Annotated in this window: 29 protein-coding genes, 3 pseudogenes and 1 CRISPR repeat array; of the genes and pseudogenes, 21 read left to right on the top strand and 11 right to left on the bottom strand. The window is 69.0% G+C overall.

The genetic code is table 11. The features are described 5' to 3' along the window. Window positions 1–179 precede the first annotated feature (179 nt). A complete protein-coding gene (locus AC069R_RS31910; RefSeq protein ID WP_478770203.1) occupies window positions 180–1955 on the bottom strand; it encodes a trypsin-like serine peptidase in 1776 nt (591 codons plus the stop codon). Window positions 1956–1959: 4 nt separating this feature from the next. Between AC069R_RS31910 and AC069R_RS31915 the strand changes: the two genes are divergently transcribed. The 4 genes and pseudogenes from AC069R_RS31915 to AC069R_RS31930 all read left to right on the top strand — a co-directional run bounded on the left by AC069R_RS31915 (window position 1960) and on the right by AC069R_RS31930 (window position 4615). After that, window positions 1960–2175, top strand: coding sequence for a hypothetical protein (locus AC069R_RS31915; RefSeq protein WP_478770204.1), 216 nt, complete (start codon window positions 1960–1962; stop codon window positions 2173–2175). A gap of 460 nt (window positions 2176–2635) precedes the next feature. Then, a complete protein-coding gene (locus AC069R_RS31920) occupies window positions 2636–3019 on the top strand; it encodes a hypothetical protein (protein WP_478770205.1) in 384 nt (127 codons plus the stop codon). Between the two features lie 96 nt (window positions 3020–3115). Continuing rightward, a pseudogene (locus tag AC069R_RS31925) lies at window positions 3116–3199 on the top strand (transposase); the annotation flags it as partial. Window positions 3200–3523: 324 nt separating this feature from the next. After that, window positions 3524–4615: an SLATT domain-containing protein gene (locus AC069R_RS31930; protein ID WP_478770206.1), complete on the top strand. Its 1092-nt coding sequence runs from the start codon at window positions 3524–3526 to the stop codon at window positions 4613–4615. Between the two features lie 55 nt (window positions 4616–4670). Here the strand turns inward: AC069R_RS31930 and AC069R_RS31935 are convergent. Then, window positions 4671–5141, bottom strand: a pseudogene (locus tag AC069R_RS31935) (IS5 family transposase); the annotation flags it as partial. Between the two features lie 115 nt (window positions 5142–5256). On the opposite strand from AC069R_RS31935, the gene AC069R_RS31940 reads away from it, so the two are divergent. After that, complete coding sequence (locus tag AC069R_RS31940) at window positions 5257–5586, top strand: HNH endonuclease family protein (protein ID WP_478770207.1); 330 nt, start codon at window positions 5257–5259, stop codon at window positions 5584–5586. A 155-nt stretch (window positions 5587–5741) separates the two neighbouring features. Continuing rightward, window positions 5742–6224, top strand: coding sequence for a hypothetical protein (locus AC069R_RS31945; protein ID WP_478770208.1), 483 nt, complete (start codon window positions 5742–5744; stop codon window positions 6222–6224). A 22-nt stretch (window positions 6225–6246) separates the two neighbouring features. Here the strand turns inward: AC069R_RS31945 and AC069R_RS31950 are convergent, their stop codons facing one another. From AC069R_RS31950 to AC069R_RS31970, 5 genes are all read right to left on the bottom strand, one after another. Then, on the bottom strand, window positions 6247–8094 hold the full coding sequence (locus AC069R_RS31950) for a hypothetical protein (RefSeq protein ID WP_478770209.1): 1848 nt from the start codon (window positions 8092–8094) through the stop codon (window positions 6247–6249). An 856-nt stretch (window positions 8095–8950) separates the two neighbouring features. Continuing rightward, the gene (locus AC069R_RS31955; RefSeq protein WP_478770210.1) at window positions 8951–9553 is read right to left on the bottom strand and encodes a hypothetical protein; all 603 of its coding nucleotides are present in this window, start codon (window positions 9551–9553) and stop codon (window positions 8951–8953) included. Between the two features lie 288 nt (window positions 9554–9841). Further along, complete coding sequence (locus tag AC069R_RS31960; RefSeq protein ID WP_478770211.1) at window positions 9842–11161, bottom strand: UDP-glucose dehydrogenase family protein; 1320 nt, start codon at window positions 11159–11161, stop codon at window positions 9842–9844. Window positions 11162–11231: 70 nt separating this feature from the next. Continuing rightward, the gene (locus AC069R_RS31965; RefSeq protein ID WP_478770212.1) at window positions 11232–11666 is read right to left on the bottom strand and encodes an NUDIX domain-containing protein; all 435 of its coding nucleotides are present in this window, start codon (window positions 11664–11666) and stop codon (window positions 11232–11234) included. 28 nt (window positions 11667–11694) lie between these two features. Beyond that, the gene (locus AC069R_RS31970) at window positions 11695–13398 is read right to left on the bottom strand and encodes an asparagine synthetase B family protein (RefSeq protein WP_478770213.1); all 1704 of its coding nucleotides are present in this window, start codon (window positions 13396–13398) and stop codon (window positions 11695–11697) included. Window positions 13399–13783: 385 nt separating this feature from the next. On the opposite strand from AC069R_RS31970, the gene AC069R_RS31975 reads away from it, so the two are divergent. Then, window positions 13784–15175, top strand: coding sequence for a sporulation protein (locus AC069R_RS31975; RefSeq protein WP_478770214.1), 1392 nt, complete (start codon window positions 13784–13786; stop codon window positions 15173–15175). Window positions 15176–15619: 444 nt separating this feature from the next. Here AC069R_RS31975 and AC069R_RS31980 read toward each other — a convergent pair whose 3' ends face one another. Beyond that, window positions 15620–16060, bottom strand: coding sequence for an SRPBCC family protein (locus AC069R_RS31980; protein ID WP_478770215.1), 441 nt, complete (start codon window positions 16058–16060; stop codon window positions 15620–15622). Between the two features lie 251 nt (window positions 16061–16311). Between AC069R_RS31980 and AC069R_RS31985 the strand changes: the two genes are divergently transcribed. The 3 genes and pseudogenes from AC069R_RS31985 to AC069R_RS31995 all read left to right on the top strand — a co-directional run bounded on the left by AC069R_RS31985 (window position 16312) and on the right by AC069R_RS31995 (window position 18963). Continuing rightward, window positions 16312–17178: a helix-turn-helix domain-containing protein gene (locus tag AC069R_RS31985; RefSeq protein WP_478770216.1), complete on the top strand. Its 867-nt coding sequence runs from the start codon at window positions 16312–16314 to the stop codon at window positions 17176–17178. Continuing rightward, window positions 17175–18075: pseudogene (locus tag AC069R_RS31990) on the top strand (aldo/keto reductase). The gene AC069R_RS31985 and the pseudogene AC069R_RS31990 overlap by 4 nt, the downstream one beginning before the upstream one ends. A 105-nt stretch (window positions 18076–18180) precedes the next feature. After that, window positions 18181–18963 (top strand): alpha/beta fold hydrolase, encoded by a 783-nt coding sequence (locus AC069R_RS31995; RefSeq protein ID WP_478770217.1) that lies wholly within the window; start codon window positions 18181–18183, stop codon window positions 18961–18963. 700 nt (window positions 18964–19663) lie between these two features. Here the strand turns inward: AC069R_RS31995 and AC069R_RS32000 are convergent. Beyond that, window positions 19664–19987 (bottom strand): hypothetical protein, encoded by a 324-nt coding sequence (locus AC069R_RS32000; protein WP_478770218.1) that lies wholly within the window; start codon window positions 19985–19987, stop codon window positions 19664–19666. A 276-nt stretch (window positions 19988–20263) separates the two neighbouring features. Between AC069R_RS32000 and mobF the strand changes: the two genes are divergently transcribed. After that, entirely contained in the window at window positions 20264–21613 is a 1350-nt protein-coding gene (mobF, locus tag AC069R_RS32005) for a MobF family relaxase (protein WP_478770219.1), read from the top strand. Between the two features lie 1265 nt (window positions 21614–22878). Beyond that, complete coding sequence (locus AC069R_RS32010) at window positions 22879–23280, top strand: hypothetical protein (RefSeq protein WP_478770220.1); 402 nt, start codon at window positions 22879–22881, stop codon at window positions 23278–23280. Window positions 23281–23459: 179 nt separating this feature from the next. Then, window positions 23460–23853: a CRISPR direct-repeat array (repeat unit 29 nt; unit sequence CTGCTCCCCGCGCCCGCGGGGATGGCCCC). Window positions 23854–23983: 130 nt separating this feature from the next. On the opposite strand, the gene AC069R_RS32015 is transcribed toward AC069R_RS32010, so the two are convergent. Continuing rightward, window positions 23984–27724, bottom strand: coding sequence for a hypothetical protein (locus tag AC069R_RS32015; RefSeq protein WP_478770221.1), 3741 nt, complete (start codon window positions 27722–27724; stop codon window positions 23984–23986). Window positions 27725–28076: 352 nt separating this feature from the next. Here AC069R_RS32015 and AC069R_RS32020 point away from each other — a divergent pair, with 352 nt between their 5' ends. The 9 genes from AC069R_RS32020 (at window position 28077) to AC069R_RS32060 (ending at window position 39489) form a co-directional block, all read left to right on the top strand. Beyond that, window positions 28077–28253 (top strand): hypothetical protein, encoded by a 177-nt coding sequence (locus AC069R_RS32020; RefSeq protein ID WP_478770222.1) that lies wholly within the window; start codon window positions 28077–28079, stop codon window positions 28251–28253. A gap of 533 nt (window positions 28254–28786) precedes the next feature. Continuing rightward, window positions 28787–30373, top strand: a complete 1587-nt coding sequence (locus AC069R_RS32025) for a type I-E CRISPR-associated protein Cse1/CasA (RefSeq protein WP_478770223.1) — start codon at window positions 28787–28789, stop codon at window positions 30371–30373. Further along, window positions 30366–30950, top strand: a complete 585-nt coding sequence (gene casB, locus AC069R_RS32030) for a type I-E CRISPR-associated protein Cse2/CasB (RefSeq protein WP_359508461.1) — start codon at window positions 30366–30368, stop codon at window positions 30948–30950. The genes AC069R_RS32025 and casB overlap by 8 nt, the downstream gene beginning before the upstream one ends. Next, window positions 30947–32308 carry a type I-E CRISPR-associated protein Cas7/Cse4/CasC gene (locus tag AC069R_RS32035; protein WP_478770224.1) on the top strand — a complete coding sequence of 454 codons (1362 nt, stop codon included), beginning with the start codon at window positions 30947–30949 and terminating at the stop codon, window positions 32306–32308. Before casB ends, AC069R_RS32035 begins: the two co-directional genes overlap by 4 nt. Further along, window positions 32305–33180, top strand: coding sequence for a type I-E CRISPR-associated protein Cas5/CasD (cas5e, locus tag AC069R_RS32040; protein WP_478770225.1), 876 nt, complete (start codon window positions 32305–32307; stop codon window positions 33178–33180). Before AC069R_RS32035 ends, cas5e begins: the two co-directional genes overlap by 4 nt. Continuing rightward, window positions 33177–33923 (top strand): type I-E CRISPR-associated protein Cas6/Cse3/CasE, encoded by a 747-nt coding sequence (gene cas6e / locus AC069R_RS32045; protein WP_478770226.1) that lies wholly within the window; start codon window positions 33177–33179, stop codon window positions 33921–33923. Before cas5e ends, cas6e begins: the two co-directional genes overlap by 4 nt. A gap of 1830 nt (window positions 33924–35753) precedes the next feature. Next, window positions 35754–37319, top strand: coding sequence for a transposase (locus tag AC069R_RS32050; protein ID WP_478770227.1), 1566 nt, complete (start codon window positions 35754–35756; stop codon window positions 37317–37319). Further along, a complete protein-coding gene (locus tag AC069R_RS32055; RefSeq protein ID WP_478770228.1) occupies window positions 37316–38128 on the top strand; it encodes an AAA family ATPase in 813 nt (270 codons plus the stop codon). Before AC069R_RS32050 ends, AC069R_RS32055 begins: the two co-directional genes overlap by 4 nt. 74 nt (window positions 38129–38202) lie before the next feature. Then, window positions 38203–39489, top strand: coding sequence for a hypothetical protein (locus AC069R_RS32060; protein WP_478770229.1), 1287 nt, complete (start codon window positions 38203–38205; stop codon window positions 39487–39489). Here AC069R_RS32060 and AC069R_RS32065 read toward each other — a convergent pair. Further along, complete coding sequence (locus AC069R_RS32065) at window positions 39461–41425, bottom strand: helicase associated domain-containing protein (protein WP_478770230.1); 1965 nt, start codon at window positions 41423–41425, stop codon at window positions 39461–39463. The two genes, AC069R_RS32060 and AC069R_RS32065, sit on opposite strands and share 29 nt — an antisense overlap. Between the last annotated feature and the right edge of the window lie 148 nt (window positions 41426–41573).

Raw genomic sequence — 41573 nt, forward strand, 5'->3', positions numbered from 1 at the left:
TTCCCAGGGCTTCGGCCGAGCCACCCCACACCCCCAGATCACCAGTCCCGCAGTGATCCAATCACCCCGAAGATCATTTCGTTAGGAGTTCTTAGAGAAGGGGACGGGGTTAGCGCGACAAGAGCGGATGACGTGCTCCGCGACCGGCGCGGTCGCGGAGCACGCCGTAAGGGACCGGTTCAGGGAGCGACGAGCTGGTGCTCGGCGCCGATGCCGGGCTTGTTTCCCTCGGTGTACAGGCTCAGTTCACCGTCCGACCATCGGACAAGTGTGTCGTCTGGCCATGGGTTGTCGCTGAAGTCACCGCCGGTGACGAGCATGGCGTGTTCCCAAAGGTCGTTGGGGGCCTTCCATTTGTGCTCACCCCAGGTGTCACCGGTGCCGGTGAAGTCGTCGTACAGGGTCAATTCGCCGTCAGACCAGCGGACGACCAGATCCCAGGTGTCGCCTTGTGTGTAGTCACCGGAGCCGATCTCGACGGCATGGGTCCACAGCTTGTTGGGATTGACGACCTTGATTTCCTTGCCGAGCTTGGTCCCCGTGTTCTGGTAGAGCGTCAGTTCGCCATCGGACCAGCGCACTACGAGGTCGTCCTGCCACTTGTTTCCACCGTACCGGCCGGCGGTCACCGTGGTGGCGTGCTTCCACGTCTCGTTGGGTGCGACGATCTGCTGCTCGCCGTGGAAGCCCTTCTCGTCCACCGACGGATACAGTGTGACTTCTCCGTCCGTCCACACCACGATGAGGTCGGAACCGTTGTCACCGGTGAAGTCTCCGGCTACGACTTGCTTGGCGTGGTCTGCCCACAGCTTGTTGGGCTTCTGGACCCTGATCTCCTTGTCGAAGTAGTTCAGGCCCTTGTCTGCTCCTCGGTAGATCGTCAGCTCGCCGTCCGACCACATGACGAACATGTCCATGCGGTCGTCGGACACCGGGCCGTCCAAGGCGAAGTAGCCGGAGGCGATGTCCGTGGCGTGCTTCCATGTCGAGGCGGCGGGCAGGACGACGGGCGCCGGCTTCCTCCCGGCCACCGCGGCGTCGTAGATGCGCTTGAGGTCGCTGTCGAAGTACGAGGAGTAGGACGTGTCGTCGCTGTGGCCGCCGGTCTGCCACCCACCGGTCACACCGATGACCTTGGGGTCGTCGCCACCGATGATGAACGGGCCGCCCGAAGTGCCACGTACGTAGCCCTTGCAGTCGATCTGGGAGAAGCTCCCACCCTTCCAGCTGCCGGACGTCTCGGTGGTGAACTTCTTCATCGGTGAGGTGCAGTCCAGCGGATCCTGGTGGGGCTTGTACTGGCCGTCGTCGTCCGGGAGCCAGGGGTAACCGATGACGCGGGTCTTGGGGTGGTCGTACCCCGTTCCGTAGCCGATCGGTATCGCTCCCACCACGTCCTGGACCTGCTTGCCATCCGAACGGGGGTCGGTCTTCAGAAGGGCGAAGTCGAGGTCCGTGTAGTCGTGGTCGCCCCCCTTGCGCAGGTAACGGGGATCGGCGTAGATCTGCCCGACACGGATGGGGAAGAGCCCGTACGGCTTGGGGTCGGCCTGATGGTGCTGGGGAACGAACACGAGCTTCTTCTGCTGGTCGGTGCTGTCAAAGCAGTGCGCCGCCGTCAGCACCAAGTCCTTGCCCGGAGACGGAACGACGGTACCGGCGCAGAAGCGGTACTTCAGGTCGCTGTCCTGCCAGAAGAATGTGCCCACTTCCTTGATGCCCTCGAACGTGTGCGAGGGGGACGTACGGGTGACGGCCTTGCTGCGGATGGATGGGGTCACCTGCCCCGGCTGTGGCTGGTCTTCCTCCACCGGGACAGCCTTCGCCATGCGCTGCGGGGTCCAGAACGCGTCCAGTTCCGCTGCCAGTGTGCCGTCGTCGGCGGTACCGCTCTCGCTCGGCGATGCGTTGGGCGTGTCCGGGGCGCTCGGCGGCGTGTGGGGCGTGGAGGGCACCCCGGTGTCTGTCGAGGGCGCCCCGGTTGTGCTGCCCGAAACCGTCGGCGAGATGTCCGTCGAAGAGGAGGCGGACGGCGACGGGCTGGTAGTCGAGGTGCTCGGTGACGCTGCTGGAGTGGGCGTGGAGTCTGCCCACGCGGCGGTCGATATGAAGGTCGCCGCTATCGCGGCCGTTGCGGCCAGGCTGCGTCTCAACCTCATGCTTCCCCCATGCTGATACAGGTGCAGATGACACAAGGGCGGTGGTCAGTTCGGCCCTATGTGTGATGATCTCGGACCCTACCGACAACCCGTCTCGAACGTAAAGTAGATCCCAGAAGGGAACCAAGGAAACGCAATGCAGCTCTAACTGCGCGGATCACTGGAGACGTTGGGAGAGGAAACGGGGCATGCACGCACCCTCACGGGCACGGTCGGTCAGACTCATCGCTGCGGCAACCTTCCTATGCCTAGCCACCGTTGCCTGCGGCAGCGGCAGCGGCAGCGGCAGCGGCAGCGCGAAGCCGGAGCCCTCCGCGTCGCACACCACTGCCGAGCACGCGTACACGGCGGCGTACGCAGCAGGCTGGCGTGAGGGAAAACGGATCTTCGAAGACGGTGGCAAGGGGGCCGCGGTCCGCGAGGTGGTATGGGGAGGCTGCGTACGCCGATCTCTGACGGCCCAGCCGCACGATGTCGTGGAGAAGGACCGTGGAGCTTGGGTACTGGGCTGCCAGCAGGGGGTGGGCGCCGGACCGGACCGCCACCCGCCTGCCGGGCCGGTGACCCACCGCGAAGCCGACCCGGACCTGTCGAGCCGCTTCCGCTCCTGGGCCTCTGCGCACGGAGAAGACCAGCCGGCCCGGCACGCCGGCCAAGTGGTCCTCGTCCACCTCGGCAAACGGGACTACGACGTCGAACTCGCCAGCACCTACACCGCCGAGACAGTGAAGGCACAGGTCCGGACGCTGGCCGACGCGTTCGCGACCTGGTGGGACGGCGACGACGGCGACGGGACTGCCTGGAACCTCATCGTCACTGATCCCGCCGGACAGCGCCTGGCTACCCGCAATCTGCGCTGACCGGTTCAATGGTGACGCGCGGTCAGTCCCAACTGAGCCGCGTGAGTCGGCTCTGACCTCTATGCGGCGGTTGATCGCTCCGCTGCAGCGCAAGACCGCTGGACCCACCGCCGCGACCGCCTGCCCGACACCTACCGCGCCATCGCCATCCTCGTCTCCGACCGCACCGTCACCGCCTGAAAGCAGCCCACGACCAGGCCAAACACGCCTCACCCGCTATCACGCACCAGCTCGTTAGGAGCGGTTGTGGTCAACTCCACTGCCCAGCAGGCGGGTTACCCCCTGTTGGAAGGCGGGGCGGCGGTAGCGTGCCGTCGACCACACACCGCCGTCCTCGACCGGGAGCCACTCCGCGATGTCCGGCCTTACCGACGTGCCGCGCGAACCCGAGCCCAAGACCGCCGACAGTTACGAACCGTGGGTGGGTGCTGTCCTGCATCACCTCGCATACGAAGATCAGCGGCTGTCCGAGGCCGACATGCTCACCCCCCAGAGGAATTCGCGTTGAGCTGGGAGGGCGTAGCCGCGATTCTCTCTGCCGCCTGGAAGACCGACAGGAAAGAACTCAAATGGGCCCTATTTGTTGAAATTGCCCGACAGATCAGATACGGTGACGGCGCATACATCTTCCACCGGGAGTTTGAGGCACCTGACCGATGCAAACGGTACGTGCGACTTGAGAATATATTTTTCGCAGAATCGGATTCCACCTGGGGCGACCTCGTTGAAGAGGTAATTGAAACCCTCAAAGACCCAAAACGAGAGTACGGATGGAGCCTAGAGCCCGCTCAACAGCACGAGTACGCGAACAGTGTTATCGCCTACCGGCGGGACGTGGCGACGACGGAGCGCCGTATCCGCAGGGCTCTTCTGCCGCGGTGGCTTCGGCTGGTGCCGCTTGTGGTGATGCCGCTGGTTCTAGCAGTGCTCGGGTGGGGAAACCTGTGGCCCGAAGACGTGCCGGACGTGCGCACGTTCAACATCGTGACCATGGCGGTGGTGCTGGTCCTGGTGGTGGTGTTCCTGGTCGGGTTCTTCCTGCGGGTGAAGGACAAGGAACACGGTGTCAGGTCCGTTTTTCTGCTCCGCAGAGATCTGGAGATCATCCATGACCAGTGGATCCTGAACGCCTCAAAGACGCGCCCGACGACGGAGCGGCGTGACGGCTACCGGGAGCACCTACCGCGGGTGATAGATCGTTTGCGGCGGGATACACGGTTCTACCGGAGTATTCACAACTGGTTCCAGTGGGGGGTTTTCTTCGCGTCGGTGGGGACCACAGCGACTACGGCTTTCTGGGAGACCCCGCAGCCGGGTGGGACGATCCTGATCGTGTTGGGGTCTTTCCTGGCATTCGCCACCGCGGTGACGGGCTATTTCAAATTCCGTGAGCGGGCATACAACCTTCAGCAGACCGCCGACCAGGTAGAGCAGCACGCCACGGCCTTCGATTTGGGGATTGCGCCGTACGCGGATGCGGACGCGGCGGTGAACCTGGAGCGGTTCGCGGAGAACGTGGAGACGCTCCGGATGGAGCAGCGCAAGCGGGAACAACAGTTGGAACAGCCGCATCAGGGGCAGGCCGACGTCATCTGACCGGCAGCAGGACGGCCAACCCGAACGACACGGCGCCTCGCGCGCGGCGGACCCTGTCGTACAGGTTGGCGCCGGAGATGCCCAGCGACAGCGGCACGCCGTTTCGGTCGGTGGTGAGGTGGATTTTCGGCCCCGGCTTGCCGCGGTCGGTCGGATTCGGTCCCGTCAGTGGCCCCCTTTTGCCGCCCGGACGCTGAGGAGTCGATCGCGCACCGCGACCAGTCCAGCTCACCCCGAGCGCCGAGTTCGTCGAGGATGATGCGGTGCAGTCGGGCCCACACGCGATCCGGCTCCACTGGGCGAACCGTCGGTAGACCGTGGGCCAGGCCGGCCCGAACACCGGCGGCAACTGCCGCCAAGTACAGCCCGAAGTGGCCACGAAGATGGTCGCCGCCAGGCATTCGCGGTTCCCGGCCCGGCGGCGGCCGCCACCCTGTGGGCGAGTGACCTCCGTCGGCGGGACCACCCGCCGAAACAGCGTCCACAACTCGTCCGGCACCAACCGCTCACCAGATCCGTCATGCACGGCTCAACGAGCGATCACACCATCAGAAACGCCGTCTTAGAGGTCGTTTTTCTCTTGAGTGTGGGGATCTGTGTTGTTTTCTTCCGCCTGTCGATGTGCTGCTGGTGAGGCTGTGGTGGCGGTCCGGCATGGTGGTGCTGGCGGTGTCACGGCCAACTCGGGCGCCTACGACTGGACCGTGGCCGTGCGGGAGGCCTACGCCAACGACCTCGGAGACCCGCGGGCGTTGATCGCGGTGTCGGCTGCGTCGAATCGGTCGAAGGCGGACCAGGACCCCACCACGTGGCTGCCGCAGGCTGCCGGTTACCGGTGCACGTACGTATCGGACTGGGTGGCGGACAAGGCCCGTTGGGGCCTGACCGTCGACGAGGGCGAGCGCGAGGCCTTGGCCGACCAGCTCGACCAGTGCCCCAACGCTCCGATCACCGTGACGCTGGCCCGGTAGCGGACCTGTCGACCGGCCGCCGTCAAGCGTGGGGTGGAGTGCACGCTCCACCGTTGTGCGGGCGCGCACGGGGCCCGCGCGAACGCCGCGCGGAAACCCCGACACCAGACGGACCCGTACGCGGCGTCGACGGTGGAACCCGGCGCGTCGACCTGATGCTCTCTGCAGAAAGCCATGAACACGACCGCGTACGGCACCTTGTGATCGAGCTCAAAGCTCCTTCCGTAGACGCCGACCGTGACCAGGCCAACCAGGTCGACGACTACATGCAGGCTGTCCTGAAGGAGCCGCGCTTCGCCAACGTCGAAACCACCTGGGACTTCTACCTGGTCGTCCGCTCGATCTCGGACAGGCTCAAGCCCGCCGTCCGCCAGGCCAACAAGCCCGAAGGCCTCTACAGCGAACCAACCCAGTACGACCACGCCAGCGTTCGCGTGTGGGTGCGCACCTGGTCCGAAATCCTGCACGAAGCCAAGCAACGGCTGGAGTTCGTCAAAAACGGCATCGACCACAATCCTTCCCTAGAACAGGCTCTCGCCTACCTTCGGCACCGCCACGGCGACCTCATCCCCGACCAGCTGCGTCAGCCGACTGCCGTTCCCTCACCGCGGGGGACAGCGCACCATCCAGCCGTCTGAGGCAGCACGCGGGCGAATACACCTAGACCGCGCTGGTCTCGCGCGGGGGCAGGCCAGGGATCACGCCATCGGTCAGATTGGTGCGGATCTCCCGGACAGCCGGCCCCGGTGTGCCGCGGAGTTCGTTGCAGGCGATGATGACCTGTCCTCCAGCTCCCGAGGGATCTTCGAAGGTGGCGAGGTCGGTGAGGCCATCGAGGAGCGCGTTGGCGCTGCGCTGGTCTTCCGGGCCGTCGCCCAGGCCGGTGAATGGGCCGTCCACGATCAGGAACTGGGGGACTGGCATGGCCGGCACCTCCCGGGCGGTATCGCGCAGTGCCAGCAGGACGCTGACGTTCGCGCGGGTCATTGCGTGCCCGGCAACGACCCGGGAGTCGAACGACTTTCCGTTGATGGTGACGGAGAAGTCCTCCGCGCTGATGGAGACCGTGTTGACCTCGGGGTCACACGCCCGCAGTCGGCGCAGCGCATGACGCGACCACCGGTCGGTCGCCTGCTTGACCATCAGATCGGTGTCCTGGCGGGCGGTGGTGTAAGCGGCTTTCGCGATCTCCGCAGTCTTCTTCAGCTCAGGCAGCCGCTCGCGTAGTTCCGTCAGCTCCGCGACCTCACGCAAGTGTTCCGCGTTCTGCTCCAGCCGCGCGGCCAGCTCCCGTGCCGCTGCTTCGGCCTCGACCACGACCTGCTGCTGCGGCGCGATCACATCCTGCGTGAACGCACGCACCGCGGCCGCCGCCTCCACGACAACCCGGTCGGCGTCAGTGACCCGTCCGCGGGCCTCCTCCGCCGCCTGCGCCGCACGCCGGGCCGCTTCACGCGCCTGCTCAGCGGCCTGCTGCGCCTGGGACATCCGCCGCGTGAACTCCTCGGCACGCTGACGGCGCTCAGGGTCGAAACGCCGGCACACGGGACAGTCGTCCTCCGACAGCCCCGTCAGATCCAAGGGCCGTACGCACCTGGGACACAGGCTCGGATCGGAGGCTGCCTCCCGCAACCCGGCCAGACGTCCCCTTGCCTCGGCCGCGGCCGCTTCCAGAACCCGCGCCGTACGCTGACGGTCATCGGCCGCCGCGCCTGCGGCCCGCCAAGCCTCCTGCGCCGCGGCCACCTTCTGCTCCAGGGCGCTGAGCTGGCTTTGCAGCCGGCTCAGCTCCGCCGCGGCCTTCTGCGCCTTCAACGCCTCCTGCTGGTGCTGCGCGGCCCACTGCTCACCGCGGCGCTGCAGGTCCTCGACGGACGGCAGGTCACGCTCCTGCCGCTCACGAAGAATCCGTTTGATCCGGTTCTTCGCCGACCGCCACTCCTTCGTCCTGGCCTCGTCCTCTTGGCGCAGCGCGTCGACCTTCTCGTCGTCGGCCCCCAGCAGCACACGTCCCACCGCCGTGCGCTCCTCCTTGCTCTGCCCGCCGAGGTAGACGTTCGGGAGGTCGCGCTGGCGCGCGTAGAACCATGACACGAGCTTGTCCAAGGTCACGCGCGTACGTCCCGCGCCCAACCGGGGGATCTCAAGCAGATCCTGGAACACATCGGCCGCCGACCGCTGTGAATCACTGCGCTTGACCGGATGACGCTCCGAAATACCCAACGTGCCACGTGCGAAGACCACGTCCTCTTGCCGGCCCTCCGTACTGCGGACGACCTCCCACAGCTCCCCACCGATCCGGGCGACGAACCCGACACGGCTACACATCGACACGGCATCCATTACCTTGGCATGCTCAACCCCCAGCACCCACCACACCGATTCCAGCACCGTGCTCTTGCCCGACGAGGTCACTCCCGTCAGCGCGGGCAGAGGGGCATCAAGCCTCACCTCGTGCTTCACCCCGTCGACCTCGAACAAAAAGCACTCGATGCTGAGTGTGACCACCCGATACCTCCCGCGACTCGGCAGCGCTTCAGCGCTCGTAGTGGGTAACGACACACGGCCGCCCGGGTGACGTGTCGCCGCACACCTGCCAACAGACCGACGTCGGTGTTGCGTCAGCTGTCCGAGATGCGAGACCCGTCTAGGTCGACTTGCGGCGCCCCTCAGCCTCACGCGTGATCTTGTTGACAAGATCCCAGAACGGACCTGCCGGGCCCGCACCAGCAGCGAACCCAGGCCGGGGCGCGGCACCGACACCAAAGATCTGACCGATGCGGGCCTCCCAGCACCTCCGGCACTGGCAGTCCCCTGCTGCATGAGTCGGACAGACTCGGTCAGCCGTCTCACAGACCAGCGCGGCCAATTCCTCCGCCCGTCCCTTCCACTGTGCCTCGCCCGAACGAGCAGCCGACGCCTCTTGCTCCGCCCGCCGCCGCGCGCCGATCAGCGCCCAGTCAGGGCCACCTCCGCCGTAGTAACTCACCGCTCACTCCCGCTCGTCCCGACGCCATGTCCCCTCACGAGACAACGCCCCCACCAGCAGCAAGACACGCAACGGTGAGCAGACGCTGACTGCCGCGCTCGACTTCCCTGTCAAGTCCAGCGTGTTGAAATCTTGGGGCGTCCTCGGATCTGGTCGGGCGCGCGAGGGCTTCTAGCTGACGACGTCGAGCACACGTCCTCGGATCTTGCGCTGCTCGACGTGGAGGTGGGACAGCCGGAGTTCTCCGATGGCGGTGGTTCTGGCGAGTTTGCGGGTTTGCCAGAACAGTCTCACCCACTCCGGGTGGGTGATTTCCCAGAGATAGGTGGCGAGGTTTTCGCGTAGGAGTTTAGTGAGCTTCTTGCGGGCGGCTGACTACCGGGTCATGTAGTCACTCGTGTCGTAGGCGTCCAGCGCGGCCCAGGCCGTCTTGGCTCGGCTTTCGAGCAGCAGTGCCGTGTCCTCCACTGAGCGCCCGGTGACCTCGGCCGTGCGGCGGATGATGGCTCCTGCGTAGTAGGCGAGGGCGACGATGAAGTCCATGGAAGTGGCGAAGCCGTACTTGCCGTCGATCTCGAACAGAACCTCGTCCATGCCGGGCTTCGTGCCGGGCTCGAAGATGGGCCGCAGCATGGCGGGGATGTATCCCCAGACCACGTCCCCGCTCGGCAGAGACTTGTTGAGAGCGGTGTCGGTGGCGTGATTGGCGGAGAACTGCTCCAAAAGCTCCAGCTCGTTGAGCGGGCTCAGCTCGGCGAACATGGTGGTCGCCTCGGCGGCCGTGGAGGCGAGGTCCATGACGAGCCGCTGAAGTCCCTCATGGGCGAACTGCTTGTGGCAGTCGGAAAGGACCGCGATCTCCGGGGCTTCCCTGCGCGGCCGCCCCTCGCGCTCGACCTCGATCATCCCGGCTCGGATCATCGGCATGACATAACCGGTGGGCCTGTCGAACGTCAGTCCTGCGGTGGGGGTGGCCATGAACCCCTGCGGTGGGGGTGGCCATGAACCGCTCCTGTCTCGGCAGCCTTGGCCGTCGCGGCTTGTTGGTTTTCTGCCGACCCATCGGCATCTCCCTCGCTCGGGCCGTCCTTGACCGGGCCAACGAACAACATCCTGGTGCGTCGTTCCCCCGATCGGATGCCATTCGCGAGGCCAGTCCGCTCCTGCCGTGTCCCTTTCTGTCCCTTCCTGGTGTTGCGGGGAAGGGGCTCACGGGCCCGTGACCGGGGACATTGCCTGGGTGGGCCCGTGAGGACGACCAGGGACTCAGACCTGTCCCAGGGCCCGGGCGATCCAGCCTGCCTCGCGCCACTGGGTGGTGTTGAGGGTGCCGCGGGCGTCGATGACCTTGGGGCTGTTGGTGCGGGCGGCGAGTCGCCTGGGGTCGATGTGGGAAAACTGCGGCCACTCGGTCAGGTGCAGGAGGAGGTCGGCGTCCTGGACGGCGGCGATGGGGTCCTCGACGTAGTCGAGCTCGGGGTGGAGCTTGCGGGCGTTGTCGAGAGCCTTGGGGTCGGTGACGGTGACGGTGGCGCCGAGGTCGTGGAGGGCCTGGGCGACGGCGAGGGCGGGCGAGTCGCGGATGTCGTCGGTCTCGGGCTTGAAGGAGGCGCCCCAGACGGTGATCCGCTTGCCGCGCAGGTCGGTGCCGAGTTCTTCGCGGGCGAGGTCGATGACGCGCTGGCGGCGGCGGGCGTTGACGGCGGCAGCTTCGCGGAGGAGGCCGGCGGCTTCGCCGGCGTCGAGTTCATCGGCGCGGGTGATGAAGCCTGCGAGGTCCTTGGGCAGGCAGCCGCCGCCGAAGCCGAGGCCGGGCCGCATTCCGCGGCGGCCGATGCGGATGTCGTGGCCGAGGATGTCGGCGAGCTCGGCGACGTTGGCGCCGGACTTCTCGCAGACTTCGGCCATCGCGTTGATGAAGGAGATCTTGGTGGCGAGGAAGGAGTTCGCGGCGCCCTTGGCGAGTTCGGCGGTGGCCCAGTCGGTGACGATCGTCGGCGTCCCCGCTTCGATGAGCTTCTCGAAGCACTGCCGCAGCACGGCCTCGGCCCAGGAGTGCTCGGACTCGAAGCCGAGGACGAGCCGGTCGGGGCGGAGGGTGTCCTCGATGGCGAACGACTCGCGGAGGAACTCCGGGTTCCAGGCGACCTCAACCCGGTCGCCGGCAGGCGCGAACTCGTGGAGGAGATCGTGGACGCGGGGTGCGGTGCCGACCGGGACGGTCGACTTCACCGCGACGACGGCCGGGGTCTTCAGGCGGGGCGCGAGCTGTCGGACTGCGGAGAAGAGGTGGTCGAGGTCGTAGGCGTGCTCGCCGGGCTTCTGCGGGGTGCCGACGCCGATGAAGTGCAGGTCGCCGAAGGCGGCGGCCTGCGCGTAGGAGGCGGTGAACTTCAGGCGGCCCGAGGCGGTGTGGCGGGCCAGCATCCCATCGAGATCACGCTCGTGGAACGGGGCCTTGCCGGAGTTCAGGATCGCGACCTTGTCCATGTCGCAGTCCATGCCGAGGACCTCGTGGCCGAGTTCGGCCATGCAGGCCGCGTGTGTGGCGCCGAGGTAGCCGCAGCCGATCACCGTGAGCTTCATGAACGGGGGTTCCTTCCGAGGTGGGCCGCCCTGGCGGCCCACCTGGGCCCCGTCCGTGAGGGCGGGGTGCTCAGGTCGGCCGGGCGGCCAGATAGCGGTCGATGCCGTAGCGGATGAACGGCGGGATCGTGAGGATGTCGAGGTGTTCGGGGGCGAAGAACTGGAGCTTGACGCCCTCCGCGAGGGGCAGCGTGGTCTCGTCGCCGTCCCAGGAAGCGGTGAAGAACGTGATCACCTGGCCGGAGCCGTAGCGGTCGCGGATCTCGAACAGCTCGGTGAGGTCGTCGACGGCCAGGCCGGCTTCCTCGTCGAGTTCGCGGACGATCGCGGCGGCCGGGTCCTCGCCCAGATCGCAGCCGCCGCCCAGGACGCTCCAGTGGTCCGGCCAGACGATGCCGGGAAGGTCGTCACGCAGGTGGAGGAGGAGTTCGCCGCGGCGGTTGGCGATGATCGCGACCGCTCCGCGGGCGGTGGCCGGGCTGTCGGCAGTGGTGTCCTGGTGCATCCGGACACCGTAGTGAGGCGGGGGATCGTCATGCGGCAGCCCTCACTGCCTGGTCGCAAAACCAGGCCGCTGCCATGAGGGCCTGCATCCGAGTGCGGTCGAACCGCCCGCCAGGCTTCAAGCCGCCCTCCAGCAACGGCCGCATCGCGGCTGGGGCCTCCGCCAGGGCGGTGTGGATCTGGGCGTCCGCCCAGGCCGCCAGCGGCCCGTTCAACCAGGCGGGGACCGGGGAGGCGAAGCCGAGCTTGTCCCGGCTGCCCCAGACCTCCCGCGGCAGGCCCAGGGCCTTCGCGGCGTCCCGCAGGATCCGCTTGCCCTCGGCCGGATGGGCGATCTTGTGCTCGGCCGGCAGCCGCCAGGACAGCTCGACCAGGTCGCGGGCCAGGTAGGGGGACCGGCGTTCGAGCGCGTAGGCGGAGGCGAGCTTGTCGCTGGTCATCACCAGCGGCCGCCAGGCCGTGGCCAGGTCGGCGAGGGTAAGGCTGCGGGCCAGGTCCCCGCCGGCCTTGTCCATGACCGTGGCGATGAGGTCGCGGATCCGCCCCTCGGAGTCGGGACCGCGCAGGACGAGCCGGGTCACCGCCTCCGCCGGATCCAGCTCGTCTCCGGCGGTGTGCATGAGCTTCGCGGCCAGCGGCCGGTAGGCGTCCATCCCCGCGGCCAGGACGGCATCCGGGCCGAACAGGACCAGAGAGTGACGGACGTAGCCCATCAGGAACTCGTCCGGCCCCAGCCCGCCGATGGCGACTTTCAGCCCGAGGTCGGCGATCTTCCGGTAGGCCATGTACTCGGAGAACGTGGACGCGTTGCCCATCGGGTAGTCGAGCGCGGACGACATGTGCGGCAGGGCCTTGGCGAAGTCGAGGTGGTCCGGCTCGACCACCACGAGCTCGGCGCCGATGTCGGCCGCGATCCTCGCGGCGATCACGGACTCATCCAGCCGGTCCTGTCCCCGGTAGCGGACGGTGACGCAGACCGGCGGCCGCAGCAGGTAGGCCAGCACGGAGGAGTCCAGCCCACCGGAGAGTAAGAGCGCGAAGTCGCAGCCCGGGGCCCGCAGGGGAACCTGCTCGGCCAGGACCACGGAGAACTCCGCCAGGGCCTCGGCATAGGTGCCGGGAAACGGCTGCCGGTCCTCAAGGCGCCAGTAGACGTGCTGGTCCAGCGAGCCGGTGGCGACATCGAAGGACAGCAGGGTGGCCGGGGCCAGCAGCTGGATCCCCTGGAAGGGGGTGTCGACGCCGACCGGCGTCTCGAGCGCCAGCACCTCGGGCCGCAGGACCAGCGGGGCGGTGCCGTAGCCGGTCAGGGTGGTGACCTCGCTCGCGAACGCAAGCCGGCCGCCGTCCAGGCGCCAGTAGAGCGGCTTCTCACCGAGCCGGTCCCGCGCCAGGAACAACTTCCCGGCCCGCGGGGCATAGACCGCCAGGGCGAACATGCCGTCCAGCCCGTCCAGGCAGGACGGGCCGAGTTTGGACCAGGCCCGCAGCACAAAGTGCGCGTCCGTGTCACGAGGACCCAGCGCGATGCCCCAGGCCTTCGCCTGCTGACGGTAGTTGTAGATCTCGCCGTTGAAGGCCAGCAGCACCCCGCTCTCGCGGTCGAGGTAGGGCCCCGGCGCCGCCTGCAGGTCGACGATCAGCAGCGTGTTCATGGCCAGCACCGCCCGGCCATCGACCGCAGCGGCGTGCATGGTGCCGTCCGGGCCGCGGTGGGCCTGCGAAGCGCCCATCGCGCCGACCGTGCGCTCGTGTCGGACGGCATCCGCTCCGGCCAGCCCTGCGATTCCGCACATATCTGGTTCACCCCCGAGTGTGGTGATGCCTTGGCGGCGGCCGCCGCCGGAAGGAGATCTGTTCCGGTCCCGGCGGCGGCCTGGGCTCTCATCACAGCCGCCCGCGAAGATCGCCGGGAGGGCTCGCAGGGGGGCTCACAACTCGCAAAGGCGGTTCGCGGCCGGGCCAGGAGGAATATCGTCAGTAACCCACCGCGGACCATGTACGACTCTCCGTCCCCAGTCGAGTACGGATTCCTCGTGCTCCACCGAGTACAGACATACGTGCTCAACTGCCTGTCCGAGTCGTGCATGGTGCCGCCTGCCGGCAAGGGAGAAGGTCGTGGCATCGACCACCCGCCGGACCCGTCCGCCCAACGCGGACCTGGCCCGGCTCATCGAAGCCAGCGGCGCGAGCCACAAGTCCCTGGCTCTGCGCGTCAACCAGCTCGCCCACCATGCCGGGATAGAGACTGACTATTCGCATACGTCCGTGGCGAACTGGTGCCGCCGTGGGATGACGCCGAAGTGGCCGGTCCCGACGCTGTTGGCGCAGGCCATCGGTGAGAGGCTCGGCCGGCCGGTCTACCTGGACGAGATCGGTATGGGCGAGGCGGAGACAATCGACGCGGATGTGGGGTTGGATTTCCCGCGAGACCCCGCTGACGCCGTCCGCGTCGCCACTTCGTTCTGGAGCTCCGTGAACCGCCGCGACTTTCTGGCCGGATCCGGCTTCGCCGCCTCCGCCTTCACCACCCCCGTCACCCGATGGCTCGTCACCCCTGCCGACGAGACCGCCGATCACACCGGCGGCGGGCAGGTCGGTCGGGCCGACCTCGACGAACTGCGCGAGGCCGCCGACGACGCCCGCCGCTGGGACTCCAAATACGGCGGCGGGAACTGGAAGGCCAACTCCGTCACGCACTGTCTGGACCACCGCGCGGGCCCGCTGCTGCGGGGCAGCTTCTCGGACGACATCGGCCGCGAACTCTTCTCCGTGACCGCCGAGTTGTCCCGGCTCGCCGGGTGGACGGCATTCGATGTCGGTCAGCATGATGCAGCCCAGCGGCACTTCATCCAGGCCCTCCGCCTCGCCCGCGCCGGCGGGGACGTGCAGCTGGGCTGCTATGTGCTGACCACCATGGCCATGCAGACCCTCATGCGGGGCTTCGCGTCCGAGGCAGTGGACATGGCCCAGGGCGCTTTCGAGCGGGCCAAGGGGCAGGCCACCCCCAGGGTGCTGGCGTTCACCAAGCTCATCGAGGCCCGAGCCCACGCCCGCCAGAAGGACGCCAGGGCCGCTTCACGGGCCCTCGCGGCATCCGAGGACCTCCTGAGCCAGGCAGAGGCTTCCAGCGGCTCAGAGCCGGCGTGGATCGACTTCTATCACTATGCCCGCCTCTCCGCGGACGCCGCCGAGGTCTTCCGCGACCTGAAGAACCCCAAGGCCGCCCTCGGCTGGAACAAGCAGGCCGCCGCGATGCCGACCGGGGTGTTCACCCGGTCCGTCGGCATGCGGCTCGCCATCGTCGGGACCGCCCATCTCCAGGCCCGCGACCTCGACCACGGCCTCGAACTCGGCAACCGGTCCGTCGACATCCTCGCCCGCGTCCAGTCCTCCCGGGCCAAGGACTACGTGGCCGAGTTCAACGCGGCTCTGGCCCCCTGGCGCCGGGAACCGGCCGTGCGCGAGTTCATCCATCGGACCCGCAAGGAGTTCGGCGTCGCCGCCTGAGCACCCCTGAACGTCACAGCCTCAGCCTGGGGACGGAGGCATCGGCTGTCCGGGCAGCACCCGCAGGCGGCCGCGCGGCGCGGTGAGCTCGGTCCGCAGCTGCTGGTTCTCCAAGGCAGCTGGTTGACGGCCCGGAGCAGACCCTGGACGTCGTCGCGGAGCTGGGCGAGTTCCTCGGCGTCCGCCGCCCGCAGTTCCTTGAGCTTCACGATCTGCTTGCCCAGCCGCATCTCGCTGTCCGGCATCTGCCCGCGGGCGCGGACCGTGTCGCAGAACTCGTTGCGCAGGTCAGGGTGGCGCTGGGTCAGTGCGTTGCTGATGAGGATCTTTGAAAACGGCCAGCGCCGCTACTCGTCGCCCCACTCGGTCCGGAGTTCAACGGAGCAGGGAGTTTCAGGGAGCCAACGGGCGTGTAGCGCTGTGTGGTAGAAATCCAACCGTCGATCACGGTGTGTAACAGTGGTCGGCCAAGTCTCGCAGTCCGGCTGCGAAGATGTCGGTCCGGAGGTTTCTCGCAAGCTCGTCGGCGTGGGCCGGGTCGCAGTCGAAGTTCACCGACCAACCGACGAACGCCTCATCGGTGGCGGTAAGAGGCAGAACCCGCATGGTGGCTCGGTAGCACTGCACTGGGTAGGGGGAGCTGACGATGCCATAGGTCAGGGACCGTGCGTGGTCGTCCAGTGCCAGGAGGGACTCCACCACGGTCTTCCCGTCTGCCATGGACAGAGTGCGGACGCAACCGACGCGGTCGGGTGCTTGTACGTCCGACAGGACGCAATCGGCGACGGCTGGCTGCCAGGTGGCCAGGCCACCGAAGTCACGGACCACGCACCATACCTTGGTGACCCGGGCCGGGATGACAGCGCTGGCGAATACTTCGGGCATGAAGGACTCCGGTTGTGAGGTCGGGGAAGTCGTCACGGCTGCCGTGACGACTTCCTCGACCTGCCCGGGATGAGGACGGCAGAGGCGACATCGGAGCGCGGTGACTGAAGAGACAGCACCGACGCTACGAGCGCTGCCGCGGGCGTGGGAGGGTGTGCTGCGGCTATTCGTGGATGCGTGCTCGGCCGTCGTGCTCGGATGGGTGCAGCGCACCCACGCCCCGGCGTCCGGCCGCGATTAGCGTGGCTGTCATGGAAAGCGTGAACGAACTCGGCGACTACCTGCGAGCCCGCCGAGCGGCGGTCGCGCCGGCGGATGTCGGCCTGCCCGACGACGGGTCGCGGCGGGTGCCGGGGCTGCGGCGGGATGAAGTGGCGCTGCTGGCCGGGATGAGCACGGACTACTACATCCGGCTGGAGCAGGGCCGGGAGCGGCACCCGTCCGAGCAGGTGCTGCGGGCGATCGCCGGGGCACTGCGGTTGAACGACGCGGCGGCGACCCATCTCTTCCGGTTGGGCCTGTCCGTCTTCGGGACGGCGGCTGCCACGTCGAGCGTCGCTCCGGAGTTGCTGCGGTTGATGGACGGCATGCGTGAAGTGCCGGCCTTCGTGGTCGGGGCGGCGCAGGACGTGCTGGCGGCCAACGCTATGGCGCGGGAGCTGTACGGAGGTTTCGCCCGGTACGACAACCTGCTGCGAATGATCTTCCTCGATCCCTTCGCGCGCGAGTTCTACGCCGACTGGGACCACGCGGCGCGGATCGCGGTGGGCAACCTTCGGGCGTCCTCCTCGCAGTTCCCGCAGGACGAGCGGATCGAGCGGGTTGTCGGCGAACTGAGCGTGCGTAGCCCCGCGTTCACGGGCCTGTGGGCGCACTACGAGGTCCGTCCCCGTACGCACGAAGACAAGCACTTCCGGCACCCACAGGTGGGTGAGATACGTCTGCACTTCGAGGCACTCGCCGTCACCAGCGCGCCCGGACAGCACCTGTCCCTCTACAGCGCGGAACCCGGCAGCGCCAGCGCCGACGCCCTGGTCCTGCTCGGCCGACTGGCCGAGCAGGAAGTGGTCCTGACGGACCAGGCCAATCCCGCGGAAGAAGGAGAATCCCGATCATGACTGCGTCGCTCTCCGACGCCGCCGGCACCTTCGAGATCGCTGGCAAGAAGGTCGCCCGTCTCGGTTTCGGCGCCATGCGCCTGACCGGACTCGGGGTGTGGGGTGAGCCCGACGACCGTCAGGAGTGCGTGCGTGTGGTGCGCCGCGCCGTCGAACTCGACGTGCAGCTGATCGACACCGCGGACTCCTACGGCCCGTATGCGAGCGAGGAGATCATCCGAGAGGCGATCCATCCCTACCGTGACGACGTGCTGATCGCGACCAAGGCCGGGCTGACCCGCAACGGGCCCGACGTGATCAGAACCGACGAGGGACTGGTGCGCCTCGGTCCGGCCGCGTGGCCGCCGGTGGGCCGCCCGGAGTACCTGCGCCAGCAGGCCTTGATGAGTCTGCGCCGGCTCGGTGTGGATTACATCGACCTGTTCCAGTTGCACCGCATCGATCCGAAGGTGCCGTTGGAGGACCAGGTCGGTGAGCTGAAGAGGCTCCAGGACGAGGGCAAGATCGTCGCGATCGGACTGTCCCAGGTCACTGTCGGCCAGATCCAGCAGGCCCGCACGATCGTGGAAATAGCCACCGTGCAGAACCGCTACAACCTCACCGACCGCGGCTCCGCTGACGTTCTGGAGTACTGCACCCGCCACGGCATCGGCTTCATTGCCTGGGCACCGGTCGCCGCGGGCGAGCTGGCCCGCCCCGGCGGCCCGGTCGACCGGGATCGCGACCGCCCACCACGCCAGCCCGTCGCAGGTGGCGCTGGCCTGGCTGCTGGCCCGCTCAGGCGTCGTCCTGCCCATCCCCGGGACCTCCAAGGTCGCGCACCTGGAGGAGAACCTGGCAGCGGCGTCCCTGAGGCTGAGCGACGCGGAGGCCGACGAACTGACTGCCGCGGCGTGACAGCCGCCCCAGAAAGGCAGGTCTGCTGCTCCTTCGCACCGTGAGCCGGCAGTTTTCCCGTCTCCTTCTCCCCTTCCCTGTCCCCACCGAAGAAAGACGCCTGCCATGCTGCTGCCCTCCGACGAAGCGGGCCGAGGCCGCCCCGTCGTCCTGCTGCACGCCCGTCCCACCGACCGCACCATGTGGAGTGCCCACCTTCCCCTGCTCGCCGATGCGGGCCTGCGGACTATCGCCCTGGACCTGCCCGGCCACGGCGACGCGCCCGTGCCCACCGACCGCGAGGTATCCCCCTGGACGGACGTACTCGACACCCTCGTCCACCTCGGAGCCGACCGCTTCGTCCTGGCCGGGAACTCCCTCGGTGCCCTGGTGGCACTCCAGGCCACCGTCACAACACCCGAGCGGGTCGAGGGCCTGGTGCTCGTCGGGTATCGGCCCCACGACCAGCCGGCCTCTCCCCGTCTGCAAGCCGCCTGGGACGCCGAAAGAACGGCGCTCGCCGCCGGCGACCTGGACGCAGCTGTGAAAGCCGGCGTCGAAGCGTGGACCTCGGCGGGCACGGCCGACGACGTACGCGCGCACGCGGCCCGCATGCTCCGCCGCCAACTCACCGGACAACTCGCCCACGGCGAGCCGCCTCTGGCAGCGGACCCGCTCGGAGAGGGAACGGCAGTGCTGCGCACACTGACCGTCCCCGCCTTGGTCGGTGTCGGTGAACACGACATGCCCGACTTCTTCGAGGGAGGCGACGGACTGGCCCGGGACCTCGACGCAGGCGAAACCGTGCTCATCCCCGCCGCAGGGCACCTCGCGCCACTGGAACAACCCTCCGCGTTCTGCACCCTGCTACTGGACTTCGTCCGTCATCTCCCGGAGCAGCAGCGCTGAACCGCGCACTCCGAGACGGAGCCCCCTCTGCTGATGGACCAGGTGGCCCCACCACGCCAGGACCCCCTCGGCAGGCCAGGAGGCTCGATACGCTCTGTGCCGGATGCGTGAGGAGATCCACTGAGCAGGTGTGGGGTCACCCCCGAGCAGGGAGTGGCCGCTTTCAAGAAGCGCCATCAACTGGCGGGCGGGTCGGCGTACTGCGACATCCTCACGCCACTTCGGCGGGTCCACGCGGACAACGGTGCTGATGGCGCATAGGCGATGTCCCTTACCGCGGAGCACCCTCCCCCGCCTGGCCCGGCCGCAGTATCAGCCGACATCCCTCTCGCAACAGCCGCCCGAAACGCCCCTCGTTGCCGTTCGGTTGGGCGTTCATCGACGCCCAACCGAACGGCAAGCCAGATCACGACCCCACTTCATGACGCCGTGACCTGCGGAAAGAGGATGTGACACAGCTTCTAAGCGGCGGAGATGAAGGGCCGACGATGGCGCCCCGACGTCCCGGTGGGTAGGTCCGACCGCCGCTCACGACCTCAGGGTGGGCGCTTGTGGTGAGCGGCGGGAACCGCCCCTGGGAAAGGACCGCGTCCGCTACACCTCGCGACCTGCCGGAGTCAGGCGCGGTGGGGCAAGTCCCGAGCACGCGGCGCCAGGTGTCGAACGGCCTCGTGCGAAATTCGCACGCTGCATTGGTCGATCAGGGCCCGGCGAGGATGTCGTGGGTGCCGATGCGGCGCCAGATGACGTGCAGGGTGCCGGGACGGTGCTCGGGTCCGTACTGCCATGTGGCGCGTCCTGCGGGGCCGGTGCCCATGGACCAGGTGAGCTCGTAGACGCCCGGGGCGCAGCGGACGCGCTTGATGCGTAGGCCGGGACGGAACAGTCCATTGCGGAGGTCGGGGACGAAGGCTTCCCGTACGGTGCGGTGGAAGCGTCGGCGTTGGGCGGGGGTGAGGTGCTGGAGGTCGGTGGTGAAGCGGGGAGTGTCTCGTACGTGGGCACGGTGTCCTCCGGGCAGCACGACGAAGCCCCCGGCGGTTGCCGGGGGCTGGTGTGTAGGCGGTGCTTCCTTGGCGGTGCTCGTTCCTTGGCGCGTGGTGGTGCTCAGTGGTGCTTGTTGGTGTCGTTCGGGTCCTGATGGGCGTGCTGCCGGAGAGCGATGACATTCGCGTCCGGACCGGGTCCGCTTCCCGCCCGGCGGGCACCTGAGAAGAAAGTCGGGCCGTTGCTCCCGCCTGGCGGGACGTGGTGCTGATCGGCCTTTTCTTGCAGGTCAGAGCCGTGTGGCGTGGCCTGCATGACAGTGGATATCAGGGTGAGCCGGGCCGGTCAGATGTACCGCTACTACCTGCGCGAGACCGTCGTCGGCGACGGCCGCCGCCCGGTGCGCACGCCGCTGCGCGCCGCCCAGGAGCAGGCCGGGGTCCCGGCCGGGCGCTGGATGGGCCGGGGGCTTGCCGCGCTCGGGCTGGCGCCGGGCGAGGAGGTCACCGAGGCGCAGCTGCGGAACTTGTTCGGCGAGCGGGGCCGGTACCCGTACGCGGACCGGATCGAGGCCGAGCGGCTCGCCGCGGGCGACTCCTCGAAGAAGGCGTATCGGGCCGGCGCCCTGGGACGCCGGGTGACGGTCACCGGCGTCGACTTCGTTTTCCGGCCGCAGCCGACGATCTACCTCCTGTGGGCGTTCGGGGATGAGGAGACCCGGCTGGTGATCGAGGCCGCGCACGAGCGGGCGATCGAGCGAGTGCTGGAGTGGATCGAGGACCAGGTCGCGGTGATCCGGTACGGCAAGGACGGCATCTACCGGGTGAGGCCGCCCGGCGGTCTGGTCGCCGCCCGCTTCCGCCACTACGAGGCGCGCTCCGGCCGCCCCTTGGTCCATGACCATCTGCTGCTGAGCGTGAAGGGGCAGCGTCTGGACGGGAAGTGGGGCTCGATCCACACCACGGCCCTGCACGAGAACACCGTCGCCGCCTCCGCGCTCTACAACGAGATCGTGGCCACGGAGGTCTGCGAGGCGCTGGGGCTGGCGACCGAGCCGCGCACCGTCACCCCGGGGCGCCGGCCCGTGATGGAGATAGCCGGGGTGCCCCACGAGCTGATCCGCTGGACCGCCCGGCGCAGCGACCAGATCACCGCCTGCCTCGCCGAGCTGGAGCACGAGTACGTCACCGCCGTCGACGACGACGGCGAGCCGCAGTTCCTGCCCGTGGTCTCCGAACGGGCCCGCGCCAAGCTCAACGCCATGGCCGCCCGCAAGACCCGCCCGCCCAAGCAGTCGGCCCGGCCGCTGGCGCAGCTGCGCGCGTGGTGGAAGACGAGCGCGATCCTCACCTCCGGTGTCGCAGCCGACGTCATCAACTCCCTCCTCGAGCACGCCCGCGCCGCGGCCGCCGTGATCCGGGCCCGCGTCGCCGCTGTGGTCGACGTCGCCTTGGCGGCAGTCGACGTCGCTGCGACGGTGTTCGTGATGAACGAGGGCGGCCGCTTCCACCGCTGGCACCTGCTCGCCGAAGCCCGTCGTCACCTCGGCCTTCGTTCTGCGCGGCCGCCGCTGCGACCCCGTCCTGGGGCGACTAGGTCGTGGCCGCTGCCATCTCTGCCCGCTGGCTGGACATCAGCGAGCCGAAGAGCGTACGCGGCCTGAGGCTGGCTCCCGCCTCTACACCGTCCGGTGGTCCCTGTCCGACCTCCTCGCCCGGCGCCGACCACTCACTCGCATTCGACCTAGACTGGCAGCCCCGGCCGGTCCCGGCGAGTCGGCCGCGCACCGGCCCCTGGGCCGGGACGTGGGGGAGTGGGAGATCCCCCGCATCCCGCTCCCGTACGAGCGCGGCGTGCTCGTCGGTGCGGTGGTGCGCGAGAGGCTGCGCACTACCGTCGCCACCGCCGCCGTGCGGGGGCGCGTGCGTATGACGTCGTCGCTCACCAGCGGGTGGCGCTGCCCGAGCCGCTGCTCGGGCCCAGGCCGGCCGACCCCGAGCGCGGCGACCATGAGCAGCAGCCCGGCCGCCGCGAGGCACTGGGTCCTGACGGCACTGAGGGCCCTGTGGGAGTCCCGCACGAACGTGGAAGAGACGGTGAGGTCTACGATGCTCGCTTGCGGCCCCCGCTGGAGGAGAGGGGCCGGTATGGCGCTTTTGTCGGATTCTGCAAAAGTCCACGGAAATGTGTCCGTGGAGCGATAAAGCCCGCAGGTCACGAAGTCTGCTCCCCGCGCCCGCGGGGATGGTCCCGGCGCCGGGGACGGTGTGGTGTCCGCGGTGCACTGCTCCCCGCGCCCGCGGGGATGGTCCACATGATGATGCTGCGGTTGGGGAAGCGGAGTTCTGCTCCCCGCGCCCGCGGGGATGGTCCCCCGACCGGTGCCAGCCCGAAGGTCACGGATCCCTGCTCCCCGCGCCCGCGGGATGGTCCCCAAACGTTGGAACGACGGAGGGACGGCCCGTGCTGCTCCCCGCGCCCGCGGGGATGGTCCCAGCCCCGCCATCGGCCTGGACATGCGCACCGCCTGCTCCCCGCGCCCGCGGGGATGGTCCCGCCAACGTCCAGGCGGCGCAACGCGCCCTCCACTGCTCCCCGTGCCCGCGGGGATGGTCCCGACGACGCGCAGAACGCCTAAAGGAGCGGGCGCTGCTCCCCGCGCCCGCGGGGATGGTCCCCCGCGCCAGTCCGGGCAGGCCGCGACCGCCCGCTGCTCCCCGCGCCCGCGGGGATGGTCCAACGTCACATTGCCACATGGCGTTTCCGCGCCCCGCGTTACTCTGCTCCCCGCGCCCGCGGGGATGGTCTGGCGCACCGGGCAGCCCCCGCAAGCGGAGCGCCGCCGAGCGGGCCGGGGCCGAGCGCGCGGCCCGGCCCCCGGTGCCGATCGGCCTCTCTTGTAGGTCAGGGCCGTGTGGTGTGGTCTGTATGACAGTGGATATCAAGTTGATCCGGGCCGGTCGGATGTACGGCTACTACCCGCGTGAGACCGTCGTCGGCGCCGGCCGCCGCCCAGCGCGCACGCTGCTGCGCGTCGCCCAGGAGCAGGCCGGGGTTCCGGCCGGGCGCTGGATGGGCCGCGGTCTGGCTGTGCTCGGGCTGGTGGCGGGTGAGGAGGTCACCGGGGCGCAGCTGCGGAACCTGTTCGGCGAGCGAGGCCGATACCTGTACGCGGACTGGATCGAGGCCGACCTGCTTGCCGCGGGCGACTCCGCGAAGAAGGCGTTCAAGGCTGGCGCCCTCGGGCGCCGGATGAATTGCTGCCGTCCGAGTCGGCCGACCACGAACACGACGACCAGGAGCAGCAGCCCGGCCACCGCGAGGCGCTGAATCTGACGGCGCTGCGGGCTCTGCGGGAGTCCTGCACCGACGTCGAATAGGTGGTGAGGGCTACGATGCTCGCTTGCGGCCCCCGCTGGAGGAGATGAGCCGATATGGCGCTTTTGTTGGATTCTGCAAAAGTCCACGGAAATGTGTCCGTGGGGCGATAAAGCCGCAGGTCACGAAGTCTGCTCCCCGCGCCCGCGGGGATGGCCCCTCCTGTTGCCGGGTGTGCTCCATCCACCAGCGCTGCTCCCCGCGCCCGCGGGGATGGCCCCGATGGCGTCCGGGTCCTGCTCGTCCAGAGCCACTGCTCCCCGCGCCCGCGGGGATGGCCCCTTCTCTTCCCGCGCGGCACTCGCCGCGTGGGCCTGCTCCCCGCGCCCGCGGGGATGGCCCCGCGAGGCCCAGTGGACGCACGGTCTTGAAGAACTGCTCCCCGCGCCCGCGGGGATGGCCCCACGGTCAGCGTGCCCGTCAGCGGGCCGGCACTCTGCTCCCCGCGTCCGCGGGGGTGGCCCCCGCACGGCGCCGGACTTGCTGGTGCCGGGGTCTGCTTCCCGTGCCTGCGGGGATAGCCCTGGGGGTTCTCCAGGCTGGTCTCGCCTGGGATTTGTTCCTCGTGTCTGTGTGGATCGTCGTGTGTGGCTCCCTTGGATACGCGGGCCGTGTTGGGGTGATCTTCGCGGGCGTGGCTGGGGGCTTCGTCTCATCATGTGCTGCGAGGGGCGTGCGGAGGATGAGCGTTATGTTTTGTCTGTGTGGTTGCCCCGGTTTCTGGTCGGTCGGCGCGCCGGTTGGGATCTGTTGCGATGGAGCTCAGGTGTTGTAGGGCGCCGGGAGCGAGTTGGGGAAGCAGTGGGATTGTGTGGGCCCACGTGTCGGTCCTCAGTAGGTTGCGCACGAGGTGTCGGGCCGTTTGCTCGTCGGTGGGGCTGTCGGTGCTGGATGTTCGGGCGAGTGCCAGGCAGGTCCGGATGGCTTTGTCGCTGGCGTGGCTGTCCGTGGCCAGGGTCACTGGGGTGCCCGCGAGGTATGCGGCGGCTGCGTGAAGCGCTGTTGCCCGCCTGTTTGGTGTTTGTACCGCTTCGACGTGGCGCCACAGGGCGGTGGTGTCACCGTCCATGGCGTGGAAGAGGGCGAGTTCTGCGGTGGGTTCGTTTCCCGGCTGCAGCGAGTGTTGCCATCTGCTGGTGTGGCCTTCGATGACGTGGCTGTCGTCTTCGGGTAGGCAGTCGAGTCGTTGGAGAAGGGTGAGGATGGCCATTGATGGCCCGTGCGCCGGCGGGGGTGTGTCGGACAGGCGTAGTGAGGCGAGGCGGAGAGCTTCGTGCAGTCGTGGGGCGGGGTGCCGGGGGTCGGGGTAGGCGAGCAGGAGAGCTGCAAGTTCGGGGAGGGTCCGGAGTGGGCTTCCGGTATCCATCCGTTGTATCAGGGCTTCTGTGAGGGGTTCGGCGATACGTGCCGCTTGTTCGGGGCAATGGAGGGTCAGCGCGGCTGCGACGGCTGTCAGAGCCTGCCGCTTCTCTGCGGCAGTGCGCCCGGCTGCGGTGGTCAAAGCCGCCGGTGCGTCTCCGGCGTAGGCGAGTGCTTGGGCTATGACGTTTGTCAGGCGGGGATCGGTGTGGTCGGCCGCCAGACGTGCTGCGTGATGGGCATGGCGGCTGCCTGCGTCCGTGTGCCCTCCCAGAGTGCACCCGATGGAGAGAGCGGCAAGGTGGAGCGCACGGTCGGGTGCGCCTGGAAGGTGCTCGGCGAGGGCTTCGGCGGCATTGAACACTCCTGCGAGGCCGAGAGCCTGAGACAGGTTGACCGTCCAGCCTTCCGGGGCGGGCGGGTGCGAGGAAGGGGCGGGGGAGGATCGCAGCGTGGTCTCCAGCAGTTCCCGGCAGCGCCGGAGATTGCCTGCGCCCAGTTGCTCGTCCGCTTCTACGAGCAGAAGAACGTGATTACGCTGTGGTCCGCCGTCGGAGCGAGTCAATCCTGTGGACGTCCGGTGCCTGGGCGCGCGCCGGGGTCCTGGTGCGGGCCGGGCCGGCCTCTGCGTGTCTTCTGGTCCCGGCTGTCTCTTCGTGATCTTCCTTCGTGACTGCGCCAGCGCTTGGCGTTCTGCGTCCTTTTTTCTGCGGTTCGCGTTCTCTGCTTCCTTGGCGGCGGCCGCGTCGACTATGGCCTCTTGTTCCCGGCGTTGCTCACCGGCTTCGGCGAGTGACTGGGCTCGTTCGGGGATGACATCGCCGAGTGTGCCGACGCGCAGCCTCTCGGGCAGGGCTGCCAGCAGGCGGTTGATGTCGTCGAGCGCGTTCCTCGTCGAGGGCATGGTGTCGTCGACCGCCTGGGCAAGGCGTGCGAGTGTTCCGGCGAGTTCACGGCCAAGGTGGGCTTGATCGCCCTCGGACAGTGCATCGGGATCGGCCAACGCGTCGGTGAGCCAGGTCAGTGCGGCCCGTGTCTTTTGCTGCGCCTTGCGGCGCCGCGGGGCAGGGAGTCTGTGCAGTGCCGATGCGGCGCGGGCGAGAAGGTCGACTGCGTCCAGCCCGTCCGAGGGACTGACCTCGTCGCAGATGGCCATGATGCGGTCACCGGCGTCGCTGCTGGATGAAGGCACGGCCCGTGCCAGCGCCCCCCAGAGGTCCACCGCGGCCGCGCGGGCACGCGTGCCGCCGGCGCTGAGAGTCTCTGCTCGTTCTCGCAATGTCGTGATGCTTTGCTCGTCGCCGGCCTCGACCAGCAGACCGGCCGCCTCCGCGAGTACTTCGGTGTCGGCAGCTCTGTCGTGGATGACGGCCCGCAGCAGCGTGCGGGCCGCGTCCTGTCCGTTCAGCGACAGGAGTGTCCGGGCGGCATCGAGGAGCCGCATGTACGCTTCGGGGTCCCGGTACGTGCCGGGGAAGCCCTGGCCGGTACGGGTGAGCCATGAGGTAGCCTCGACTGCCACGGCATCGGCTCCGTCCCGCCTGGCGTAGGCCATCTCCACTGCTACGTCCGCCAGGTGTACGGCTCTTGCGGCTGGGGTCGGTGCGCAACGGGCCAGGCCGCGAGCCCGCTCTACTTCTCCCAGCCGCACGAGGAGCGCAGGAGCACCGTAAGGCACCTCCCGCGACACGCTGCGCAGAAAGGCGCGTGCCGCGGTGAGTGCAACGAGCACCGCCAGACTGCCGGGGGCGGTGGCCGAAGGGCTGATCTCTTCCTCGAGTGCGTCCAGTTGTGCCAGAGCCACCTCGGCACCGGCGGTGGAGGCGAGGCGGCGCAGCCGGGGCACATCGAGAACGTACGCGGCACGTTCCGCGGCGCCGGCCAGCAGTCGCAGCTGATGCGCCAGGGGGTACGGGGGTGTTCCGGCGGGCCAGCCAGCCTCGTGCCATCCCTGACACCAGGCGTGCAGCGTACGGGTGTGCCGTGCGATCGCCTCTTCCCTCATGGACTTACGGACAGTGTGGGCGAGACCGGCCTCAGCCAGGGCGTAGGTCTGGGCCACCGGATCGTCGAGGACCAGGGCGCGCCCCGCCGGCCCCTGCACCAGGCGGTCGAGCCGGTCGGCCGGGAGTCCCGTCAGCGCCGCCAGATCCGTTGTGCGCAGGCCGCCGCCCGAGATGGCGAGGAGCCCCGCCACCGTTTCACCCAGAGCAGCGGGATCCGCCGGTATCCGCCGGGCCTGCGCTACTCCTTGGACAGGGGCGAGGGTGCGCAGGTGCTCGCGCCAGCGCAGCGGATGTCCGGAGGGCAGGTCGTCGGGAAAGCGCACGCAGCGCCTGAAGGAGACGATGACGCGCATACCGGAAGGCGGGGCAGCGGGCAGGAGTGCGGCGATGCTTCCACGGACGACGCTCGCCGTGCTTGTGCCCTTGCCTGCCGGCGCCTCGCTGGCGGCGAGCCCTGACCAGGCCACGTCGTCGTCGAGTCCGTCGACCACCAGCAGCAGCTTGCGCCCGTGCCGCACACTCTCCTTGGTGGCTGCGGCGAACAGGCGCCTCCACTGCCGGATGCCGACCGGAACGCGCTCTGCGGGCGAACGGAACAAGGCCCCGATCTGGTCGGTCATTTGTTTCTCGAACTCAGCGCGTGTATTGCTGCCGTGCACCGCGGAGACGAAAAAGTTCAGGATGTCGGTGTTGTGCGGCGGCCGCTGTACATAGTCGGCGAGCAGGACAGTCTTGCCGACGGGGGTGTCGGCGTGCCAGCACAGGTATGACGGCGCGGTGGAACGGGAGTCGCTGACGAACGCGTTCATGACCCTGCGCTCGGCCTCCCGTCCGTGGACTACGTCCACGAGGGCTTCGACGGCCGGCTTGTGCGGGCGGACGAAGCGGTGTTCTGGGTCTTTCTCCCGGACTTCGTTGATCTGCTGGTGCCGCCTGCTGGTCCCTTCCGCCTGTGCCGCACGCAGCGCGGCCTCCCACTCGGTGTCCGTATGGAGCGGGCGGCCGGCGGCCTCCTGCAGTTGCCGCACCACAGACCAGAAGTGGTCCGTCCTCTCGGTTGACGGGGCCGTCGCCCCCTTACGCCAGCCCCGCAGAGTGGAGGGGGGAAGCCCGAGTCCCTGAGCTTGTGGCTGCCCCGCCGCTTCCCACAGACACGTCAGCATGGTGCCGAGTGTTGTGCGTGCGGTTCGCTCCTCGCCGGTCACCGAACCCCCTCTGCGCGCAACGGCGGAAAATCCGATCGGCGTTGTCAAAAAAACGCCGCCTGAGCTGCGGAAATCGTTCTGTGGAAGAAGGCGTAACTATGCGTCGTCCCGCCGTCTCGCGACTGTAGAGCCATCACCGAACGAGCCGGGTCCGGCTCCCGAGACAAAAGGATGACCCGTGTCCCAGATCCCCGAGCTGTTCAACTATGCCGCAGCAGCGAGCGGGTGTGCAGGCCTGCTCTACACAGGCGTCCTGTTCGTCGTCGCCCTTGTCTCCGTTCTCGCCCCCACGCCGGAGCGCCGCAAGGATGCGCGCACCACGCTCACCATCCTTGTACGCCGTCGCCCGCGGTGAGTGGGATGCGAGCCGGAGGCTTCGTGCGGCAGGGCCCGAGCTCCACCTCCCAGGCCCAGCCGACGGCTCCAGTATCACGCCACCGCTCTGCCCAACTCGACAGCATCAAATGCACCGGCCTGATATCCGGCAAGATCCGCTTGCGTAAACTCGCCCCGGCGGAGAGCGAGTTGGGATACAAAGGCATCTGTGCGAACTTCTGCCGTCGGCCATACCTGCGCCCATACTCAGCAACCGCGGGCTGGATGCCTCCATGTCGACGACCAGGTGCCACGTTCGAAGGGGGATGCAGTCTGAAGGAGCGTTTCCGCAGGCAGCGGGAGTGGCCCGTCGACGGCGTCAAAGGCTCCGTCGGAGCTCTTCCCCGCGCGTGCGGGGGTTGATCGGCCCCCTGACGGCAACGGGGATACCGGCCCGCAGAACGGCCCCCGGCGACGATCACCGCTGCAGGCTTCGTCGCCGCCCGGCGGAAGCGGCGCCGTGTCCACTATCCATGATCGAAAGGGGGTAACCGAGAATTGTCCGAAACTTCCATGGCTGGGCTGGCCGAGCAGCGTCTCAGCTGGGATCCGCGCCGCAAGCCCTGCATACCTGTCGTGACCGTCGGCGGAGCGACCGCGCACTCCTCGTTATGTGCGCTCCTGGCGCACGCCGATGATTTGGCCGCCCTCGACTGCGCCTCTCCGGGTGAGAACATCGCCGTCGTCGAGCACCTGCTGGCCATTTGCTTTGCTTCCGGCACCTGTCCCTCCTCGGATGAGGAGTGGCGTGCCTGGGTGGTCGGCAAGCGCGACCTCGCATCGGCGGCCGCATGGCTGGAGCGCCAGCCCGACGGCGCTTGGGATCTCTTCCACCCTACGGCGCCCCTGATGCAGAACTCCCAACTGGCGGCGGATCTCGCCGACAGTGGCACGGGCACGGCCCAGCTGGTCATCGAACATGCCGGGGACTACAACCAGCACTTCGACCAGCACCATCTCGAACTCCACAATCCGCTCCCGGCGGCGGACGCGTTCCGTGCCACGCTCACACAGCATGTGTACGGCCCCTATGGGCGAGCGCGCATGTCGGGAAAGCGGCTCGGTGCCAAGGTCACCAATCTTGCCGCGGGCCGGCTCACCGGAAGGATCCGCGTCGTCGCCGTCGGACGGACGCTTGGCGAGACCCTACGTTTGAACCTTTATCCGCCCGAAGGGCCGGGGGACTCGCTCAACACCACGTGGACCATGGACGGCATCGAGCGCCGTACATTCACCGAGAAGCCGAAGCCCAGAACGCCGCGAGGCTCCGCAGATCTTCACAGCTCCCTCGGGCGTTCCGTGCTCCTGCGCCCGGCACGCGGACCGCACGGACAGATCATGGTCGACCAGGTTCTGATCGGCGCTGGCGAAATCCTGGAACTCGACCCGGAACGGCATCTACAGGACGCCGTGTTCAGCAAAACGACGAACGGCGTGCGAAAGCCGCTGTGGCCGTCGCCCAGCAGAGCGCTGTGGCAGGAGGCCCACGCCCTCTACAGCGCCGTCAGGGACGACCGAACAGGTCTGTACGCGCGCCTGCGTTCCCTGCCCTACGAGCGGAGGGGCACAGGGGCGCCCTACCAGTTGTGGGCCGTGGGGCTGCTTGCCAACAAGACGCTGCCGGTCACCTGGACGCACGGTGCTTATCCCTACGCCCCTGGCATGGCCGCCCACCTCTACCGGGCGTCCCGCAGGGGGTCCGACATCGCCGAATACATCGCATGGAGTCTGAAACACGCGGCCATCGTGGCCGCCGAGACGGCCTTCCCAGCCATGCGGGGTGCGGACGAGACCGGTCAGGTGGCACGGCTCGATGCCCGGTGGACTTTCTGGCCCGCGGCCGAAAACCCTTTTCACGAGTTGCTGGACGAGGTGGTTGAGCGAGGACCGGAGGACGACGACCCGGTCTCCGAACCGTTGATCGCCTACGCATCGGGCTTGCTGACGACGGCCCGCACCCAGATGCTGCAGCGTCTCGACACGCTGCCGCCCAGCGACCGCAACCACCGTGCGCGCGCCCGCGCCGTGCAGCTTTTCGAGGACGCCATGTCCGGTGACCGGGCCCCGGCCGAACTACGAGGGGAGATCGCCCGTGACTGAGCACGACCTTTCCGCCGCAACACACTGGGAGCGCCCCCGGTTCCCGCACGACAGCGTAGCCCTCACCACCTGGCTCACCACTCTCGTCCGCAACCGCGAGGTGGGGACCCTCGCCGAACTGCGCCGGGCCAGAGGCGGCACCAACGCCCACATCCGCGCCGGCTGGTACGGCGGCGACGTCCACCGCGACCTGTTCGAGCGGATGGCCTTCCTGTTCGCCATCTACCACCAAGGCCGCTCCACGCCCTCCTACGGCCATGGCAGTCTCGGTGCCGCGGCCCGCCGGATTGGAGACGGGACCGGACGCGGACCCGACAACCCCGGGGCCCAGCGCCTGCTGAACCGTGTCGTCGCCAGCCGGCGCATCCCCTGGCGCCACCTCCAGCACGCGGTCACCCGCCTGCGGGCCTGCGAACAGCCGCCCCCCTCCTGGACTCAACTGACCGAAGACCTCATCAACTGGAACGACCGCAAGGCACGCGTCGCATACACGTGGTCGGTCGAGTTCCACACCCCGCCGACGCGAGGCCGGGAAACCTCCAACGAAGCAACGACACGGAAGGACACCACCTCGTGACCGAGGCACCGCGCAGCCAGTTCCTCTCCCTGCACCTCATCGAGACCCTCGCGGCGGTCCTCCCGGTACGCGACGAAAACGCGCAGCCCAAGACCCTCGTTTTCGGCGGTGTGGAACGCCACATGATCACCAGCCAGGCCCGCCGACGTGCCGAACGGGTCCACGCCCGCAACCGTGCCAACGCGGGCCGCGGAGCGCTCAAGGGACGGAGCATGGGCGTCCGCACCCGGGAGTGGGCGCTGCTGACCGGCCGCGAACTCGAGTCCACCTACGGCTGGGAGAAGGACAAAGCACTGGTCACGGCCCGTGCAGTAATGGAGGCAAGCGGCCTCAAATTCGGCGACCCGAAGAAGAAGACCGTCGCCAACCTGACGAAAGTTCTCATCTTCGCCCCCCCCGACGCAGCAGCGAAAATCGCGGAACACATCGCGCAACAGACAGCAGACGTCGAACAGTGGCGCGACGCGTACCTCGACGCCCAGGCCCGCGCAGAAGCGGCGAAGAAGGCCCGCCGCGGAACCAAGAAGACCGGCCCATCACCGGAAGCAGAAGAGCCGGAAGAGACACCCACGGCTGACACCGCCGCGTCCGCCTCCCTGCCGCCACTTCCCAAGGCCACGCGCGACGCCGTTCTCCTCGCCCTCGCCCCCCGCGACGCCGTGGACATCGCTCTCTACGGCCGCTTCCTGGCCGAGATCCCCGACTCCCCGAACGTCGACGGCGCCGTCCAGACCGGGCACGCCTTCACTGTCCACGAAGCCGAGCAGATCGAGGACTTCTACGCGGCGGCCGACGACGCGAAGCTGGACCGCAAACGCAACGCCCTCAGCTTCCTCGACGCCGCCGACGACGCGGGCGCCGGTATGACCGGCTACCAGTCGCTGATCTCCGGCACCTTCTACCGGCACGCCGTCCTCGACCGCACACAACTGCGCACCAACCTGCGAGCGGCCGGAATGGACGAGCGGGAAGCCGAGACGGCCGCGTCCGAAGCCGAGAAAGAGTTCGTGAACGCCTTCGTAGAGGCATTTCCGGAAGCGAAGAAGAACTCCACCGCATCCACCGGCTCGCTGCCCGGGCTCATTCTCGCGTTCGAAGGGGAACGCCCCTACAACTATGCGGCCGCTTTCCAAAGGCCAGTCGATGAAAGCCCCGTGGCAGCTGGCGGGGAAGGACCGGCAGGACCCGCCGCCGTTCGCAGGCTACTGCGACACCACACCTTCGTCAGCCGTCGCCGTGAGGATCTGCGCACCGCACGGATCCTCACATACGACCCCGAAATCGACGCGCTCCTGGAAGAACTCGGACTGCCGGAGCCACTGACCGTAGTGGAACGAACCGAGGACCTCACCCCGTGAACGGCCCACATGTCCTGCTCATCAGGCTAGCCGGCCCCCTGCAGTCCTGGGGCCTCACTGGCCGGTTCGCGCGCCGTGACACACACACCCGTCCCACGAAATCCGGCGTGATCGGCCTATGCGCCGCAGCTCTCGGCCTGCCCCGGGAGGAACCCCTCGGGGAACTCGCCGAGACCCGCTTCGGAGTCCGTGCCGACCGGCCCGGTACGCCGCTCCGCGACTACCACACAGTCGGCGCAGGTATCTACCCCCTGCGCCCCCGAGACCTCCTCACCGACCACCAGCGTGCTGCGAAGGCCACACCCGTCTCGGCGCGCGAAACCTCGCAGCCCGGCCCGTTCGGTCGCAGCGAACTGGAAGCCTGGTACGGCTCACCGAAGTACGTCACAGCGGACCCGACGTCAGGGGCCCTCATCTCCGGAGAGGTCCGCCGCCACGCTCTGATCACAGAGCGCTGGTATCTCGCCGACGCCACCTTCCTCGTCGGCCTGGAGCACCCCGACGCAGCATTGCTGAACCGGATCGCTTATGCCCTGGAACACCCCAAGCGGCTGCTCTGGCTCGGCCGCAAGGCCTGCCCACCCTCGGGTGACCTCGCGCTCGGAGTCGTTCCAGGCACCCTCAGAGAAGCCTTCGAGACACACGCCCTGCTCCCCGCAGCTCCTTGCTACGACGATGAGCCGCCGACTCCGGTGACAGACGTGCGTCCATGGGCCTGGATCGAGAGTCCGCGCCCGCTCCCCGGCATCGGCCCTCTGTCGGACCAGCCCATACGGTTCGGCGCGGACGGAGGCGTTCACAGCCTGCGTTGGGAGACCCGTCACCGCATCACCATCGCCTCGCACGCCCGTGGATGGGACATCATCCTGTGAACACCGCCACGTCGCATACGCCTTCGAGCTCAAGTGGAGCCTCCGCCAGATTCGTCGGCACGCAGACCCTGCTCTCCCTGGACACCCGGCATCCCTTCACGGCCAAATCGCTCATCGACGCACAGGACATGCACCGGACTGTCATGAGCGGCTTCACCGGCTGGGTGGACAACGGCAGTCCTGACGCCCGCTCCCAGATGGGCATCCTGTCGACTTGGACCGTCGACCTCCGGCGAGCACGGCTCAACCTCGTGGTCCAATCGTCCGTCCCCGCCGACTGGAGCGGTGTGCCCAGAGGCGCCTTGACCGAGGCACCGGAGACCCTCACCGTCGACCGCACGTTTCGCGCCGGTGACCGTATCGACTTCCGTACGGTCGTCAATCCGGTCCGCAGCATTCCGCCCGCGCCGGGCTCGCCGACAAAAACCCGAGGCACCCGCGTCGCCCATACTCGCCCAGAGCACGTCAGAACTTGGTTCGCGCACCGATTGCAACCGTCCGGGGAACCCGCAGTCGCCCCCAACGGTGTCACCCGCATCGGCGCCGACGCGGACACCGAGCGGCTCGCTTTGCGCATGCTCCCGCCAGTCTCCAGTCCGGCACCGCACAAGGGTTTGCGCATTGCTCGTGCCGAGATCAAGGGGATGCTCACGGTGACCGATCCGAAAGCGTTTGTTGCCGCCCTAACCCAGGGAATCGGTCACGCTCGTGCCTATGGATGCGGGCTGATCCTCGTGCGCTGAACAGAGAGCTACGCACGGTGGCCCTCGGCCAAGATGGGTTAAGAACCCTATGGCCGCCCTTTCCTGAGCCCGGAAGGGATGGTCTCGGCGCCAGGGTCCTCATGTCCGCCACCCTCTGCTTCCCGCGTCCGCGGGGATGGCCCCTACGGGGCTATTCGGTCTCCGAGTCACCAGTCCTGCTCTCCGTGCCCGCGGGGATGGTCCCGCACCGACGCTGCGGATCTCGAACTCCCGGCGCTGCTACCCGCGCCCGCGGGGATGGCCCCGTCTTCTGTTCCTCGGTCAGGTCGGCAGTCGTCTGCTCCCCGCGCCCGCGGGGATGGTCCCGTGCACTCCTACAACGAGATGGTGCAGCGCGACTGCTCCCCGCGCCCGCGGGGATGGTCCCATCCGCAGGGTCGCCGACGGCGGGATCGTCACCTGCTCCCCGCCCCGCGGGGATGGTCCCTTCGGCACGCGGCCGAATGGACCGCCCACGTACTGCTCCCCGCGCCCGCGGGGATGGTCCCGCCACCCAACAGAACGCGGTCAGCACCTGGGGCTGCTCCCCCGCGCCCGCGGGGATGGCCCTGCCTCGGTATGAGGGGTGGCATGCATCTATCTCTGCTCCCCGCGCCCGCGGGGATGGCCCCTCCTGCACCGGCAGGCCCGTGCTCGTACCGACCTGCTCCCCGCGCCCGCGGGGATGGCCCCGACGAGGGCGAGGAGCGCACCGACACCGACATCTGCTCCCCGCGCCCGCGGGGATGGCCCCAGCATCATCGGCGCGGGCAACATGACGATGGACTGCTTCCCGCGCCCGCGGGGATGGCTCCTCCCCAGGAAGAACTGGACGCCGCCCGGCGCACTGCTCCCCGCGCCCGCGAGGATGGCCCCGCCGTGGACAAGCTGGGAGAGGGCCTGTACCACTGCTCCCCGCGCCTGCGGGGATGGTCCCCCAGGCACCCCGGCGAACCGCGACAAGTTCAACTGCTCCCTGCGCCCGCGGGGATGGTCCCGGCGGCAAGATCGCCACGGTGGGCGACCTGATCTGCTCTCCGCGCCCGCGGGGATGTTCCCGACTTCGGGCTGCACCGCTACTCGCCGCATTCCTGCTCCCCGTGCCTGCGGGGATGGTCCCGTCGCAGCCACGATCCTGGACGTTGTGGAAGGCTGCTCCCCGCGCCCGCGGGGATGGCCCCGACAGAACCGGTGCGATGGCGTCGGCTGCGCCCCTGCTTGCCGCGCCCGCTGGGATGGTCCCAGGACCAGGAGGAGCGCGACCAGACCCAGACTCTGCTCCCCACGCCCGCGGGGATGGTCCCGCGCCCATCGCATCGCGCCGGCGCGGCCGGCGGACTGCTCCCCGCGCCTGCGGGGATGGTCCCATCTCCACCATGGCCGCGATCGTCACGGCCGCCTGCTCCCCGCGCGGGGATGGTCTCCTGCCGTACACGGCGTCGTCGGTAGAGACCCGCTTCCCGCGCCCGCGCGGGGGTGGTCTCGCGCCCGGCTCGGCTGCCGCCCCGGCGGGCGGCTGCTTCCCGTGCTCGTGGGGGTGGTCCCTTCCTGCTGGGCGTTCTCGCGTTCTTGTCCGGTGTGGTTCTCGTTTCCGTGTCCGGGTGGTGGATGCGGTTGAGTGGGCTGATCGGCGTTGTGTTGCGGTGTGTTCGGGGTGGCGTTCGGAGGTGTTCGGGCTGGACAGTGAGGTGAGGGTAGTTGGTCAGTGGTTGAGAGTTGGCTGGTCATCAGGCTGAAGGCTCCAATGGGGTAGTCTCCCTTCTTGATCGTTTTTGGTGGGCTGCGGGTGCCCGGTGTGGTGGGGGAGCGTGTTGGTGGGGGCTGCGGCGGATGCTGAGGTGTTGCGGCCGGTCGCGGTGCGTAGGTTGCTGGCACTCGCCGAGCCGGGGGGAGTTGATGGCTGGTCATCGGCGGATGGTCGCTGACACGCTGGGGGTGTCGGAGCGCACGGTGCGTCGGTGGCTGGCGGCGGCGCGTGAGGACGGCCGCCTGGAGCGGGCGGAGCGCCGCCGGTTCGCTTTCACCCCGCGGCTGGCTCGTCGGCTTGCGTTCCACCGGGGGAGCGTGTCGGCGTTGCATCGGGAGTTGGTGGCCGAGGCGGCTGCGGCCGGTGGTGGGGCGGTGCCGTCGCTGGCGACGTTGTACCGGGCTGTCGCCCGGGATGTGTCGCCGGGGTTGCGGGCGGGGATGCGTGGTGGTGAGGCTGCCCGTCGGGATCATGATGTGTTTCTTCAGCGGCCTGCCGTCCGCCGTAATGAGGTGTGGGAGGCCGACCACGTCCAGGTGAAGGTCGAGGTGGGCATCGACGGCCGTCCGGGGTGTCCGTGGGTGACGTGGTTCATCGACTGTGCGACGCGGGTGATCTGCGGGTTCGCGGTGACTGTTCAGGTCCCATCGAGGGAGTCGGTGCTGGTGGCGCTCAGGGATGCGATCTCGCGGGAGGGGGAGCACGGCCCGTTCGGTGGTCTGCCGGGGGCGGTGCGGGTGGACCGGGGTAAGGACTTCCTGTCCCGGACGGTGGGTGAGGCGCTCGGGGCGTTCGCGGTGCCTGTGGTGGATTTGCCCGGCTTCAGCCCGCATCTGAAGGGCACGGTGGAGGCGTTGAACAGGGCGGCGAAGCAGATGTTCTTCGCCTCTCTGCCTGGTTACACCGCCGCGCCACGGTTGAAGGGCGGCAAGGAGCCAGCCGCCGGGCAGCGGCTGCTGCCGCTTGAGGCGTTCATCGAGCTGCTGGGGCAGTGGGTGGGCTGGTGGAACACCGAGCACCGGCCCCGCTCGCTTGCCGGCCGTACCCCAGCAGTCGCGTGGGAGGAGGACCTGACCCCCATCGAGGACGCGGAGCCGGGCGCGCTGCACATGTTCACCCTCGAGGATGACGGCCGGGTGCGCACCCTTACCGGCAAGGGGGTGCGCTGGCGGAACCGGCACTACGTGGATGCCTGGATGACGGGGCAGGCTGGGCGGAAGGTGCGGCTGCGTTACATGCCGCACCATGAGCACGAGATCGAGGTCTATGACGCCGCTACCGGGCGGCATTTGGGGTCGGCGTACCTGTCGAACCGGGCGAGTGCGGAGCAGATCCGCGAGATGAAGCGGGCCCGCGCCAGGGAGGCCGACCGGCTCAAGCGGCTGCTGGCCGCGGCGGAGAAGGACCGCGCCACTCGCTATGCCGCCGCTACCCGCGGCACACCGGCCGAGGTGCTCGGCACGGTCACCGAAGTTCAGGCCGAGGCGCATCTGCGCGCGCTGGCCGCCGCGGACCTGACCGAGGTGGCGCTGCCCGGCTATCTGCCGCTGCCCGCCAAGCTGCCCGCGTCCTGGACCGCGCCGGACACGGGGAAGCCGACTGCTCCCTGCCACGAAGACGACGACGAAAGCACGCTTGCGCCGCGATGAATGCCATACCCGCCGCCCGCCCCTCCCCGTCCCGTCCGCGACGCGGCCCGCTCCCGCCGCCGCGCGCCGACCACTACCTGTCGCTGCCCGACGCGCACGTGATGGGCACGGCGGCGCTGAAGGAGACGCTGGCCAATCTCGGGGAGGTGATCGCCGCCCGGGGGATGATGTGCGTCTACGGGGCGGCGGGGCCGGGCAAGACGATGTCGGTCAACGCCTCGCTGCGGGAGCTGGCACCGGGCGCGACGCGCCGGATCGAGTTCCGCGGCCGGCCCACCGTGCTGGACATCCGCCACAACCTGTTCAACGTGCTCGGCCTGCCCGGGAAGCCGCCCAGGCAGCCGACCGCGTTCGACACCCTGCTGAAAGACGTGCTGGCCGATCAGTTCCGGGTCCTGGTCTGCGACGAGGCGCAGTGGCTGCGGGAGGAGTCCTTCGAGTACTTCCGGCATCTGTCCGACGACCTGTACACCGACATCGCGGTGGTCTTCGTCGGCGGAGGCAACACCTACGAGGTCCTGGCCGGCAAGGACATGCTGGCCTCTCGGGTGCACATCTGGCAGGAGTTTCGGCCGCTGACCCGCGAAGAGGTCCTGACCACGATCCCCGCCTACCACCCGGTGTGGCACGGCGTGGATCCCGATGACCTTCTGTACTGCGACGACGTGGCCGCCCACGGCGTCTTCCGCACCTGGGCCAAGATCACCTACCACCTGGGGCGGGCCCTTCAGGCCACGCCCAGTCTTGAGGTCAACCGGGACCTGCTGCGCTGGGTCTTCAGCAAGCTCGGCCGCCGCACCCGGCCGTGAGCAGTCCCGGACCCGCCCGCATCTGCCCGCCGCGCCCTGGCGCTGACTGAAGACGCCTGCGACCCGTGAACGACATGTCCCCTGACGTCACCGTCCTGCTCGACCCCGGTGACGACGCCGCTGTCACCCGTGCGGCGCTCGCCGGGCACGACCCGGCGGCCGGCCGCGTCACCGTCCACCCCACCCCGGGTACGAGCAGCGACCGTTACTTCGCCCACGACGTCCTGGCGGCGCTGGGTAAACCCGCGCACCTCCCGGGCTTCCCAGACGCGCGTGCTCCGGTGTGGGAGGCCGCCACCGCCTGGCTGGCGGCGATCTGCGCGAGACGCCTGACGGTCCTGCGTGCTCACCTGCTCACCCGTACCCGCCTGCAACGCCTGCTCGACCTGCGGGCGTTCACCGGAGCGCACCTGGTCCTGGTGTGCCACCGCTCCCGTCCGACCGCTGCCCTGCGCGACGCTCTCACCGACGTACCCCGCACGCTCGTCCATGCCTCGGCTGTCGGCGACCTCCTCGCCGGGGCAGCCGTGCCTGGCCCGGGCCGGCCTGCCGCGCCGACGCGGGCTGCCGGCCGCTGGATCACCGTGCCGGCGCTGGAGCGGCTGGCGGACTGGGACGGGGAGGACCACTGCACCGGATGCGTCCCACCGCCGGTCAGGTGGCGGTACCGGACCCGACCGCGGCCACGCTCGTCTCGGACCACCGCGGAGATCGCCCGCCGCATCCACGGCGTCACCGCGCATCCCCGTCTGGCTGCCGCGCTGGCCGCAGCCGTCTTCACCGGCGTCGCCGGGCAGCAACTGGGCACCGCGCGCCTGGCGGACTGGCGCGAGGACGCCTCCATCCTGGCCCTGCACGACCCCCTCGGGCAGATCGACGGCTGCGCCACCCACCCCGTGCCCGCCTGGGCGACCGTCTTCCTGCGCGCCGCAGCCCGCTTCACCCGCCTCACCCCCGCACCCGGCGTACCTTTGCTCATTCGTCCGAGGAGCACCCGGGCCTGCTTCGGCTCGCCGAACAGGCCCGGCTGCGCCCACCCCAGCCGAGCGTTGACCAGGAGCGCGGCGCCGTTCCTGCTCGTGGGATCGAGTGGTTCTACCGCGAGCTGGCGGAGTCAGGCATGGACGCCGAGGCGCCCCAGGACACCCGGCGTCCGCGACTGCGTGTACGGCGTGTCAACAAGTCCTCGGCAGGCGCACCATGATCAGGCCACGCGGAACCCGTGTGAACTGCTCGGCCGAGGCCGAGGTAGCGGACGTCGCCGAGGGACGCGTGGACGGAAGGCCGTGCGCATGGGGCGGGTTCTGCTGCGGTGGGCCCCGGCCGCCGGCTTCAGTTCCAGCGCATGCCGAGGGCGTTGAGGGCCTCGATGCCCTGTGGGTGCAGTCTCGCTCGGCGGGAGCGCTGGTTGGAGATCCATATCCTGAGCTTGATCTCGGCACCGTCGGTGATCTCCACATGCTGGCGGGGGACGTTCAGGTGTCCTTCACGCTGGGCGTAGGCGGCCGCGGCGGCGAGGTTACGGGCGAACTTGTCGTCATGGGTGATCCGCCGCTGGCTCGCCGCATCCTTGCTCGCGGGGGTCACGCCGAGCTCGGCCAGCAGCCGGCGCTGTTCCTCGTGGAGAGTTTCCCAGTTGGCGTGCTGGTGGGCCAGCCAGGCGCCGACGTCTTGCCCGGCCATCACGTGGCCGGGGGCGATGTCGGCTGCTCCCGCAGTGACATGCTGCCGCAGCAGGGTGTAGCGGCGTTGCCACACGAGCGGCCACTTGGGGCACCAGTACGGGTCGACCTTGGCCAGCGCCGCCTTGCGCGCGTCGGACAACGCGCCCTGGCTGCCGGCGGCACGGCGTGCCTCCCGGCGCCGGTTGGCCAGCCACGTTCCGACCGGGTAGCCGTCCATGACGGCGCGGTGCCCGGCCGCGAGGTGGCCGTGGGCGGCATGGTAGGCGCGGGCCATCTGAAGCCCGGCGTTGAACACGTGGTCGGGGTGGCTCCACACCATGCCCAGCTTCTCCAGCGTGTCGACGCGTACCGCGGCCAGCCGGCCGGACCCGTAGGCTTTGCGCTGCTCAGCGATCCACCGCCCCAGCGGGAACGCGCCGTCCTTCGCGTGGTAGGGCACGTTCAGGTGGCCGTGAGCGGCGTGGAAGCGTCGGGCGGCAGCCCAGCCGCGCAGCCACCCGCGCCGCTCGAGGTTGATCACGCGCAGCCGGACGAAATCCGCGATGTCGGCGGCATCCCGGGCGGTGGCGAACAGCAGCGGGCCCTGCAGACCAGCCGCGCCCGTGGTGCCGTTGCCGGGCCAGGCAGCGAGCCGGTCCACCACGTCGGTGTCGTGGGCGGCCAGCGCGGTCAGGACCTTGACCAGCGGCAGGTAGGAGCCGGATGCCAGCCAGTCCTCACGGCGCTCGTCGGGGGAGAGGAAGACCGGCACCAGCAGGGAGGCGACCTTGTCCGCGCGCGGGCTCTGCCGCAGCGCGCGTCCGACGGTCTGGACGGTGTCGACGATCGACTCCCTGGGGTCGGCGAAGACCACTGCGTCCACTTCGGGGATGTCCACGCCCTCGGCCAGTACCCGGGCGCTGGACAGTACGCAGCGCTCCGCCACCACACCGTCCGCATCCCAGCCGCGGGCGAACTGGGTCAGCATCCGGCGCCGGTGGGTCATCTGGTGGTCGCCGTACAGCCAACCTGACCACACGCGCCGCGGATACACCGCCGGCTTCTCACCCCACAGGTGATCTGATGCCTCCGGGACTGCCTGGGCGAATGCCCGGGCGTCCGCGACGTGGTGATGAAAGGTCATCACACGATCAAGCTGGTGGACGGCCGCGGCCTTGAGCACGGCCGTGATCAAGGCCTCCAGCCGCGCCGCGCTCACGTCGGCCTGTGAGCCTTCCTCCGACGCCAGCGCCTGCGAGCCGATCTCCAGCACGATGATCTGGTAGCGGGCCAGCAGCCCGCGGGCGATGGCCTCGGCCAGCGACAGCCGGTAGACCACCGGGCCGAACACCGTCTCGTCGTCCATCGAGGCCACAAGCGCCGGCCCGCTCTCCGCCTCATCATCCCCGTCATCCGCGGCCGCCCAGGGATCAGCCAGCCGCGGCGTCGCCGTCAGATACAGCCGCCGATCCGACGGCAGCGCGGCATCGTCATGGACCGCCGCCCACGGCTTCCCCCACGGCCCCGACGTGCGGTGCGCCTCGTCCACCACCATCAGGTCCCACTGCCGAAGCCCCGCCACGTGCGCCTCAGCGAGCACCGGCAGCGACGCGTACGTGGCGAACACCGTCACCCGTCCCGCCCCGCCGACCCATCCCATCAACTGCTGCGGGTCGGTGGTGCAGCTGATGGTCGGCTTCTAGTTTTCAGTGGTCGGTGGTTTGTTTTCAGTGGCCGGGATTGCCTGGTGGTGTGGGTGAGTTGGGCGTCTGCTGAAGGCA

The sequence above is a fragment of the Streptomyces sp. NPDC043952 genome, from assembly GCF_056435325.1.

Excerpts from the sequence above, each read along its gene's own strand:
- AC069R_RS31945 (WP_478770208.1), top strand. The coding sequence starts at position 5,742 with ATGCTCTCTGCAGAAAGCCATGAACACGACCGCGTACGGCACCTTGTG.
- AC069R_RS31955 (WP_478770210.1), bottom strand. The coding sequence starts at position 9,553 with ATGGCCACCCCCACCGCAGGACTGACGTTCGACAGGCCCACCGGTTAT.
- AC069R_RS31960 (WP_478770211.1), bottom strand. The coding sequence starts at position 11,161 with ATGAAGCTCACGGTGATCGGCTGCGGCTACCTCGGCGCCACACACGCG.
- AC069R_RS31965 (WP_478770212.1), bottom strand. The coding sequence starts at position 11,666 with ATGCACCAGGACACCACTGCCGACAGCCCGGCCACCGCCCGCGGAGCG.
- AC069R_RS31970 (WP_478770213.1), bottom strand. The coding sequence starts at position 13,398 with ATGGGCGCTTCGCAGGCCCACCGCGGCCCGGACGGCACCATGCACGCC.
- AC069R_RS31980 (WP_478770215.1), bottom strand. The coding sequence starts at position 16,060 with ATGCCCGAAGTATTCGCCAGCGCTGTCATCCCGGCCCGGGTCACCAAG.
- AC069R_RS31985 (WP_478770216.1), top strand. The coding sequence starts at position 16,312 with ATGGAAAGCGTGAACGAACTCGGCGACTACCTGCGAGCCCGCCGAGCG.
- AC069R_RS31995 (WP_478770217.1), top strand. The coding sequence starts at position 18,181 with ATGCTGCTGCCCTCCGACGAAGCGGGCCGAGGCCGCCCCGTCGTCCTG.
- mobF (WP_478770219.1), top strand. The coding sequence starts at position 20,264 with ATGACAGTGGATATCAGGGTGAGCCGGGCCGGTCAGATGTACCGCTAC.
- AC069R_RS32010 (WP_478770220.1), top strand. The coding sequence starts at position 22,879 with ATGACAGTGGATATCAAGTTGATCCGGGCCGGTCGGATGTACGGCTAC.
- AC069R_RS32025 (WP_478770223.1), top strand. The coding sequence starts at position 28,787 with ATGGCTGGGCTGGCCGAGCAGCGTCTCAGCTGGGATCCGCGCCGCAAG.
- AC069R_RS32050 (WP_478770227.1), top strand. The coding sequence starts at position 35,754 with ATGCTGAGGTGTTGCGGCCGGTCGCGGTGCGTAGGTTGCTGGCACTCG.
- AC069R_RS32055 (WP_478770228.1), top strand. The coding sequence starts at position 37,316 with ATGAATGCCATACCCGCCGCCCGCCCCTCCCCGTCCCGTCCGCGACGC.
- AC069R_RS32060 (WP_478770229.1), top strand. The coding sequence starts at position 38,203 with ATGTCCCCTGACGTCACCGTCCTGCTCGACCCCGGTGACGACGCCGCT.